Raw genomic sequence first — 57,671 nt, 5'->3', positions numbered from 1 at the left:
AAGTTCTCGTTCGGAACAAAGGTCACCGAGCCGTCTTCGTTCTGAGTCAAGATACCGTCGGTGCCAGTATAGCTCACGCTATCCAGCGATACCGTGCCATCCACATCTGAGCTATTCGCCAGAAGTTGCTCAGGGCTGATATCTATGGTGCCGTCTTCGTTCATCTGATAAGACGTGCTACCTGCCACCGGTGGATCATTCACATCCAGCACATTGACATCGATGTTGGCATCGACCGTGCCGCCTTGACCATCACTGACGGTGAAGTCCAGAGACACGTCGCCATTGAAGTTCGCGTTTGGCGCAAACTCATAAGTGCCGTCACCATTATCGGTGAACACACCATCGGCACCTGTATAAGACACGTCGCTCACTGATAGCGTGTCGCCATCGATGTCATCCGCACCTGCCAGTAACTGCTCGTCGGTGAAGGTCAGCGTGCCATCTTCATTGATGGTGTAGCTGACATCCTCGGCCGTTGGCAGGTCGTTGACTGGGTTAACCGTGAGGTCTGCGGTCGCTTGGATGGTATCGGTGCCATCGGTGATATCAAAGTGCATGTCGATATCGCCGTTGAAATCTGCATCCGGCGTGATGGTGAAGCTGCCGTCCTCGTTCTGAGTAACATTGGCATTACCATCGACCGTTAGGTTCGAAACGGTTAACGCATCACCCTCGACATCAGAAGAGCCCGCTAGAAGCTGCTCTTGGCTGATGGTAATGGAGCCATCTTCGTTCACCGTGTAAGCGTTTTGGCCTGCCACTGGCGGATCGTTCACCGCAATGACGTCAATACCAGCAGTAGTTGTCGCGGTAGCGCCATCATCATCGATGACCACCACATCCAGCGTGACATCGCCATTGAAGTTCTCGTTCGGCGCAAAGGTCACCGAGCCGTCTTCGTTCTGGGTCAGAATACCGTCGGTACCTGTGTAGCTGACGCTATCCAGCGATACCGTGCCGTCCACATCAGAGCTGTTCGCAAGCAATTGCTCAGGACTGATATCAATGGTGCCGTCTTCATTCATCTGATAAGACGTGCTGCCGGCTACTGGTGGATCGTTTACATCCAGCACGGTCACATCGATGTTGGCATCGACGCTTCCACCTTGGCCGTCACTGACAGTGAAATCGAGCGACACCTCTCCATTGAAGTTTGCATTCGGCGCAAACTCGTAAGTGCCGTCACCATTATCAGTGAACACACCGTCTGCACCTGTGTAGCTGACATCTGATACTGACAGTACATCACCATCAATGTCATCCGCACCTGCCAGAAGCTGCTCATCGGTGAAGGTCAGCGTGCCATCTTCATTGATGGTGTAGCTCACATCCTCGGCCGTTGGCAGGTCGTTCACTGGGTTAACTGTGAGGTCAGCCGTCGCCTGTATGGTGTCGGTGCCATCGGTGATATCAAAGTGCATATCGATATCGCCGTTGAAGTCTGCATCCGGCGTGATGGTGAAGCTGCCGTCCTCGTTCTGAGTGACGTTGGCATTACCATCGACGGTCAGATTCGAAGCCGTTAACGCATCACCTTCCACATCGCTTGAGCCAGCAAGTAGCTGCTCTTGGCTAATGGTAATGGAGCCATCTTCGTTGACTGTGTAAGCATTAGAACCCGCCACAGGCGCATCATTCACTGCAATGACTTCGATGCCAGCAGTGGTGGTTGCGGTAGCGCGATCATCATCGATGACCACCACATCCAGCGTCACATCGCCATTGAAGTTCTCGTTCGGTGCGAAGGTTACCGAACCGTCTTCGTTCTGGGTCAAGATACCGTCGGTACCTGTGTAGCTCACGCTATCCAGCGATACTGTGCCATCCACATCAGAGCTGTTCGCCAAAAGCTGCTCAGGGCTGATATCGATGGTGCCGTCTTCGTTCATCTGATAAGACGTAGAACCTGCCACTGGTGGATCGTTCACATCCAGCACGGTCACATCAATGTTGGCATCGACCGTGCCGCCTTGGCCGTCACTGACCGTAAAGTCGAGCGACACTTCGCCATTGAAGTTGGCGTTTGGCGCAAACTCATAAGTGCCATCACCATTATCAGTGAACACACCATCAGCGCCTGTGTAAGACACGTCGCTCACTGATAGCGTGTCGCCATCAATGTCATCCGCACCTGCCAGTAGCTGCTCGTCGGTGAAGGTCAGTGTGCCATCCTCATTGATGGTGTAGCTGACATCCTCAGCAGTAGGGTCATCGTTAACAGGATTAACGGTTAGATTAAGGTTGGTAGATACAAGCTGATCACCATCCGAAACATCAAACGTAAACTCAATCTCACCATTGAAGTCGGCATCCGGAGTTAAGGTGAAGGTACCGTCTCCATTATCCGTGACCGTGATATTGTCATCGTCAGTGGCTAGGTTAGACGCCGTCAGTGCATCACCATCTAAATCGCTGGCATTCGCTAGCAACTGCTCTTGTGTGATGATGATAGATCCGTCTTCATCCACGGTGGCGGCAACTGCTTCGGCCTCTGGAGCGTGCTCAATATCAATAGTGATTGTCTGACTGACTGTCTCAGAGTCATCATTGGATAGTTCGGTCGCTGTTGCTGACACCTCGATATCAAATGAATCGACCAAGCCTTGTGGGATCTCTAGCTCAATTGTCTGGGAGATAGCGGTTGTAGGTAGCACCACAGAACCACTCTCGCCGACAGTGATTTCACCGCTATAGATCTGACTGTTTACTTCACCTACATCAATAGTAAAGTTGAAGTCTGAATAGTCAGCGTCACCACCTCCATAGAGATCCTCGAAACCATAGACGATTTCACCATCTTCATTGACTGTGGTGCGAGTATGTTCAATACCATCTTGGTTCAAACCAACGCTTGAGCCACCATGGAAGATCGCATCACCAAAGGCACCGTCAATAACTGTGGTTTCGCCATTTTCATCCACAAATACCAGCTGCGGGTCAATGGTATCCATGGTCGCAGGCGAACCATCCTCTGCACGGAACTCAAAGCTACCGTTTTGCATAGCATCAAAGTCGTTATGCGGGTACCCGTGTGGCACCAAGAAGAGGTTAAAGCTCTCACCTTCTTCAATTGGGAAGCTGAACGAGCTTTCACCTGGGATTAGGTCACCGCCACCACCGACTTGGGAGGCATTTTCATAAACGATTTCTACGCCTGTGATATTGCCATCGCTATCAACCTTGTAATAGCCTGCAGCATTTTGGAATCCTGCGGTTTCACCCTCAAAGGTTACGGTTATTTCCGTGTCGTTGAAGCTAGTGATACCGTTTTGTTGATCGCCAAGCACTTCCTCATTGTCATAACGAATCACAGTACCTTCAGGAATACCGTTCACCTCTACGGTCAAGGTCTCTGACAAGTCCTGATCCACAAGGCTCGCACCTATGTTCAGCTCAACAGTACCACCCGGCTCGGTAACGATAGTACTATCACCAACTTCTGTACCTTCACCATCGGTAATATTAAGATTCGGCGCATCTGCTACCGCCTCAACATTCACATCGATTACTTGAGAAACCGATGCCTCACCGTCTGACACAGTGAAATTCAGCTGCAAGTCACCGCTAAAGTGCTCACTCGGGGTGAATGAGTAAGTGCCATTGCCGTTATCAACCAGACTGCCCTGGTCACCGGAGTAGCTCACATCAGAGACAGATAGCTCATCACCATCGATGTCTGTCGCATTGGCTAGAAGCTGCTCATCTGTGATCAGAAGTGTGCCATCTTCCAGCATATCGAAAGATACCGCATCAGCTTCTGGTGCATCATTCACTGGTGTGACATCTAGGTTCAACTGCGTGGTCGTGCTTAGCTCACCATCACTCACTTCGTAGTCAAACTGGATCTGACCATTAAAGTCTGCCGATGGAGTTACGGTAAAGGTGCCGTCTCCGTTATCCACAACAGTTGCGTTTGGATCATTAGTGGATAAGTTTGAAGCGAATAGTGCATCACCATCCACATCAGAGGCATTCTCAAGCAACATGGCCTGAGTTACCAAGATAGAACCGTCTTCCGCCACTTCTGCAGAGATCGCCTCTGCTTCTGGAGCATCGTTAACAAATTCAATCTGAAGGTCGATATTCGCAGTAACGATATCCGTGCCATCACTGACATCGAATGTGAGGTCAGCACTGCCAAAGTAGCCTTGGTCGGTATTGATGGTGAAGGTTCCATCGCCATTATCAACCACAGATACGTTGTCATTCTGACTGGTCACATTCAGCGCTGTCAGGTCGTCCCCTTCAATGTCTGTCGCTTGCGCGAGCAGTTGCTCTTGGGTAACTACAAGAGACTCACCGTCATAGGTATTGAAGGTTAGATCCGGCACATCCGGCAGGTCGTTAACTGGGTTAACCGTTAGGTTCAGTCCCGTAGACACGGTTTCGATAGCATCGGTCACGTCATAGGTAAATTCTACCTCACCGAAGAAGTTCTCACTCGGTGTTATGGTAAAGCTGCCATCTGGATTCTCTACTATGCTCGCGTTTGGATCATTGGTTTGCAGATTCACCGCTTGCAAGGCATCGCCATCCACATCCGATGCGTTGGTCAACAAGTCTTCTTGAGTGATGGTGATGGTGCCATCCTCATCCACAACAGCCTCAACTGGAGCAGACACCTCTGGGCCTTCGTTAACCATCTCGACGTCAATACGAGCCGTACTTGGCGCACTGGCCAAGCCATCACTGATATCAAAGGTCAGGTTTACTTCGCCGTAGAAGTCTTCAGCAGGCTCAAAGGTAAAGGTATTGTCGCCATTATCGGTCAAGGTGCCTTGGGTTTGATCCGCTAGCAGTAGATTTTCGATGTGAAGAATATCGCCATCCACATCGCTTGCACCACTCAATAGATCCTTGGCCTCAATGATCATGGTGCCATTTTCTAACATCTGGGTATGTAGAGGCGCACCCGGAACCGGCACATCGTTCACTGGGATAACAGTAAGGTCGATATGAGTATCTACCTCATCGGTACCATCAAACACCTTATAATCAATGTCCACTTCACCATTGAAGTTTTCATTAGGCATAAAGGTAAAGGTGCCATCTTCATTATCGATCAGCTCGCCATTTTCACCTGAGTAACTGATTTCTGAGATAGAAAGGGCATCACCCTCGATGTCACTTGCATTAGCAAGTAGATCCTCAGCAGTGAACGAAATGCCTACATCTTCATCGGTAGATAGGACAATTGGTCCAGATACAATCGGAGCATCATTCACTGAAGCAAAGTTGATATTGATGATGTTGTCATCAGTCAACTCGCCGTCAGTAACTTGATAGCCAAGCTCAATCTCACCATAGAAGTTCGCATCTGGGGTGACTGTCCAGGTACCATCGCCATTATCCGTCAGAGTGGCATGTTCTGAATTCTCACCCACAAGCTCTAGGTTTTGAATATCTAGATTATCGCTATCGATATCCGATGCCTGAGCTAGTAGCTGCTCTTCTGTGATTACAATAGATGCGAACTGTGCTGCCCCTTCAGTATCAACTTCAACATTTGGCAATTCGGCGGTTAGATCAATCTCTGTTTCATCCGCGTGGATGTTAAGAGTAACAGCTTCAGTGATCTCGGTACCGTCCACTCCTAGGCTAGTAAATACCGCCTCATCTGGACAGGTTTGCGACACCGTCATGTTTTGCACAACGTAGGTGCCATTACCCTGAATCGTTCCAAGCTCGAAGTAAGATACAGGCTCACTTACGGTTAGGGTGTAATCAGTCTCGTAACTGTTACGGTCTTCTTTATGGTATGTAAGTGAATCAATCACCTCACCATCGGCGTTAAACGCCTTGATCTCAACCTCGGTAAAGTGTCGAGACTCTTCCATAAACCAACCACCCACACCATCTAAGTGGAAGCTGATTTCATTGATGTCTTGACCTTCAACGGTAACCGTCAGTTTCTCATCACCGCTAAGGCCTTGACGATCTGTATCTCCAATTCCGTGACCGATATGAGTATTACCGTTCCACGCCCCTAGTGGGTCATCATTACTCTGAACCGTCACCGTTAGGTCGCCATCGGTGAACTCTCGAGTATATGGGTCAACCTCAGTACCCCAATCGTCAACGCTAGCGTTGTCATCAAAGGTACCGATTTGCGTGGTATGAGTGCTGTCTGAAACATCATCGTTCGGAACAAAGCGAACCTCGGTATCAGCTGGGATCTCAACACCAACCTCTAGCTCGACCCACTCATCGTTGAGGTTGGCCTCAATGATGCCGTGCTCGGGTGCTTGATCGAGACGGATAGCTGGTTCTTCTCGCAAGGTCACACCAACGGTCTGATCTTCCTCCGCCTGAATGAACAGCTCATCGCCAGCGTCAGGCGCATCATTCACCGGATTAACCGTTAGGTCTGCACTGCCTTGGACCACATTGTTGCCGTCACTGACATCAAAGCTGATATCAATATCACCATTCCAATCTGCATCTGGCGTGATAGTAAATGAACCATCATCATTGGCCGTTACCGTCGCATTACCATCTACAGATAGGTTTTGTGCGACTAAGACATCGCCATCAATATCACTTGCATGGGTAAGGAGCTGCTCTTGGCTAAGGGTGATCTGGCCATCTTCATCTATGGTGTATGCAAGACTGCCATCAACGGTTGGCGCATCGTCAACCGGCGTTACCTGAATATCGATATTGGCAGAAGCGGATTCGGTGCCATCGTTAACCTGGAAAACCAGGTCTACATTGCCGTTGAAGTTTTCATTTGGTGCGAACACATAAGTTCCATCACCGGCATCAGTAAGTATGCCATCGGTACCCTGATAGCTAACGCTATCAATAGTCAGGTTATCTCCGTCGATATCTGCAGCGCCTTGAAGAAGGTCTGCATCCGTAAAGATCAGAGTGCCATCTTCTTGGATAGTAAATTGCTTATCATCAGCCGTTGGTAGATCGTTGACTGGATTTACAGTCAGATCAGCCGTTGCTTGGATAGTGTCTGTACCATCAGTGATATCGAAGTGCATATCAATATCACCGTTCCAGTCTGCATCTGGCGTGATGGTGAAACTACCATCCTCATTGGCGGTGACTTCAGCATTGCCATCAACCAAAAGATTAGAAGCAGTTAGACCATCACCCTCAACATCACTAGAACCAGCCAGAAGTTGCTCTTGGCTGATAGTAATGGAGCCATCTTCGTTGACCGTGTAGGCATTAGAACCGGCAACAGGTGCATCATTGATTGGCAATACATCGATATTGGCATTGGCTTGCGTAGTTGCCCCACCCTCATCGACAACCACTACATCAAGGGATACCTCACCATTGAAGTTCTGGTTTGGTGCGAAGCTATAGGTGCCATCGCCATTGTCGGTAAGGATACCGTCTGTACCTGTATAACCGACACTGTCTACTGCGACTTCACCTTCAATGTCTGACGCTTGCGCTAGAAGTTGCTCCGCAGTGAAGACCAGAACCTCATCTTCATTGACGGTATAAGCTGTGTCTCCGGCGACCGGTGGATCATTCACCTCAATTACGTCAATGTTTGCGGTGGTTTGTACCGTCGCATCATCTTCATCTACGACAGTAACGTCTAGGTTTACGTTGCCACTGAAGTTTTCATTTGGCGAGAAGGTATAAGTCCCGTTTCCATTATCAACCAACACACCGTCAGTACCTGAGTACGAAACGTCATCGACCGCTACTTCGCCCTCAATATCGGACGCATTAGCAAGCAATTGCTCATTGCTGATGGTAATAGAATTATCTTCTTGAACCGTATAAGAAGTTGAGCCTGCCACCGGCGGATCATTCACTTCGGTTACCACAATGTTGATTTGTGATTCAGAGATGAACTCACCATCATCAACGGCATAGTTAATGCTCAGATTGCCGCTAAAGTTCTCGTTTGGTGAGAAAGTGAAGGTACCGTCACCGTTATGAGTGAACACCCCATCATCGCCATAATAGTTATCCACCATTAATGACAAATCATCGCCATCAGGATCGCTAGCATGTGCGAGCAAGTCTGCTTCGGTAAAGGTTAGGCTGCCATCTTCTTCCATTGTGTAGTTCACAACGTCCGCTTCTGGCGCCTCGTTTTCATCAATTGGTGGATGCGCACCAAGCACTTCGATATCAGCTGTGGTCTGCGCGGTTGCACCATCTTCATCCACAACGGTTACATTCAGCGACAGGTTGCCGGAAAAATCCTGAGAAGGCTCGAAGGTGAAAGTGCCATCGCCATTATCGGTCAGGTCGCCAAAGCTACCATTGTAAGAAACCGAATCTACAAATACGTCGCCTTCAATATCCGAACTGTTGGCTAGTAACTGATCTGAGCTGATAGTGATGGTGCCATCTTGCGCCATCATATAGGAGGTTGAGCCTGCAATCGGCGGATCATTGATCGGCAGTACATCAATACTCGCCGTAGCCGTATCGGTCGCACCTTCCGCATCAACAACCACGACATCCAGCGCAACCTCACCGTTGAAGTTTTGGTTCGGTGCGAAACTAAAGGTTCCGTCTCCATTGTCGGTCAAGATACCATCGGTACCTGAGTAACTGACACTGTCCAGTAATACCCAGCCCTCAGCGTCGCTAGATTGAGAAACCAACTGTTGCATACTAAAGGTCAGCACTTCATCTTCATTGATGGTGTATGCAGTATCCCCAGCAACAGGTGGATCATTCACTGCAATAACCTCAATACCTGCGGTAGTCGTTGCGGTAGCGCCATCGTCATCAATAACAATAACGTCTAAGGTTACATCGCCGTTGAAGTTCTCATTCGGCGCGAAGGTCACTGAACCGTCTTCATTCTGGGTCAAGATACCGTCAGTGCCGGTGTAGCTGACGCTATCCAGCGATACGATACCATCCACATCAGAGCTGTTCGCAAGAAGCTGCTCAGGGCTGATATCAATGGTGCCGTCTTCGTTCATCTGATACGAAGTGCTGCCTGCGACCGGTGGATCGTTCACATCCAGCACGGTCACATCGATATTGGCATCGACTGTCCCGCCTTGGCCGTCACTGACGGTGAAGTCGAGGGACACGTCGCCATTGAAATTGGCGTTTGGCGCGAACTCGTAGGTGCCATCACCGTTATCAGTGAACACGCCGTCTGCACCGGTATAGCTGACATCTGATACTGACAGTACATCACCATCAATGTCATCGGCACCCGCCAGTAGCTGCTCATCGGTGAAGGTCAGCGTGCCATCTTCATTGATGGTGTAGCTCACATCTTCCGCCGTTGGCAGGTCGTTGACTGGGTTAACCGTCAGGTCTGCCGTCGCCTGGATGGAGTCGGTGCCATCGGTGATATCAAAGTGCATATCGATATCGCCGTTGAAGTCCGCATCCGGCGTGATGGTGAAGCTGCCGTCCTCGTTTTGAGTGACGTTGGCATTACCATCGACGGTCAGGTTACTTGCTGTTAGCACATCCCCTTCCACATCGGTCGAACCAGCCAGAAGCTGCTCTTGGCTGATGGTAATGGAACCATCTTCATTCACCGTGTAAGCATTTTGGCCTGCCACTGGTGCATCGTTGACCGCAATGACATCAATGCCTGCGGTGGTGGTTGCGGTAGCGCCATCGTCATCGATAACCACCACATCTAGGGTCACATCACCGTTGAAGTTCTCGTTCGGCGCAAAGGTCACCGAACCGTCTTCGTTCTGAGTCAGAATACCGTCGATACCTGTGTAGGTAACGCTATCAAGCGATACCGTGCCATCCACATCTGAGCTATTCGCAAGCAATTGCTCAGGACTGATATCGATGGTGCCGTCTTCATTCATTTGATAGGAAGTGCTGCCCGCTACCGGTGGATCGTTCACATCCAGCACGGTCACATCGATGTTGGCATCGACTGTCCCGCCTTGACCGTCACTGACAGTGAAGTCTAGAGATACTTCGCCATTGAAGTTCGCATTCGGCGCGAACTCATAGGTGCCGTCACCGTTGTCGGTGAACACACCATCGGCGCCTGTGTAGCTGACATCTGAGATGGAGAGTGTGTCACCATCGATGTCATCCGCACCCGCTAGAAGCTGTTCGTCAGAAAAGGTCAGCGTGCCATCTTCATTAATGGTGTAGCTCACATCCTCTGCCGTTGGCAGGTCGTTGACCGGATTAACCGTAAGGTCTGCAGTGGCCTTGATGGTGTCTGTACCATCGGTGATATCAAAGTGCATGTCGATATCGCCGTTGAAGTTCGCATCCGGCGTAATGGTGAAACTGCCATCCTCGTTTTGAGTGACGTCCGCATTGCCATCAACGGTCAGATTACTCGCTGTAAGCCCATCCCCCTCTACATCACTTGAACCCGCAAGTAGTTGCTCTTGGCTGATGGTAATTGAGCCATCTTCGTTGACTGTATAGGCATTAGAACCTGCTACTGGTGCATCGTTGACCGCGATGACCTCAATGCCTGCAGTAGTCGTTGCCGTAGCGCCATCGTCATCTGTCACAACTACGTCTAGTGTCACATCCCCGTTGAAATTCTCGTTCGGTGCGAAGGTCACCGAACCGTCTTCGTTCTGGGTCAGAATACCGTCGGTGCCTGTATAGCTGACACTATCAAGCGATACCGTGCCGTCCACATCAGAGCTGTTCGCAAGAAGCTGCTCAGGACTGATATCAATAGTGCCGTCTTCGTTCATCTGATACGAAGTGCTGCCTGCCACCGGTGGATCGTTCACATCCAACACGGTCACATCGATGTTGGCATCGACTGTGCCACCTTGGCCGTCACTGACGGTAAAGTCGAGGGACACTTCGCCATTGAAGTTCGCATTTGGCGCAAACTCATAGGTGCCATCACCGTTATCAGTGAACACACCGTCCGCACCGGTATAGCTGACATCTGATACTGACAGTACATCGCCATCAATGTCATCCGCACCCGCCAGAAGCTGCTCATCGGTGAAGGTCAACGTGCCATCTTCATTGATGGTGTAGCTGACATCTTCTGCCGTTGGCAGGTCATTCACAGGGTTAACCGTAAGGTCTGCGGTCGCTTGGATGGTGTCAGTGCCATCGGTGATATCAAAGTGCATGTCGATATCGCCGTTGAAGTCCGCATCCGGCGTGATGGTGAAGCTTCCGTCCTCGTTTTGAGTAACGTTGGCATTACCATCGACGGTTAGATTCGAAGCGGTTAGTGCATCACCTTCCACATCAGAAGAGCCTGCCAGTAGCTGCTCTTGGCTGATGGTAATAGAGCCGTCTTCGTTGACGGTGTAAGCATTAGAACCTGCCACCGGCGCATCGTTCACTGCAATGACTTCAATGCCAGCCGTCGTACTCGCTGTGGCGCCATCATCATCGATAACCACCACATCCAGCGTCACATCCCCATTGAAGTTCTCGTTCGGCGCGAAGGTCACCGAGCCGTCTTCATTTTGAGTCAGGATACCGTCGGTACCGGTATAGCTGACACTATCTAGCGATACCGTGCCGTCCACATCAGAGCTGTTCGCAAGCAATTGCTCAGGGCTGATATCAATAGTGCCGTCTTCGTTCATCTGATAAGACGTTGAGCCCGCTACCGGTGGATCGTTCACATCCAGCACGGTCACGTCGATGTTGGCATCGACTGTGCCGCCTTGGCCGTCACTGACGGTAAAGTCTAGCGACACTTCACCATTGAAGTTAGCGTTTGGCGCAAACTCGTAAGTGCCGTCACCGTTATCGGTGAACACACCATCGGCACCGGTATAAGACACGTCGCTGACTGATAGCGTATCACCATCGATGTCATCGGCACCTGCCAGCAGCTGCTCATCAGTGAAGGTCAACGTGCCATCCTCATTGATGGTGTAGCTGACATCTTCGGCCGTTGGCAGGTCGTTGACTGGGTTAACCGTAAGGTCTGCCGTCGCCTGGATAGTGTCGGTGCCATCGGTGATATCAAAGTGCATATCGATATCGCCGTTGAAGTCCGCATCCGGCGTGATGGTGAAGCTGCCGTCCTCGTTTGGAGTGACATTGGCATTGCCATCGACGGTCAGATTCGAAGCCGTTAGCGCATCACCTTCCACATCGCTTGAGCCAGCAAGTAGCTGCTCTTGGCTGATGGTAATGGAGCCGTCTTCATTCACTGTGTAAGCGTTCTGACCAGCCACTGGTGCATCGTTCACTGCGATGACTTCAATGCCAGCCGTCGTACTCGCTGTGGCGCCATCATCATCGATAACCACCACATCTAAGGTCACATCCCCGTTGAAGTTCTCGTTCGGAGCAAAGGTCACCGAGCCGTCTTCGTTTTGGGTCAGGATACCGTCGGTACCGGTGTAGCTCACGCTATCTAGAGAAACTGTGCCGTCTACGTCAGAGCTGTTCGCCAGCAATTGCTCAGGGCTGATATCTATGGTGCCGTCTTCGTTCATCTGATAAGACGTTGAACCGGCTACCGGTGGATCGTTCACATCCAGCACGGTCACATCGATATTGGCATCGACCGTGCCGCCTTGGCCATCACTGACGGTAAAGTTTAGAGACACCTCACCATTGAAGTTGGCGTTTGGCGCAAACTCATAGGTGCCGTCACCATTATCGGTGAAGACACCGTCCGCACCGGTATAGCTGACATCGGAGATAGATAGCGTATCACCATCAATGTCATCCGCACCCGCTAGCAACTGCTCATCGGTGAAGGTCAGCGTACCATCTTCATTGATGGTGTAGCTCACATCCTCGGCCGTTGGCAAGTCGTTCACAGGGTTAACGGTTAAATCAGCGGTGGCCTGGATGGTGTCGGTGCCATCGGTGATATCAAAGTGCATATCGATATCGCCGTTGAAGTCCGCATCCGGGATGATGGTGAAGCTGCCGTCCTCATTCTGAGTAACATTGGCATTGCCATCTACCGTTAGGTTGCTCGCAGTAAGGGCATCCCCTTCCACATCAGAAGAGCCTGCCAGTAGCTGTTCTTGGCTGATGGTAATGGAGCCGTCTTCATTCACTGTGTAAGCGTTCTGACCAGCCACTGGTGCATCGTTCACTGCGATGACTTCGATGCCTGCAGTGGTGCTTGCAGTAGCGCCATCATCATCGATGACCACAACATCCAGCGTGACATCGCCATTGAAGTTCTCGTTCGGCGCAAAGGTGACCGAGCCGTCTTCGTTTTGGGTCAGGATACCGTCGGTGCCGGTATAGCTGACGCTATCTAGCGATACCGTGCCGTCCACATCCGAGCTGTTCGCCAGCAATTGCTCAGGGCTGATATCGATAGTGCCATCTTCGTTCATCTGATACGAAGTGCTACCTGCCACCGGTGGATCGTTTACATCCAACACGGTCACATCGATGTTGGCATCGACGCTGCCACCTTGACCGTCACTGACGGTGAAGTCGAGTGAGACTTCGCCATTGAAGTTGGCGTTTGGCGCGAACTCATAGGTGCCATCACCGTTATCGGTGAACACACCATCCGCACCGGTATAAGACACGTCGCTGACTGATAGCGTATCGCCATCGATGTCGTCGGCACCTGCCAGTAGCTGCTCATCGGTAAAGATCAGCGTGCCATCCTCGTTGATGGTGTAGCTGACATCCTCTGCAGTTGGCAGGTCGTTCACAGGATTAACCGTGAGGTCAGCCGTCGCTTGGATAGTGTCGGTGCCATCGGTGATATCAAAGTGCATGTCGATATCGCCGTTGAAGTTAGCATCCGGCGTGATGGTGAATGAGCCGTCCTCGTTCTGAGTGACTTCGGCATTGCCATCGACAGTCAGATTCGAAGCCGTTAGCGCATCACCTTCTACATCACTTGAGCCAGCCAGAAGCTGCTCTTGGCTGATGGTAATGGAGCCGTCTTCGTTCACCGTGTAAGCGTTCTGACCAGCTACTGGTGCATCATTCACCGCAATGACTTCAATGCCTGCAGTGGTGCTTGCAGTAGCGCCATCATCATCGATAACCACCACATCCAGCGTCACATCCCCATTGAAGTTCTCGTTCGGAGCAAAGGTGACCGAGCCGTCTTCGTTCTGGGTCAAGATACCGTCGGTACCTGTGTAGCTGACGCTATCCAGAGACACTGTGCCGTCCACATCAGAACTGTTCGCAAGTAATTGCTCAGGGCTGATATCAATGGTGCCGTCTTCGTTCATTTGATAAGAAGTGCTACCTGCCACTGGTGGATCGTTTACATCCAGCACGGTCACATCGATATTGGCATCGACGCTGCCGCCTTGGCCGTCACTCACCGTAAAGTCGAGCGAGACTTCACCATTGAAGTTGGCATTCGGCGCAAACTCGTAAGTGCCGTCATCGTTATCAGTGAACACACCATCCGCACCGGTATAAGACACGTCGCTGACTGATAGCGTATCGCCATCGATGTCGTCGGCACCTGCCAGTAGCTGCTCATCGGTAAAGATCAGCGTGCCATCCTCGTTGATGGTGTAGCTGACATCCTCTGCGGTTGGCAGGTCGTTCACAGGATTAACCGTGAGGTCAGCCGTCGCTTGGATAGTGTCGGTGCCATCGGTGATATCAAAGTGCATGTCGATATCGCCGTTGAAGTCCGCATCTGGCGTGATGGTGAAGCTGCCGTCCTCGTTTTGAGTGACGTTGGCATTGCCATCTACGGTTAGGTTGCTCGCGGTAAGGGCATCACCTTCCACATCACTTGAACCGGCTAGAAGCTGCTCTTGGCTGATGGTGATGGAGCCATCTTCATTCACTGTGTAGGCGTTAGAACCGGCTACTGGCGCATCGTTAATAGGCAGAACATCAATATTTGCAGTCGCGTTTACTGTTGCACCTTCTTCGTCGACTACCACCACATCAAGGGCGATCTCACCGTTGAAGTTTTGGTTCGGTGCAAAGCTAAAGGTACCGTCTTCATTTTGAGTCAGGATACCATCGGTACCAGTGTAATTAACGCTATCAACTGCGACTTCACCCTCAATATCACTCGCTTTTGCCAGCAACTGCTCAGCAGAGAAGGTCAGCACTTCATCTTCGTTAATCGTGTAAGCTGTATCCCCCGCAACCGGCGGGTCGTTGACCGCGATAACCTCAATGCCTGCAGTCGTAGTCGCTGTAGCACCATCATCATCAATGACAACAACGTCTAGTGTTACATCGCCATTGAAGTTCTCATTCGGTGCGAAGGTGACTGAGCCGTCTTCGTTCTGAGTCAAGACACCATCGGTACCTGTGTAAGTAACACTATCGAGCGATACGGTGCCATCTACGTCTGAGCTGTTGGCCAGCAATTGCTCCGGACTGATGTTGATGGTGCCATCTTCATTCATCTGATAGGAAGTTGAACCCGCTACTGGCGGATCGTTCACTTCAACAACAGTAATATCAATATTGGCTTCAACAGACTCTGTGCCATCGGTAACGGTAAAGCTAAGATCGACTTCACCATGGAAGTTTTCATTTGGAGCAAAGGAGTAGGTGCCATTGCCGTTATCGGTCAAGACACCCTGATCGCCGGTATAAAGCACGCTTTCAACAGAGAGATCATCACCATCAATATCTGTTGCACCCACCAATAAGTCTTGAGCGGTGAAGGTTAAAGTGCCGTCCTCCTCCATGGTATAGGCTTTATCTTCAACTTCCGCCGCGTCGTTTTCGTTGGTAACTTGAATCTCAATGGTTTCAGACACAGTTTCAGAGTCAAAATCATCTTCAATCTCTGAGACTGCCTCTTCAGACTCGTCTAACACGTCAACTTGGAAGGTTTCTGACACAGTTTCAGAATCAAACTCATCGTCCTCAGCAGCAGGCTGAGCCTGTGCTCCACCCGCGCCACTAGCGACTTGAGCCGCTTGCGCTGACACCTGCTCTTGGCCTTCTGAGCTTGCAACATCACCCGCACCTGACTCTCCATCTTCAACTGAACCGCCAACAGATTGAGTGGCGGAAGAGCCGGTATCTCCACCGGCTCCAGATGGGCTATCGCTCATTTCACTATCAACAACATTGGACTGTGCCGCTTGTCCGCCACTGTCGCTTCCCTGGCCACTATCTTCGCTGGCCGCCGCCGCGCCTCCCGAGCCAGAGTCCTCTTCCTGACCCCCTTGAGAATCACCCGACGCACCTTGGTTTGCATTATCTGCAGCTTCGGCTTCAGCACCAGCTGTCGCTATAGTCGTGGCTACAGTGCTCTGTTGGTTTTGTTGGTTCTGTTTTTCTACCTGAGCATCTTCGGTTTGTATATTCTCAACAGCATCGTTCAAAGGGTTGTTCTTGTCTTCAGCCATCTCAGCCTCCGTGTCCTATGAGATTTTTGATATTTCCTGAGCGGCATTAAAGGAGAAATTTCAGAACAACCAAGTATTTTTTGAAAATTTTCTTGAAAGTTATCAAGAGTATCCTTTCCTATATGCTGTAGATCACTCTATTTTGAAAAAGGCAGAAAAATGGTTGAGGTAGATAAATTACTTTCGTCGATCAATTACGATAAAACTGGCCTTAGAATTTTATTACAAGAGTATTACGACGAGTTTAAGCTTGGGCACAAAGAGATAGAAAAAATGTATTCTGAGGATCAGTTACAAGACCTCGGTAACTATATTTACCAACTAAGAACATCTCTAGAATATATGGAAGAGGTAGATACGAGTAAGAAGCTAAATAAGCTTGAAAGTCAGTGTCGCTTAGGGGTTACACCCAGTGCCGATGAGGTGATCAGCGTGCTAACAAGCCTATTTGTGACCAACAAGCACATAGAGTCAGTTCTACTCGACTTAGAGAAACCTAAAAACCAGACAAGCAGGGTTAAACCCACTTTGAAACGGTGCACCAGTAACTAGTTCAGACTGACAACAAGGAATTTGATAAAGGGAAGAACAGCGTGTGATAACAACTAAGCAACTTCAAGGATGAGGGATGTAGCATGGACAATAACGAACTTGATTATCACATCAAAAAAGCCCTAGTCTCGCGTAACAAACCAGTAGCAGAGAACCTCGAGAGCAATATCGTTCTTTCATCAAGTATGACGGTATTCCAAAAGGTGCTGCTGCTTACCTTTGTTTCACTACTCGTGATAGTGGCGGTTGCCTCACAGGCTGAAATCGACATAGTGGTTTCTGCGCGAGGAGAATTGCTACTCGATTCTGACATTGAGAAAGTCCAGCACCTAGAAGGAGGGATCCTCGAAGAGATCTTGGTTAAGCCTGGTGATTTTGTGTTTGAAGGCCAGGAAATTGCGCGACTGAAAGCGGAAGATCGCAGTACCCAACTCAACAGTATCCAAAACGAGATCACTCAATTAAAGCTAGATATTATTCGATATCAAGCCCTGATAGATATGCAGGAGCCTGACTACAGTAAATTCACCAATCACTCCCACCTAGTAAATAGCAACGTCACTACTTGGCAAGAAGAATATAATAAGAACATTTCCAACGAATCCCTTATTCGACACGATATCGAACATAAGGGAGTGCTAATACGCTCGATGAAATCGAGAAAAAAAAGCGCCACTGCACAATTAAAGCTAATTCAAGAGCAACTAAAAATTAAAAGTACCCTATATAAGGAAGAGATGGCTTCATATATTGACGTGCTGAATATGAGAGTTCAGGAGTCAAATATGGTTAGGGAGATAGAAAATCTAGACGAATCCATCATGAATGAGCGATTTCAACTGGATAAGATGAATAAACAGCTCACTGATCTTATTGCGGATAGAAACTCCAAGTATCAATCGCAGATCATCGAGGCCAACAAAGAGATAGAGCTAAAAGCGATACAAACCTCTCAACATACGGACAAAGTCGATCGACTCGTGGTTTATTCGCCGGTTGATGGTGTGATAGATAAGGTCCATTTCAACTTTAAATCTGCTGTTGTACCGCCAGGAGAGAGCATCGCGGATATCGCTCCCTTGAACAATAGCCTGCACGGTGAAGCTAAGATACCAAGGAAGGAGCTCGGTTTTGTCGAGGTAGGCCAGACCGTCAAGGTGAAAATCGACACTTACAACTTCGCCAAATATGGCTACATCGAGGGCAAGATCACCTCGGTCAGCCGCACATCCTATGAGGAGGAAGAAAACAAGTTTTACATCGCCAAGATTTCTCTAGCCAACAACAACTTGGAGCGTTCTGGCGTGGTGTATAACCTATCCCCTTTCATGGAGTTCACCGCCGATATCAAAACAGGCTCGAGAAGAGTCATAGATTACGCCGCCAAACCTGTGCTGTCAGCCATAGAGAGCGCATTCGATGAAAGGTAATCTATGATGACAAAAACGAGCAAGGTTCGGATCCCTGCTTTTAAAGTCAGCCTGCTGATACTGCTTTCTGTCATTTTGGTCTGCTCCGTTATCTTCTGGAGCCGACTACAGATTGGCACACTTAAAGACATAGACTCGCTGCCAATCGTGGTTGCGAGTAAAAATCTGAATCGTGATATCTCCAATACGCTGGATTACTTGAGTTTCTGCATCGATAGCAACTCCTGCCAACAAACCGCTAGCAAAACCAGTGAAATAGTCACTTCACTGCGCGATTTCGAATCTGAGGCGGCGACCGACAAAAAGCATCTGAGCTTAGTGGGCTCTCTTGAGTACACCAACCTATTGTTATCAATCAATAAATTCAATGCTATCCCGTCACCGAGTAGCGCAGACAAACAAAAGCTGTTTTTCGACCTTTCCAAGTTGCTATTGGTAATAGACCAGAACAACGACCGCTTAATACGAACCCATATTGAGGCCTATGTCAGTGAGCGTGATAAGAAGCTGTATGTGATCATCAACATCATTGGCGTGCTTTCATTTTTACTGCTTACCGTTACCCTGCTGACATTATTTAGCGTTAGAAAAACCAAGCAAAAGAACAGTACGCTCAACAAGAAGATCGATCGTTTAGCCGAAGATATAAAGACAGAGCGCATCGACTACATAGAAGAGCGATTGACCAGCCTAGAGCTGGACAATTCGGAGCGCGCCATCTTCTCAAGTGTTCTTAAAAGCTACAAAGAACGAGACTCTTTGGAGGCCAATGCAGATTTGTATCGCCACCTTTATGGGTTAATTGGATACGAGATCCGCGGCCTTACCAACACCATCAAGGGTGGGGTTAACTTTCTGGTGCAAGATACAGAGAACGAGAGTATCGCCATGGCGCGAGACATTACCTCGGCCACCAAAACCTTGTCTGATTTGGCGGAGAACTATAACCAGCTTATCTCCAACACCAATTCAAACAGCAACAAGAACTTCTCTTTCCCTACTCTGGTGTCGGAATTGGCCATATTGGTCTCAACCAAGACCCAAAGGAGTCAGCAGAAGTTTGAATGTAAGATCTCTCAAGACCTACCCAATATCGTGTTTGGTAACGCCACCAGCCTGTTTTGGGTTCTGTTCCTGCAGATCTCAAATGCCATCAAGATCCGTGAAGATAAAAGCATCCTTATGGTCATCGACTCCACCAAACAGTCTGACATTGAGTGGACCAAGACCAATATCGAGATCTATTTCCTTACCAGCTTTGATAACAACCTAAAGAAGATTGAGTCGCTATTTTGGAGTGAAGAGTCGAAAGAAAACTCAGAGAACTGGACCAAAACTATACTCAGGGATTTCAAAGACTTCAGCCTGAATTGGTTTAGCTCTGGGAGACAAGAGCGACTTAACATTCAGTTTATGCAAAAGACCAACTCCTTTTGCAAAGTTGACCACAGCTTGGAAGAAAGCCGTTTCCTTATCTGCGCCGGCTCGGTGCTGAAAACTAACATCTTGGCCGACATGCTTGAGGGGCATGGCGCGAGCGTCGACATCATAGAAAAGCCCAACGATATATTGAGCAAGCTAAAAGGCAGCGACAGCTTTGATTACGATGCCGTTCTGATTGGCGACGACTTGGAAGGAATAAGGATGCAGCCCTACAGCAAGATCCTAGCTTCCATGCTCAAAAAAGAGGGTAAGACCAAGCTCTTTGTCTCTGTCAGCACCACTCAAACGGCGCAGGAATTAAATGGCTTGGTAGATAAAACCTTCTTTGCTCCGCACATAGAACACGAGTTCATCCCAGCTCTGTCTGAGGCCCTTTCAGAAGAGTCTGAAGAGGTGACCGAAGAGAAAATGGACATATTGATCGTTGAAGACGACAAGGTTCAGCAATTCCTGCTCAAGCAAATCTTAGTGAAGAACGAGCTTGAGGCTAGCACGGTCAATGATGGTTCTGAAGCGGTTGAATACGTGAAAAACAACAGCTGCGAAATCATCTTTATGGACTGCATCATGCCGGGAATGGGAGGCATAGAGGCAACTCGGATTATACGAAGCTATGAAAGGCAAACTAAGCAGAAACGTCCATGCACCATCATAGGTGCGACCGCACTCACCAGTGCCAGCGAACATAAGGCCTGTATCGATGCGGGAATGGATTTTGTAATTAGCAAACCCTACAAAAAAGACGAAATATTAAAGGCAATTAAGAAGTATGCAGCGATTCAGAAGTTGGCCTAGGTTTAACCGTTTCATACCACTGATTCCCCTAACCTTTGGGTTTGCCGGGAACAGTTTCGCCAATGACATTGCACAGGTAATAGAGCTTGCGCTAAACAACAATCTTGAAATAGCGGCGAGTAAGCTCAGTATCGAAGAGAGTGAAGCCGACTTAGGCGTCAGTCGTTCCAAATTCCTGCCCTCTTTGACGGGTGCCGCCGATACCACATGGAATGAGAATAAGACCGACCTACGCACAGTCCCAGATACCAAGAGCGAATATAACTCACACAGCTATAGCCTCTCCTTTAGTCAGTCCATCTTTAATCTGAGCGATATCTTTGCTCACGGCACCTCCAAGCTCAACTTTTCCGTAGCCGAGGTCAATCACGACATCAAAGTCAAAGAGGTGATTGAGTCCACGGCCATAGACTACTTTGAATACCTAAAGAATCGCGCCCAACTCAATGCTACTGTTGCGGAGTTGCAGTCCTCTTCTTCTCGCTATGATCAGATGAAGCGAAACGTGGAGTTGGGCAACGTTGCAGGCAGTGAACTCTACGAGGTTCTTGCGCAAAAAGAAGGGATAGCTAACCGCCTTAGGAGCCTAAAAAAAGACCGGGATGTGGTATTAAATCGACTCAACTCTGCGGTGCAATATCCAGTGACTCCTATGCAGGACCTCAAGCCTGAGGTGCTGTTTGATGTGATTGCGGATATGAAACAAGATGAGTTGATTGAGGATGCCATCAAATACAACAACAGTGTGCTGGTATCTAAACTCGAGGTGAAGATTGCCAAGCGCAGTCTCCAAGAGAGTGGCGCAGACTTTCTGCCTAGCGTGTCGGTTACCGGCAGTTATCGAAACGACGACAGCAACAACTACGATAGGACTGACCTTACCGCCACCGGTAAAAGCGAATCCATGACATTAGGTCTAAACCTATCTGTGCCGATTATTTCTGGTGGTTCAAACTACTACTCCTACAGCAAGAACAGCACCACACTCGAGCGAAGACAGATATTACTTGAGAACACCTTTGTTCAAACCCGAGACAGCACCTACCAAACCATACTCAACATCAATGACCTGTCTCAGGCTATCTCTACCTTTGAGACCATTATCAAGGCGAACTACTCATCCTATAAAGGCATCCAGAGAGCGTACCAGCTTGGCACGCGAACCATTACCGACCTGCTGGCGGCCGAAACCAAGCTGTTTAACAGCCTCAGGGACTATCAAAACGCACGCTATGACTATGTGATCGAGTCGATAAAGCTAGAGCGTTTGATCGGCACTCTAAACATAGAAAGCATCAGCAAGATCATGGGCATGATGATCAACATCGACCAGTTAGATAAGGACTATATAGTTCCGCCGCATCTGATCAAGGATATTAGGAAATAGTATGCAGACGCCCTATTTAACCCAGAAGATCAGCCTGCCAGATAAGCTCTATCTGGCGCTGTCGACCATAATGACCACGTTATTGGGGCTAGTGCTTCCATTTTCTATCCTGATCATATTTGACCGAGTGCTGCCGAATCAAGCAAAGGACACCCTCTTCCTGCTTTTTGCCATCATACTCTTAGCCATAGTGTTGGATTATCAGCTCAAGAAACAAGAAGAGCACATCATCAATAGCATCATGAAGCGCTTTGAAAGCAATCTGACCACTAAGGTGTTTAACTCAATTTGCCTCTCCAAAATATCCAGATTTCAACAGCTAGAACCCGGTGAATACCTTGAGCGGATCTCAACCATAGATGAAATGAAGTCGTTTTTTGGCGGTGAATCGGTCAAGTCGTTCATAAACATCTGTATCAGCTTGGTCACTATATTGATCATTGGGTTTATCAACCTAGGCGCTGGCGCCACTCTGATTATCGCCTCGCTGATTCTGGCCTTCAGCGCCAACTACATTGCCAACAAAAAGATATCTGTGCTCGAGGTTAAATCCGATGTAGAAGGGGTAACTCAATCCAAGATCATTGAGATCGTCTCTATGCCTTTGGATAACAAATCCAGAACCATGGAGCACAGGCTCGAATCCATCATGACGGCCATGATTGAAGAGCGTGAAGAGCAAAGCATCAACTATGAGAAACTCGAATCTGAGTTCAACCTGATACTCTCTCTTATTCAGCAACTCTCCATTGCCGCAGTAGTGGTACTGCTAGCCAAAGCGGTTATCAATCTTGAAGCGAGCCAAGGCATCATGGCTGCGGTTATCATGCTCACCAACCGCTACTTCGCTCCTTATCAGCAAGTAATGCGTACCTTGAGCCGATGGAAGCTTAACAGCAGCCAGATAGAGCGCATCGCTGAGGTCATGTCTCTGCATAGTAATCCATCGGCTAGGTCTGAGTTCATCCGTATGGAAAATCTGTCGATTAAGACCCGCCAAAACAAACGCATCGAATTCAATTGTGGGCATATTTACGTCATGCGTGGCAACAGCGCCAGTGGCAAGACTCACCTCACCTCTTGCCTAACCCAAGACCGATTGGATGACTCTCTATCCATCACCTGTAACGACCGTCCGATTACAGAATATGACTATATGTCGTGGCGAGAAAGCGTAGCGCACATCAACCGTCACAGTCGCTTTGTAGAGGGCACCATCATAGAAAACATCACCTGTTTCCGTAGCTCTAAAAACAACGAGGCCTTTGCCGTGTGTGAGTCTCTTGGTGTTAAGTCTGAGGTGGATTCATTGACCAGCGGTTTCTACACCCAGTTCAGTGGCAATAAACAAGTGCCCTTCTCGAGACAAACCTATTACGCGCTATTAGTGGTGCGGGCCATAGTCAGCGGAAAAGAGCTGATAGTTTTGGACGATGTAGACAACGTCTATTCCGAGAGTTTTCTCTCGAATCTGGTGACAACCCTTACCACTAAATCTAACAACAATATTGTCATCATCATCAGCAATAACCTCTCACAGAAACAGAGCCGAAATCTAAAACAGATCAATCTCTCCAAGGAACATATCGAATGAGTATTCTGGTAGATTTTAAGAACATTACCCAGAGGCTACTGGACTTTGATTCACAAATACTCCAGCACAGGTATCAACAAGCGCCTCTGCTGCGCGGTATTGCCTACACCCTCATCGCCTGTGAATGGGAGGGTTCACCCGATATTCTGTCCGATGTGTATATGCCGGATGCGGAAAATCGCGTCTCTTATCTGCAAACCCTAGAGCGTCTTGGGTATCAATGTGAAGAGCATCATCTTGATATAACGCAGTTAGAGCAGAAGGACATAAACCTGCCTGCCTATATTGAAACTGGAGAGCTCAGCGCTATCTTACTCAGCGTTGAGGGCACAATGGCCAGTATCTATGACTTCAAGAACCACAACACCATTGTTCTGGATCTTGTCGGCCAACCGGTAACCTTGGTCAGCATCTCTGAATACTCGCGTATCTTTCGCGAACCGGCGCCTGAGTCTCAAGATAAAAGCAACTGGCTTAAATACACCTTTTATCGCTACAACAGTGAGTTAAAAAGCTTGGTTTTCTTGAGCTTTATGATCAGTGTATTTGGCGCACTGCAGCCATTTTTCATCATGAGTGTATACAACTTCGCGCTCTCTTCGAGCTCTGAAAGCACTCTCTACTGGCTAACCCTGTTTGCCATCTTGGTTGGCCTAATGGAATATCTGTTTAAGAAGATGCGGGTCAACATACTGGCGACATCAGGTAAAGACTTGGCGGTGCATATCTCACGCAATGTGGTCGGCAAACTGCTATGGCTCCCGTACGCCATGACCTCTCGCGCGGGCGTCTCTTCCCAGCTTGCTCGATTAAAGGATATCGACCAGTTCCGTAAGCTAGTGACCGCTGAGTCCACTCTCAGCTATTTCGATATGCCCTTTGTGATAGTGTTTATTCTGGCTATCGCAATCATGTCTGGTACTGCAGCCCTAACCGTTCTCGCTGGCCTAGTGCTGATGTTCGTATTCTGTGTTTACTCTAGATACATCTATACCCAGGCGACTTCAAAGAGCTCACGCGCAAATGCCATGGTCTCTTATCAATGGAACGAGGTGCTGCGCAGCATCCATACCATTCAGGGCCTGCCTTTGCTACGCGTGATGCAAACCCGCTTCTCTGCCTCTCACAAACAGAGTAGCAATGACGCCGAGTCCGTTGCCAAGGTAAACAGTCGAGTACAGGCACTGGGTGGTGGCTTGATACAAGCGATAGGTACCGCCAGTATTGTCACTGCCGTAATTGGAGTTATGGACGGCACCTCGGATGCAGGTGCTATGCTGGCGACTGTAATCTTAGTGTGGAAAGCCCTTGGCCCTATCATGGGCATCTACAACTCCATCGCTAAGTTCCAATCTCTTAAGGCTGCTGGCGCTCAGATCAACAACCTGATGAGCCTAGAAGATGACCGAAGTAACTTGGAGCACAGTCCGCCTATCCGCCGCTTTGATGGCTATTTAATAGGCAGCGGTGTGACCCACAGGCACATGGGTGCCACTGACGGCCTAACCAATCTCGGCTTTAAGATTGGCCCAGGTGATAAGGTATCTATCGTAGGGCCTTCAGGCTGCGGAAAAACCACGCTTCTGAGTATCATTGCTGGCCTAGAAGACCGCTATCAAGGCGCTGTGTATCTTGATGGCTATAACATCAAACAGTTTAATAACTATCGGTATCGAAAAGGGATCAACTACATCCCATTTGAACTCAACTTTTATAAGGGTTCGCTGAGGTCTAACTTTGTACTGCATAATGGCATATTGCCTGAAAAGCTAATGCTAAAGTACATCCGCTTCTTTGAGTTGGAGGAGTGGTTCCCAAAGGGTCTAGACACAGACCTAACTACCGAGTTTACCCAAAGCCTGCCAAACGGTATCTCCCAGAGATTACGCTTGGTCCTTGGTCTGTGCGGCAACAGCAGTAACCTCATTATCATTGACGAGCCTTTATGTGGCAGCGCTCATGAAAATGCTAGCTATCTTAACCAGCTGTTCACCGAAGAGCTTAGAGATTCCACCGTAATCTATTCGACCAATGAACCTAGCTTAGTGGTATCTTCCAATCTATGCCTGATGCTTGAGCCTGACGGCTCCCAAAAGTACTTTGGATTCCCCGATAAGGTAATTTCTTCATTATAAGGTTAAGAATCGAGTAGCAATTTTATGCGTATACAGGTATTAATAATCACTAAGTCGACTTATTTGCACACTAGTAAAATTTTAAAGAAGCCATTGTTCAACTATAGTTATTCAAGGTTTTAACAGAGTACATTTATGATCAAACCCGTTTCCATCCAAGGTTATCTTCAAGACTTTAACCAACAAAGCTTCACCGTTTCTGACGAGGAAAGGGACATCATTGAGGTTATTCATATTTGGTATACTGAAGGCTTTAAAATCTTGAGCGAACTGAAAGGCATAGAGATCGCCAACAAAGAGCAATACCTGCAGATCCAAGAAAACCTAGTCGAAAAATATGACCTCACCCTCTTGTCTCTTTTGAACAATAAACACTATCGAACGGCCTTCGAAAACATCTTGCAAAAACTCAAACGTGACGATGCCAAAGTGCATCTAGAAAACCTACTCCTACTCGCCAGCGCATCTAAGAATTCTCTCCAGTAAACACTTGAATAATTAATTTGAAATTGCTGCTATAACTCCTAACCTACTCTCGACAAAGTGAAGCAAAAGTTAGGGAAGGCTTATGATAGACGTGGATAAACTTTCAGAAACGTTCGATGGCGATGATGAGGTAGTGACTATGATACTGTCACTCTATCTCGACGAAAATGCTGATATTGGAGATAAACTGGTTGGCTTGCATCAAGAGAGCAATCTTGGGGAGTTGTACAGTTTGGCGCATACGCTTTCAGGCACACTGAGTAATCTTTGTGAAGAAGAAACCTCGTCCCTTCTCAAGACTGTAGAGCTTGATGCCAACGGTGGTAAACAGTCAGATAAAGCGGTTATTGATGAAATAAACATCAACCTATCCAAAATAGAAGAACAGATTACCCTCTACCTATCCTAGAGAATCTTTATCAGTTAATAACCAAGCTCTAGTGAACTCGGTTATTAACTGGCACTCGCACCTGGGCGTCACATCTCAAGATAAGATATTCTAGATATTTCTTTTCAAAGGATTTTTCCGGCCAGCTTGAAACTAGCCTTTTTGTCGCAAGCCCATAAATATCGTCTTTAAGCAGCGTTTTAAGTGTGGCGTTGTTTTTTCTTAGGTTCTTTATCGCCTGTTGGAAGCCCAAATTGTTCTCACAACCAAAAATCGGTGACAGGCCATAAAGTTTCCAATCCCTCAGCACCTCACTCATTACTTTCTCTTCTTCAACAAATGCAGTGTCAGTATTGGCAATAAAGTAGTGTTCTCGGTCAATGACTTTCCACGAGCGCACCCGGACGAGATTATCTTTAGACATATGTTAACCCTCTATTCAGAGAGCATACTAGGAGTTAATCTCGGTGATTCAAATATAAATCACCGACTATTTTTCAAACAAAAAGCACTCACAAAAATGCCCATCTAATCGACGGGCATTGTTTTATTCTTGAACAGATGCTTAGTCCCAACCGTCAAAACTGAGCTTGCTCTTAAGTTTCTGCAAACCCTCTTTTTGAAGTTGCCGGATTCTTTCCTTAGAGAGCTGATAGTCGTCACTTAGATCGGCGAGCGTCTCACGCTCTTGGCCGAATAGACCATAACGACGAACGATGATATCTCGATGTTTAGGAGATAAGGTATCCACCAACTTCTCCAAACTCTGCATCAATTGAGTGCTCTCATGCAGGCCCGAAGGGCTCTGGGATACAGGCTCTGGGATCTCTTCAAGCTCATATTGACTGCGTTCTTTTAACTGCGCTGTAGCTCGGCAATCTATATGAGAGGTGCTAGTCATGAGATCACTCATCTCATCGATGGACAGGTTCTCCTGACTCGCCACCTCTTTCAGCGTTGGCACACGCTGCAACTCGTTCGAGGCCCGCTTTGCTGCTTTAGAGAGCTTACTGATCTCTTTTTGTACATGAATAGGGATGCGCACTGTCCGACTATGGTTCATTAGATAAGATTCGATGCTTTCTCTTATCCACCATACGGCGTAGGTTGAAAAGCGATAGCCCAACTCAGGGTCGAAACGATCGATAGCCTTCATTAGCCCTATATTGCCCTCATCAATAAGATCGAGGAGGTTGTTCGAGGCGTTGCCTCTGTTTACGTATTTACGCGCAATCTTCACCACCAACCGGAGGTTAGTTTCAATCAAGATTTGTCGCGCATCAAAATCGCCCGCACGGGCTAGGCGTGAATAATAGATCTCTTGATCCGGCTCAAGCAGTTCAATCCCTGTTATGTCTTGAACGTACTTTACGTAGGGGTCGGGGGTTGTCGCATTCACACGTGTCTCGAGGCTAGCCTTGCCTTCGAAATCAGCCTTGTCAACCATAAGTCGCTCCATAACCATATGACGTTGAGTCGGACGCCTTCATTTCTTTGATGAATGTCATTCCGATAAAAATAACATTAGCGTCAATTATGGTTGAATTCAAACCTTATGAGTTGCGTTTCATGGCAATGCGAAATTACTTACGATATTTGGGGTCAATCTCCTACTTTAGTGGTAAAAATTAGCGAATTTTCATGCAGTTTACATAATTAAATAATATAAGCAGACCAAAAAAGATATAAGTCTCTCCTGTTAATTTCACTCTGTCACTTGCTTACTTATTCGCTGTTAACTTACATTCTGATACGCCAGATCCAAGTTACTATCCACCTGGATAAGATCATTCACCTCATCTACCTCCATAATTGCTTCCATAGAAAGCGGCTTGGAAAATAAATAGCCTTGCACAAAATCCACATCGAATTCTTTGAGTATCTCCAACTCTTCATTACATTCGACACCTTCAGCAACCACAGAGATACCCAGTTCGTGTGACAGTTCCACTAGCATTTTTACCGCAAAGTATTTTTGTCTCACCTGGTGAATATCTTGAATAAAGTTTCGGTCAATTTTGAGTACATCAAACTGGAAATCATTGAAGTAGCTGAACGATGAATTACCTGTACCAAAATCATCAACAAATACCTGTACTCCCTTGTTTCGTATAGTGTTGATTAAATTGGAATTATTCAACGAATTGGCAAAATAACTGCTCTCAGTTATCTCAATACCTACTTGGTTTGGCTTATTAGTAGAAGTTTGAATTAGATTGAAAAGATCGCTGAGATATTGCAGCCCATGCTCTTCATCGAGCAAAGAGCAGTTTACTGATAACTGCACCTCATCCTCGCATCTAGACAAAATCCTTTGAAAGTAACTCATCGCCTTTTCACAAACCAACTTATCTAAGGTGTGTACCACACCGAGCCTCTCAGCGGCCAATACCATCTCTTGAACACCGAACTCTTGCGCTAACTGTGGGAAGCGACATAGGGCCTCAAATTTAGCTATTCTCCCCGTACGAAGGGAAACAACAGGCTGGAAGTGAACATCAAGTTGACGGGTACGAATCACGTTCACCACTAAAGCCTCTAAGCGACGACGTCTGTACGACTCTTTATAGACTTCTTGATCGAACAGATTGAACTTTGCCGTCTCAGTATCATGAGTATCTAATGCCAGCAAAGAGTTAGTGATGGTCTCGTCTATGCTAGAGGAATCAATTCCCAGTAGGTCGATACCTACTTTACCGTTAAGAACACTTCGATAGATCTTATCTTCAACCTCTCCTCTAAGCTTGCGCTTGAAGCGCCTCACCATTCGCGATAATCCACCCATGGCGAGCAGATCGTCCATATTTGCTTCGACCAAAACCACAAAGACTCCTTCACCGAAATAGCCAATGTTGTCACTCTGGTACATATTTTTAAGACCCAATGCGAGGCTAACTTGGTTCCTATCACGGTTAGTGGCATTGAAATCCGGTAATAGAGATATACACATGTAGCATACATCTGGAGCGACATTTTCTTTTGCTCGCTTACGAAACTCCTTGGCATTCGCAACGTCCACATCCTTTATTGTGTAGTCATAGTTTGCCACAGTCTTGTAATTTTTATTTCCTGCCAGAAGGGTCCATCGAAATGCATAGAAGGTATCTCGCTCGTTTAGGCTGAATTTGACTACCTCAAGATCATGCAACAAAAAGTTGTCTATCGCATCTTTGGATAAAAATAATCCACTCCAACGATTAGCGTTGACAAGTTCTTGCTTAATTTCAGCGAAAATATGTTCATTATTTACGCCAACTAGTACTTGAGCAATATTATTACCAATATATCCGGAGCCATTAATTTTAAAGGTACTTTGAAACACCTTATTTGACATGAGTATGTCGAATTTTTCATTAGTAATTACAACACTTTTCCTAACATCACTTAATAGTGCATTGAAGGCGACCTTGGACTCAAATAATAAAGGAATTTTTGAAATCAGTTCAAACTGACCTCTTCGCTTTGAACCAGAAGGTGAATATCCTGATAATTTATAAGTTAATCGATATCCATTGTAATCGCTTATCTCTACAACACTTTTTAATTCATTAGTATTAGATTTAGTAAATTGGCTCAACAAGTGGTCTTGATAATCTTCAGAGATATAGACTTTGACGAACCTTTCAACTGCGCGAAACGGCACTGCCTTAGATGGTTGATTGGGAGTGCTGAACGTAAACATGTTCGATTCGACGTCATATTCCCAAATGAGCAAGTTACTTCCAATGATGTCCATATAACAAACCTTCCTACTCTACTGACTGATAAGATAGAAGGGCTAAACTGGGTTTCAAATTTATTTTTAAGACATACTCAAGCTATTGAAGACTCGGTTTTTTTCATGAATACTGAACCTATTCATAGTCACGAAAAGTATCCAATGGACAGAGATAAGAGCAACTATCTAGAGCAGGAATTCTATGAACTTTTGAAGCACGACAATAGGTTTTTTGAGCTAATGCAAAGTCGCTCGATAGACGGTATCTCATACTCCAACCTGGATGGAAGCAAAGATGCTTGGTTTAGCTCCAGCCTGATCAATCTACTGCATTATGAAACTGAAGAATCCCCAACTTCGATGCATTGGCTCTCTCAGCGGGTTCACCCTCAAGATCTTGATACATATAACAAATTACAACAAATCCAATTTGAGAATCCTAGTATCCCATACGAGACAACTCTGAGTTTTATCGGGGAAAATGCAACTGCCATCAAGCTACAGATGAGCAACTTCACTATTGAGAGTGAAGGCAATGCGAAACGACTGCTCTCCTTTTACTCCAAACAAATTTCCGATTACTCGAATACATCCCCAATTGCAGCGTCCAATCGGCTATCAGATGAAGAGGGTAGCCAATTTTTATTTGAGCATTCCCGTATCGGTCTTGGCTTCCTATACAACGATGAAACCTGGGGAAGCGTTAACCAAGAGTTATGTAAGATACTAGAACAAAGTGACGATCAGTTAATTGGTCAGGCTTTCCATAAAATATTCTCTGAAGTTGAACGATACCAATCTCACAAAATGTTCAATACCCTATATGAAGGGAAATATAAAACTATAGTTTTCGAGAAAAAAATATTAACCGATAACCATAAATGTAAATGGTTAAAGGTAACACTATGCTTTATATCCGAACATCTTCGCTCTAAGTTTAGGTTTATGATAAATGTGGAAGATATTTCAGAGCATAGGCATTTAGAGAATAAGTTGAGAAGCAAAGAAAAATACTACCGCCAGTATTTTGACCTTGGTTTAGTGGGTATGGGGTTTTGTGACCACAAGCTATCAATTAAAGAGTCAAACTCTAAGCTACGCTCGATATTTGAGCTCAACCACGAATATATAAACAAAGAAAACTGGTTATCTCTCTTTACCGAAGCAACAAGAAGAAAGATAAAGCAGGGGTTCCAGTCCCTGTCTGAGGGAACCATAGGGCAATATTCTGACAAGCTCAGTTTGGTCACCTGGAAAGGAACGCCCAAAACCATATCTATATCAGTGACTCTGAATACCAGCCTCTTGCATGAAGATCAGCATTTTATACTCTTCATAGAAGACATCACTAAAGAGACATTGAACATAAAAGAGAAGGAGCGAACCCTAGAGAAACTCCGAAATGCCGAGTCTATCGCCAAGGTAGGTAACTGGAGCTATCGAATATCGGATAAGACCATTGAGTGGTCAAAAGAGCTGTGGCGTATCTTTGGAAGAGAAAAAACCGAATTAACCTATGAGCTATTTGTAACTTGGATTCGCCCAGATTATCAAGAGTTTCACAATCATATGGTGGGTCAAATGTTACGGATGAAGCCTGGTGATCGCTTCCCTAAGTTTACCTACCCTATCGTCACTGCAAGCGGCGAAGAAAAATGGGTACAGGTGTTTCTTGAAGGTAAATTCGATATTGGGAACCAGATGACGGAACTGTTTGGCGTGGTCATGGATATCAGTGATAACTACAAACGCACCATAGCAATCCAAAAACTAAATACCGAGTTGACCCGCTCCAATGCTGAACTCGAACGCTTTGCCTACGTTGCCTCCCATGACCTCAAGGCACCGCTAAGAGCCATAAAAAACCTCTCCTCTTGGATAGAAGAAGACATCGAAGAGATTGCCAGTGATGATACTAAGAGTCACCTCAGCTTGCTCGGCAGTCGAATCGAGCGTATGGAAGGTATGCTTGAGGGATTACTGCAATATGCTCGAGTGAGCACCCGTTCCTTTGAAACTACGACTCTAAATCTTGAAAAAGAGCTTGATGATATCTGGTCATTGTTGGGGGCTGATAAACATATCGATTTCATTAAGCACCTTGATGTGGACCAGGTATCTGTGCCTAACACCCCCTTCTTGCTGGTTTTGAACAATCTTATTAGCAACAGCATCAAGCATGGTGATAACGAGTTAACCAAGATAGAGGTGAGTGCTGCAATGAATGAAGAAAACAACTACTACCATATAGAAGTAAGCGATGATGGCCCTGGCATTCCAACAAGGTTTCACGATAAAGTTTTTGAACTGTTTCAAAGCCTTAAGCCAAAAGACGAAATTGAGGGTAGCGGTCTAGGCTTATCCATGGTTCAGCGGGTGGTAGAACAATATAAAGGCAGTGTAGAGCTTGATTCCAACCCAGATATTACAAGAGGGACAACTGTTCGCTTCAGTTGGCCTTGTAACTAGAGACAAAGGAAGGTGAAAGTTATGTCTGTAACTCCCTCTAACGTAAAGATAGTTCTGGTCGATGATGATTACGTCGACACTGAGTGTGTAAAGCGATCGCTCAAGAAACTAGAGGTGCCCAATCCTCTACTCGTTGCGAAAGATGGCTTGGAAGCGCTCGAAATGCTGTATGACGAAGATGGAAAGCTGTGTTCAGATGGTCCTTTTTTCATGCTTTTGGACATCAACATGCCACGCCTAAACGGTCTAGAGTTGCTTGAAGAGCTTAAAAGCCGAGGTGATTTAAACAAGTTTGTGGTGTTTATCCTCACATCTTCATCTCTTGAAGAGGATATAGCTAAAGCTTATACCTATAATATTGTTGGTTATATTATAAAGAAAAACGCCGGAAACTCTTTCATAGACGCAGTTGAGCTAGCCAAGAATTATCTGAACATAATTGAATTTAAGCCAAAGGAAGGCCTAAAACTATGAAAGTACTAGTCATAGATGATGACGTTGTCGACCGTGAAGCCATTTCACGTGCACTACGTAAATACCCCGATCTACAAATTGAACACGCAGAAAACAGTGTTTCTGCGCTCATAGCCCTTGAGTGCTCCGAGTTCGACTGTATCTTGCTCGACTATCTACTACCCGACTGTAATGGTATCGAGCTGCTCACGCAAATAAATCAGATTTCAGAATCGCGATTACCGCCTGTGATCATGCTAACCGGTCAAGGCAATGAAAAAGTTGCTGTCGAGGCGATGAAGTTCGGTGTCCACGACTACATCACCAAGGATGATTTCACCTCTGATACCATTTACAAGGTGATCAATCAGGCCATAAAACAGAGACAGGATGCTGACAAGCAACAGCAACTACAAAGAGATATAGAACAGGCCTCATTGAGAGACCCAATAACTGGGTTAGGAAATCAATATCTGTTCAACAATGACTTCGACCTTGCGGTGAATAAATATCGGGCCAACGGACGAGCCTTTAGCGTTATCACCATACGCCTAACAAACTCTGAACAACTGCTTCAAGAGCACGGTGACAAGGTGTACGAGACAGGACTTAAGATCTTTGCTAACCGTCTGAGGGCTTATCGCAACACCGATCATTACTATTGTTTCTACAACGGCCACTTCTACGGAATATTACCCAACGTCGACGAAAACAATAAGGCGTTAAAATTCGTGCAAGCTTTCTATGCGGCGCTGATGCAAGATATCACGGTAGCGAACAGTAAACTTCGCTTTAACTTTGCCATGACCACTGCCATCTACCCGTTCGACGGTATAACTCGTGATGACATCATGAAGTACCTAGATACCGCGCTTCAAAACTCCCTCACCTATCACTAATAGCCTCAGAGTCGGTAGTGGCCTTATGGTTAAGCCAGTTTGTCCACTACCTTAAATGAATCGTCTACCACTTCCAGATGCTCTAGAATCTTGGCCTTATTAATAGGTTTAAAGATAATTTTATCAACACCACTTTGTTTAAACCCTTCTACCGCCACATCTGAGCTATCAGCAGTACAAGCAATGATGTTGATGTCTGCATCCACGGTTTTCTTTATGATCTTGCTGGCCTCAATACCATTCATTATCGGCATATGATTATCCATCAAGATAGCATGATATTGTTTCTTGCGAGCCATCTCCACGGCCTCTGCTCCATTCCTCGCCGTATCAATGTCCGCAAAGCCTAAAGAGCGAAGCATCTTAATCAAAACTAATGCATTCACCCTATTGTCTTCAGCAATCAAGATGCGCTGATGGGTTTCCACTGGATATGGAGCAAAGCTACTGGTATCTAACTCGAGCGGAAGCGTAAGAGAGATAGTCGACGCATCTTCATTCTCTATCCCGTAATCTAGTGAGCCGCCTAGTTTCTGAATTACCTCGTTCAATCTCTGAAAAACAAACGAGCGCCCCATAGAGAGAATAGAAACATCCAAGTTACCGTGTCCAACTCTATCATTTAACACATGATAGACTTCCCCAAGGTCTTCGATTCGAATGAACAGATTTACTAATCCAGTGTCATTCTGTATCGAATCACTGAAGTGGATCAGTACCTTACAGTCTTCAAGCTTGTTCGCCACACTTGATATATAGAAAGAGAAGATACTATTGATCAGGCTACTATCACTGTAATAAGTCACGCTTTGAGAAAGCTCGTCTTTGAACTCTAAGTCAAGATTCTGCTCTCCAGCAATTTGAGTGGTCGACTTCCTCAGATTCTCTATTATGGAGTTAAATCTGAAAGAGGACTTGTAGATTCTGAAGTTGTTAAGGTCGATATTCTCTAGAGTTTCGATACTCAAAATCGTATTTTCTATAAAAGAGTTACATACATTGATACCCGCATGAACCTCTTGGATGTTCTCGGCGCTATCATCGAGTCTTAGCTTCTCGTTAATATTCTTGAGTCGATTTAACGGCACTCTCAGTTCATCGATAAGTAGTGACATAAAGTGAGACTTGTTGTCTGTCTCCGCTCTTGCCATGGTGGCTAACTCTTTGAGTCTAAACTCAAGGTTTTTTCTGGTCGTAATGTCTCGCTCTACTGCAATAAAGCGCTGAAGCTCACCATCAACGAGTATCGGGGTTATCGCAAGTTCAATCCAATATGGGGTTCCATTCTTGTGGTAGTTTAAGATCTCGACCTCTATCTGCTGGGCATTTTTAACTGCATTGTGCAATCTTTCTACCGTATCAATCTCGGTATCCCTACCTTGTAGAACGTCCCCTGGTTTCTTTCCCTCTACATCGGCTAACTCATAGCCCGTGATTTGAGTAAAGGCGTTATTTGTCCAAGATACACAGCCATGCTTATCGGTGATAATTATCGCGTCCTTGGCATACTCGGCCACCTCACCAAGACGAGAACGCACGCTAGACAGTTCTAGATCCGCTTCAAGCTTCATCAATTCCTTATTTTTTTTTAGAACCAACAAAGAGACGATCGCTACTGTCAAAATAGCCCCAACCGAAATAACACGGTTAAAGATAACCTTCCACATCTCCCCTCCGTCTGGAGAGATTAAAAACCCTATTACAGTAAGTAATGAACAGGTCACCGCCCAAAACAGCGTCATACTGGTGTTGTTAAAGGCAAGGGATACAAGGATGACAATCACATAATAGACGCCAAACGCTACCCCTAAGGGAATGGTTAAATCTATGGCAAAACCGATTAAGGCAATTACTGTCAGCAATATGTACTGCAGCTGCAGTGAACCCCTTACTTTATTAACAATATCTTTCACTAACCAACATCCTTGTTTTTAGTGGTACTACCTAACATTCTGGAGACCTGGTGATTATTTACCAAGATCAAATTGACCATTTTTTGAAGCTGCCCAGCCTCAGGCAATATGTTATTTCTCACTTGGCTTTCATTTTCTAGCGCCAGTGCTCCAAAAGTCTCAAGGCCAAACTCATAAGCGATTCCTTTCAGCGAATGAAGCTTTTCATTGAGCTCTTCTAGGTCGGACTCGGCATAGGCATTGATAACGCCCTCATATGCAATCTCCAGCTCGCACTTAAGGGCATCAAGTAACTCAACTCTGTCTTGTTCCTCAAGCCCTTCACTATTCAACAGCGGACTCTGTGAGATCTCTTCTTCTGTAATCGGGAGATTCTCAATTTGCACGCGCTTTAGCGGAATAACGTTTGATGGGGTATCTTCAAATGAGGACAGCTTTAGGTTATCGCTAAAATGTTCACTGAACTGCTCTAGAGCACTATGCAAGGTGCTTTGCTGTAGGGGTTTAGTCAACACGTAGTTGGCGCCGGCACTGATAAACTCATCATGGGCATGCTGAAACACGTCGGCAGTATAACCAAATATCACGGTATCTAGTTTAAGCTCTTCTCTGATCTGCTTTATGGTATCTACACCACTTAACCTTGGCATATGGTTATCCATGATGATCAAGTCAAAGGCTTTCTCTGCAAGAATGGTGAGCGCTTCAAGGCCATTATTGACGTTCGTCACCTCGCAACCAAAGTTCTTCAAGAATCTGTTAGCCACAACAGCATTTACTAGATTATCTTCCACAAGCAATATGCTTAACGCTCGCTTGCCAGTCTGATTCTTCTCAGATTGGCTACGACTAGGGCTCGCTGCAACAGCTTCAGCGGAGGTAGCAACACACTCTATCGGTAGAATGACTGTAAACTTACTGCCGACACCAGGCTGGCTAAATACCTGTATGTCTCCTCCCATCAGATGGGCTAACTGCTTAACTATGGTAAGACCTAACCCGGTACCGCCGAATTTTCTAGTGGTTGAAAGGTCGGCCTGCTGAAATGGCGCGAAGATGGTATCCAGTTTGTCTCTTTCTATCCCAACACCTGTGTCTTTAACTCTTATCAGCAGTCTCGGTTGCTCACCATCATCAAGTTCAAAGTGAAGATCAACGCTGCCTTGCTCTGTAAACTTAAGTGCATTGCCTACCAGGTTAAATACTATCTGTCTGACTCTGGATGGGTCACCAACTAAGCTCAAATGCTCTGGAACATCGCTGGTGATCTTAAGCGCCACACCTTTGGTTTCTGAAATAGGTCCCAAGGAGTTAGAAACGAGGTCGATAAGCTCAGAAAGACGAAACGGACACTTCTCAAGCTTCAACTCTCCCCCTTCAACCTTAGAAATATCTAAAATATCATTTAGCAAAGTCACCAAATGCCTGCCTGAGTCCAAGATTACCTGAACATGCTCTTTTGTATCCGCTTCTTTGGTATCTTCACGAATTATCTCTGCCAGTCCTAATACCCCGTTCATCGGGGTTCTGAGCTCATGACTCATGGTGGCGAGGAAGGTAGATTTCGCCTCATTAGCTTGTTCCAGTTTCTCTAGTGCGGCCTGGTTTATTGCCTCATTCTCTGCAAACTCCTTCACTCGCTGGTGATAAACCAAATACGCTATCAAGCTCAATATCAAAGCATCGATGAACAAACCTATAAAGATGTGTTTTTGAATAACCGCCTTTAGATCGCCAAGGCCATGCTCTGTTGTTTCAACAAAGTGCGATTTTTCTGAATGAAATATGGAGGAATAAAGCTCTTTCTTATATCCGTCGATATTTTTTACCGTATTGATCAAGGTAAAGGCTTTCTCTGTTTCTGAGGTCGGTAACTCTTGACTAGGTGAAATGCCGAGGACATCAAGCATAATCTCGGGTTCAAAAACACCATTGGATTCTAGTGAGGAGAGTGACGAGTTTCTGACAATAGTGAAGCCCACTATTCTATCGAGCGTCTGTGTAAGCGCGAGGGCGTGCTCTAAAAAGTAGGCATCTAGCCTAGCTAAACTTGTGTCATACTCAGGAAAAACTTTATCCCTACTACGCACCGCCATCTGAATTTTGCGCTCAATATCAACCACTTCTTCATTGAGATAATAGGGGTCACTTTGACTGTCGAGAGAGTGAAGCATTACCTTCTCTTTTAGCTCGATCAGCTCATGCCCCAAAGCGCTGCGAGAGACAAATACCTGGTCTACCTTCATGATCTGACCATACAGATAGAACAGAGCGCTAGAGCACGCGACGAGCAGTGTGATTAAAACTAGGTATGTCCCCTTAATTTTTTGCATTCACGCCCCCTTGAAGGATTTGAGGTTTTTCCCCTGTGAGGGTCTGCAAGAATGAGTGGATATCTTCAATGCTCTGTTCGCTCAGCTCCTTACCCAACTGTACCTTCGCCATAATGGTGATCGCCTCCCGCAGTGACTCTACGCTGCCATCGTGAAAATAAGGGGCCGTCTGCGCAACATTGCGTAAGCTGGCAACGCGAAACATGTTGGATTTCGCCGACGTTTCCTCTTCAGCATTGTCCGGCAACCCAAAGTACCCAAAGCGAGTCACAAGGCCACCGCCTATATTTACCCCTCGATGACAATTGATGCATCCTTGATCTTGGAACTCATTCCAGCCTCGAGTTTGTTGTTCATTTAAAGCGGTTGTTTCCCCTTCCAAATAGCGATCAAAAGGAGCATTAGGAGTATTCAGTGCTCGCATAAACTCGGTCAGGGCTAGCTTTATGTTGTCTTTGCTTATTTTTAGCCCAGCACCGGTGAACATCTCTTTATAGTGAGTGTTTCCGAGTACATACGTTTCTATTTCTTCCCAGCTAGAGTCCATCTCTAAAGGGTTCTCAACAGGACCGTCGAGCTGCTCGAGCAAGGTATTTGCCCTGCCATCCCAAAAGAATCGATAATTGAGGGAAGAGTTGAAAACAGTGAGTGAGTTACGATCGCCGGCGCCTTTTACTCCGGTGGAGACAGGGGTGATTTCAGCGCCATTAGTGGCCAAATTATGACAGGATGCACAACTGACCTTACCGTTAGAAGAGAGCTTCGGGTCATTGAACAGGGTAAAGCCTAAACTTGCCAAAGGGGCGTTGTAATCTTGGTCATTTGGGATAGGAGAAACCAGCGCAATTTGTGCTTTAGTTGACTCCTCATGGACGTGAGCATGTTCATCTTCATGACCATGACCATGACCATGATGCTCATCTTGATGAGAATCATGGCTGTCATTCAACAATAAGCCTGTCCCTAACGCCCCTATCACTGACAATGTGATAATTGCCTTCTTCATAACCCCAACCTCAGAGATTTCCTTCACGCCCTTATCGGCGAATCCTTTGGTCGGCAGTATAGGATGCGATATTAATAATCCAAATAAATATCAGCAGAAACTTAAATTTGAATCGCCACAGATATGTCCTTAAATACAGGCAGATACACTGTATAAATTATGCGTACTAGAGGTTTAAATGACCGCAATAACTCATTGGTTTGACAATATCTCCCTAAAGGTCAAATTCCTATTCTGTGTTTTTATTCCTATCTCCTTGGTATTGGTGGTCTCTACTACCGTTTACCACAACACTCAATCTCTGCTCTCCGACAACGGTTGGGTAAACCACACTCATAAAGCTATCGGTCGCGCAGAAGAACTGCTGAGCCTAGTGGACAAGATGGAGTATGGGCACCGCGGTGCGGTGCTTACCGATGAAAACAGCTTTGCTGAGAAATTTACCTATGCCCTTGCAGCGTGGCCAAATAAAATTGCCACCCTCACCAACCAAGTGGATGACAATCCAGAACAAGTCCAAAGACTCAACTATATAAATAAGCTACACAAGCAATGGTTGTCTCTAGTAAGTAATGAGGTGAATCATCCCTCGAATTCTCGTAGTTCGAATCTAGCATTTATGGAACACGTGCCCAAAGACACCGAAGGAAGTGAGTACGCAAAAATTAAGCGGGAGATAAAATCTGAATTAACCAAGTTCATTCGGATTGAAAAGAAACTCATATATAAAAGAATTAATGCCTCAAAAGAATCCGCAGATAAAACCACCTATACCCTTATATTTGGCTCGCTACTAATTATCATGATCTCTTCACTAGTCGCGATAATGGCATCACACAGATTGAATAAGAGACTAAAGATTCTCCTTCTAGCATCTAATGAGATGAAAGACCTAAACTTGGCTCGTGGCGTGAACATGTTACAAAACAAAGCCTATTTTAGAACCAAAGATGAGATCTCAACACTAACCAGCAGTTTCTATTCGTTAGCTCAGACTCTTCAAGGCTCTTATAAAGAGATGGAGCTAAAAAACAGACGCCTAGAGGAAGAAAAACGAAAAGCGGAAAAAGCCACTCAGGCGAAATCTGACTTCCTCTCAACGATGAGCCATGAGATCAGAACACCATTGAATGGCGTCCTGGGTCTAGCTCAGATTATCAAGGACGAAAGTAAAGAAGCGTCCACTATTGAGCATTCCACTATCATTCTTGAATCAGGCCAACACCTGCTCACAATACTTAACGACATACTAGATTACTCGAAAATTGAGGAAAACAAGCTCACATTAGAACAAGAGTTCTTCGACGTTGATCGTATTCTCAATCCTGTACTTAAACCCCTTTCTCAATTAGCGTCTGACAAAGGGATCTCGCTAAAAGCCCATAACAAGATCCCAGAGAACACCCTATTACTGGGAGACCGCAATAGGCTAACCCAGATCCTTTTCAATCTAACTGGCAATGCTATCAAATTCACGTCTCACGGCAGCGTGATTATCGACCTCTACTTACACAAAGCCAGTAACCGATTCGTTATTTCTGTTATTGATTCCGGCATTGGCATACCGATAGACAAACAGAGAAATATCTTCAAATCATTCGAACAAGCTGATACCTCAACCACACGTAAGTACGGTGGCACCGGGCTAGGCTTGGCTATCGTAAGTAAGTTAGTCAGTTTGATGAAAGGTCATATCGATCTTGAAAGCAAAGAGGGAGAAGGCTCCACTTTTACCATCACCTTACCTATGGAATGGAAAGAACAAGCCTTAAGCCCACAGCTCATTCAAGACTCAGCGCACCGCGACATCGATTACCCTAAATTGCATGTACTGATAGTAGATGACAATAAGGTCAACGGCATTGTTGCGCGAAACTTCTGCACTAGGTTAGGCTTCACAGTAGAACTCGCTGAAAACGGCAAGATTGCGATTGCCATGCTCTCAGAGAAAGACTTTGACTTGGTGATCATGGATAACCATATGCCTGAAATGAATGGCATTGAGTGCACCCACTATATAAGAGACCAGCTGTCCAGTGACGTGATTATATTTGCCTACACTGCGGACGTTTTTGATGAGCCTCATAAAGCCTTCTTGCGAGCCGGTGCAAACGCGGTACTCACTAAACCTCTGCAAGAACAAAGCTTCGCTGATGCGCTGCAAACCGCCTTTGCCAAGAGAAAAGAGTCTGGCTTAGGCTCGCCAATAACTTCTAACGTGACGTCCATAGTCAGAAAGCCCATTAGAAAACTGAAAGTTACAGAGGAAGAACTGAGTAACTCGCAAGTCTTACAGGAAATGGCAGATGATCATAGCGGTCTAATTGCGATTGTAGAAACCCTAGTTAATGACTTCAGAAACCTTATCCCTTCATTAGTCGAAACACATGAAGGCGAAAATCATGACGGTTTGCGCAGTGCACTGCATAGCGTGAAAGGGATGGCAATGAGCCTTCATATGAATAACCTGACCGAGCTTGCGGTGCAATTGGAAGAAAAGGCCATCAACAAAGAGTCTATAGAGACGGAAAAGCTGCAAAAACTGATCAACCTGATGCTGATTAATATCTCAGAAGGGGAAAACATAGTGCGTATTGCTAGCCGTCACCTGAATAAAGATAAAGGGGTGAGTTAACCCCTTTGTCTTGGAATGAGTTCGCTAGGTGAGCGTCTCATCAAAGACGCTATATCTTTTCTTGCTCACCTGGCGACTCTTCCGAATGGCTATCTAGTATGGCCTGAGAGGTGGATAGGTAACAAAGAAGGTCTCTTGTAGATAAAGACTTACTAAACAAAAATCCTTGCGCGTATCGGCAGCCATGTTTCTTCAGAAAATCCAGTGTCTCTTGGTTTTCAACCCCTTCAGCAACCACATCCAACTCTAGCTCTTTCGCCATAGAGAGAATAGCGACCACAAGCCCACGAGAAGCTTTAGAAGTGCCTATATCCATCACTATGTCTTTATCTATTTTGATAACAGAGAATGGATATTGATGAATGTAATTAAGCGCAGAATACCCGGCACCGAAGTCATCGATGCACAGGCGGATATTCATATCCACCAGCTCTTGAAGTACGTTCAGCACCTCTTGGCTGTTGTTAAACATCAGACTTTCGGTTATCTCTATCTGCAGTTTTCTGGCGGGGAAATTCGCCTCTTGCAGGATAGCCTTCACTTCATTTAGCGTTTCTCTAGGTGAGTTAAACTGGAAGCAGGAGAAGTTCACCGACACATTAAGGTCATCCAGATGTCCCCAAATCTTGGCTTGCGCGATTGACTCTCGGAGCACAAAACGGCCCACTCCATTTATAGCACCGCTCTTTTCCGCGACCTGAATAAACTCATCAGGATTAACTGTACCTAGCTCTTCATCCTTCCAACGTAGCAGAGACTCCGCCGCTACAGCCCTATTTAGTTCAAGGTCAATGATAGGCTGAAACTCCAGCCTTAAGTCATTGTTCTCAATCGCAAGGTTCAACCTGGATTCTACCTTGAGCTCCCTCTTGGCCCTTAAATCCATGTCAGGGTTATAAAACTTAGCCACCCCTTTACCCACAGATTTGGCGTGATACATGGCGGTATCAGCTTTCTCAATCAAGGCCTTGGCATTGGTTGCATCTTGAGGAAACAGAGCTATCCCGATAGAGCCATTGAGAAGTATCTTTTTGTCCTCGTGATGCACTAGCTTAGACAAGGACTTTTTAATCCTATCGACTAGGAAGGTAATGCTTCCCTTGTCGTGAATGCTAGAGGCAATTATTACGAACTCATCACCACCATAGCGACCTACGGCATCTGTCGCTCGGATAGAATTGTTCAGATTTTCGGCAAGTAGCTTGAGGGCATAGTCCCCAGCCTGATGACCGGCATAATCATTAAGGTGCTTGAAGTTATCAAGATCGATAAATAGCAAGGCAAAATCACGCTCATAACGCCTCGCATCTAACACCTCCCTGTCCAGCCTTTCCAACAAAGCTGTTTTATTTAGAACCCCAGTGAGCAGATCATGGGTAGCCTTGTACTCAAGCTTCTTCTCGTTCTCATCTTTTTTAGACAGGTGATGTGAAAGAACGTTAATTTTTCGCCTCTGCTCTAGGTTACCAAGCTCCTTGGTTTTTATGCCTATTTCGATTCCATTAAACCGGTTTTCAAGAAGGAGCAACATCAAAACAAATGAGGTGCTGACGATAGCCAGAGAAATGAGTAAGGATTGATATTTAGATAGATAGCTGTATGCAACGTCGATTTCGAGGTTTAATCCAGCGTAAGACATGTTCGCCGAAACATGGTCACTCAAACCAAAAGACTGTGTGGGTGCTGTAAGTTTGCTGTGCCAAGGATGGTCGTTGACATAATACTTAGCCCCAAGGAACCCTTGCCTTAGCATATACAGGGGTTCTAGGTTATTAATCAGATAGTTGCCGGCAATAAACGACACGGTACCAACATACCTGCCTTTCAGATATACCGCTCTTTTTACATAGATATTTTCAAGGTTTCGGTTTCTAACCGTGATAAGTCCGACCTCATCGTCACTATTGAAGTTAAGCTTTTTATCTTCCCAACCAACACCATCGAAAAGAAATGAACGCTCTGCGCCTTTGCTACCTACGAGGGCGAAATGAATATACTTAACAAATCCATCGTCTGAGCTAAAGGTGAGGTCAAAATACTTATCTAAAAGGGGGCGCAACTGCTGCTTCATCAGCTCCGATTTTTGTTCCAAACTTGCACGTGACCTAGGACTACAAGAGACCATACACTGTGCGACTTTTGGCTCATTTGCCAATGCATCGGCATAGAGATCTAACGTATAAAACATATTGTCAGCTTTACGAACAAAGCTCGACAGCAGAAGCTCTGAATGCTCTTCCGCCCCTCTATCTATTGTCAACTTCTCATAGGAGCACATAGACAGAACCACTAGCAGATACAATCCAGCTAAGATCCTTCGAGCTTTAGCTTTGTAGGTTAGTTTCATAGTTATCCCTCACCATTCGACTATTACAATCCCTTAAGAAACAAACTCTTCGATAGTCTCAAACAGTAAATTCTTATCGATTGGTTTCAGCAAATATCTGTCCATGCCCGACTCTAGGCACTTATTTAGATCTTGCTCTAAGGTGTTTGCTGTCAGCGCGACGATTGGTGTCGGTGTTAACCTAAGTTCTTTCTCGAGTTTTCTTATTTCAACGGTCGCTTGGTATCCGTCCATGACAGGCATCATGCAATCCATAATGATGATGCTGTAATGATTACCCCGTTTGATTTGATTGACTGCCTCTAAACCATTTGAAGCCACATCAAACTCGCAGTCTAGCTTAGATAGATAAAGGGAAAGCACTTTCGCATTCACTTCATCGTCCTCGACTATCAAGACTCGGCCTGAAATATTGAGCTCTTCAAACGAAGTGGAAGGTATCTCCTCTCTCTCCAGAAGTGGATTTGACTCATCCTTGTCTTCAAGTAAAGAGATAAGACGTTGTCCCAAAACGGGATAGGTCACATAGCCTGCAATTTGCTTCACCCCGCGAAAGCTCGGATTAACCTTCTCTCCGGACACTATGATGCGAGTATCAGGGTGCTGCTCGATATATTGCTTCAACTGCTTAATAGACTTACCGTTCTCATAGGGCTGATAAATCAGGGTGTTCACATGGTTTCCAACTTCTTCCAAACTGTCATAGCCTTGGATATCTTTGAACCCATGGTCCGTGCACTCTTTGACGATAGCCTGTCTTTGTTTCTCAGAATCTACGACCACCGCGATAGAAGGGTTTGTATCTCGCTCTGTAGCACCAACAGCCTGCTTAATGACCTTGGCCTGCAGATTAAATCGGATATTGAGGACTTGCTCATTTCGCTTATCAACAGATAGCTCACCACCCATTTTATTGATGATGGCATCGCAAACATTGATGCTGAACTCGGATAGCCCAGCGCTGAGTTTCATTTGGCTCAAATTCTGGAAACTAAAGCTGTCTGCGTTGCTCAGTTCTGGTCTTTGATTCTCTATTTCAAACAACAGATTGATTCGGCTGGTGTCGTTTACAAACTCAGATTTGAGCCTAATCACTATGGTCTCGATGAAGCTGTCTTTAACCGCATCGGACAAAAACGCATTCAATACCTGTTTTAGCCTGAACTCGTCTAATTGCACCTGATGAGGCAACGCATCGTCCATCTCGAGTTCAAATCGAGTCGAGTTAATCAGGGCGTCCTGCTGATACAGTTCAACACAATCAAATACTGCCTGCTTGGTGTTTATTACTACTGGGTTAACCCTAAAGTCTCCAGACTCAATCCTAGATAGGTCCAACACATCATTGACTAAAGAGAGCAGTTTATTGGAGCAGTTACTGATGATATTGACCTGGTCTCTTTGATGGGATTTGAGGTTATCTTCAGAAAGGAAGTTAGCCATTCCTATGATGCCATTCAGTGGAGTACGAATCTCATTAGACACGTCGGCCAAGAACTGATTCTTACTGCGATGAAGCCTAGCTGCACTGGTTTTAGATGCCATCATCCAATTCTCAAACGACGCACTCTTGTAGATAAGATATATCACTGCCAAAACGACAGATAAAAACAGGGTTCCATTGGCCACCCAATACAGGTTCTGATTTTGGGTTAATTGATTAGCTGCATAGCTATCAAAATTAGCCTGACGCTCAGAGACATAGGATCTAAGCGCATACTCCAAGCCTGACAACTCTCGCCTAATCCCAGAGTCATCATTGATGCCTATCTCATTGTAGGTATCTGTGATGTATTGAAACACATTCTCGTAGGTTAAAAACGCTTGATACAGATATTGATATTCTCGGCCGATAGACTCTTGAGTCTTGCTGATCAAGCTATTGGCTGATCTGAGGTTGGCTGTGTCTGGTCGATTGATGAAGTTATCAATAGAATACTGAGTGTTGAGTAGCGAGGTCGATAAACTCTCGCTGTTGTAGGTCAACGAGGAACGATAGAGTAAAAACCAAGCGAGTCTATGGCTCTCTAAAAGTCCCTTTCCTTCCTCATTTAATAGAGACTTCTGAAGACTATCTATCTGATTTATATACTCTTCATAAGCCTGCATGTTCTGATCAAAGCTAGGCTCAAATACAATTTCATCAATATTATGCAAATAGGCCGATTCATTAAAACTTTGGATATTTTCTTCAAGTTCACCTCGATAAGAGTTGAGTCTTTGTAGCGTATCCTGATTCTTATTACTGACCAGCTCAGCCCTCGCATCTATGATTCGCGCTTGATTGTACTGGATTGAATTGAGAAGAAGCGCGAGTTCTTTCAGCGAACTGTTTTTGTTGGTAAGACTGTGATTAATGGTGCTCATCAACCCTAAGCAAACTAGGATGAACAAGGAACACAAAACCACCACCCTTGTCAGACTTTGACTCGAAAATATACCCAGCATAATAATCTCGTTCCTTCCATGGACGTCACCTATCTGCGACCCTACCGATACTCCAATAAAATTATTCGATCGAGGCTACTCACAGGCAGGTTAGGAAAGAATTGAGACAATCCAAATATTTTTGGCTTAGATGAAATAACAAGGGGAGATATAAAGCATAATTTAGATGGAAAGCGGTCGATAAACTTCTGATTTATTTAAAGATAATTCATAGAAGCTGAATTGGCTATTTTCATGAAGTAAATACCGCCAACATAATATTGAGCAAGTCTTCACTGACTACAGCGATACTTGTAATTAAAACCTATAGCAAATTCATATGGGCCGAGATGAACTAGAGTTTCTGTCTTTTTGTGGAGAGACGAGTAACAGATACAGTAAAGCCTCCACTGTGGAGGCTTATTCGACTATGAGAGCGTCTTTAAATCTGCTCTTAGAATTTATAACCGACAGTAAGCATGGCTTGAGTTAGCAAATCATCCTTACTGTTGAACTTCATGCCTTTGGGCGTTAAGTCAGTAGCTTGAATACGACCATCAAAATACAAGCCACTATCCAAGGTCATTCTTGCTCCCAATGCACCACGTGCACGGATTGCATTTGTACCACTCTCAAGCGAGTCTGAGCTTGTTGTTGAGTCAAAAGCCACAGCACCCAGAGCAGCGTAAGGCTTAATCAGTACCCCATTATCTAGATCAAAGGTATAACCTGCCTCTCCCTCTACGGTCAGATCCCATGTTGGACGATAGTTTTTAGGATTATCGCCATAGTCTGTGTAGCTGGTCATATTACCCTTTACATTTAGGGCAAAGATTTCATTAAAGTCATAGCCCGCCTCTAGAATGAATACGGGGTCTGCAGACACATTTTCACCACCCAGATTGTTCAGTTGGTACTTGCCTACATCTGTACCAAAGCCGCCGCCAATACGAAAACCAGATTGGTCATCGATAGAAGCTAAAGAAGAAGCGGATATGACTGCCAGAGCGGATGCTAAGATTAGTTTTTTCATTAAATTGCCCAGTAAATTGTTTAAATATGTCCCTCTTACCACTGCCAATCCTGTCTGGCCGAGTGCTAATTTACATTGGATAAATTCATTGAAGAAAATAGCTACTATGCAAATATTGCATAGGTCATTAGAGGCTCTTTAATCCATTTTGGGATGCAAGTGAGAGGGTTGCTGAGGGCAACAAACGAAAAAGCCCCCTTGCGGGGGCCTAGTTGAGTCTGACAATCAACTCAGTTGTAATGCACATATCAATACTGGGAATTGACTAGAACTTGTAGCCTACGGTGATTAAACCTTGCGTTAACAAGTGATCTTTTGGCTTAAAGTCACCGCTTTTCGGTGAGAAATCGGTTGCCTGAACTCGACCATCAACGTAGACACCATTACCTAGCGTCATGCGGACACCCAATGCACCACGCGCCTTAATTGCGTTCTTGTCTTTGTCATCTTCAAACTCATAAAATTCTGTGGTTTTCTTATCGTAACCAACTGCACCCAGTGCAACGTATGGTTTAATTGAAGTAGAACGGTCAAGCTCGAATGTGTAGCCCGCTTCAGCCTCTACAACTAGGTCATAAGTAGTGCCTAAGTTGTATAATTCGCGTTGGGTTCGTCTATGCTTCCCATAAATTTTATTGCCCGTAGCAGACCCTTTGACATTGATAGCGAAAATATCATTGAAGTCATAACCTGCTTCGAGGACAAATGTTGGATCAGCTTCAATAGAAAGACCACGTCTTCCCTCCTCTCTGAGCTGATAATTACCAAAGTCTGTACCAAAACCACCACCAACACGGAAGCCTGAGCTGTCTTTCGCTGCAAAAGAAGGCGCGGATAGTAGAACAAGCGTTGACGCTAGAAGTATTTTTTTCATGTTTGATTACCTCAAAAAATTACAGATACCTCCATGCAATTTCCTGCCAATCCGTCTGGCGCGAGGCGAAATTTACGCAAACATGTCAAATAGATGAAAATAGAAACTATAGGGAATTTCAATAGATAGAGATATCAAAGTGGCACCAGATATTGAAGACGGTACCACCTATATAGAGGACACTTTAATCTATCGGATATATTAATAGTTAATCATTGTACCTATTTCCTGATGGGCTAGATAATAGCGCCATCAATGAGGAGATAGTCATGAACCAACAAACCTGTACTCAACCAATACGTCCACTAAAGAGCAGACTAGTGCGAGCACTTACTCTAGAAGGTGGGATCTTGCTTTTGGTGGCACCAGTGTTTATTGATGATGTGGCAGACATAAACCTGGTCAGTGGCAAGATACTGCTACTCATTACTGCAGCGATTGTTTGGAATGCAGCTTACAGCTTTGGATTCGATACATATTTATGGAAATGGCGACGTAGTTTAAAGAAATCAGCTAAGTGTCGCTTTGTCTATGCACTTTTATTCCAAGCAGGACTACTCGTAATTTCAGCGCCTATATTATTTTCTATGCTCGACTCCTCATTCTGGCAGGTCATGTCAGCTGACTTATGGTTTAGCGCTCTTATATTTTCCTACACATATTTTACTAATGCTCTTTACGACAAATTTTTCTAAGCCAATTTAAAGTTACTAACGATTAGATGGGAGATATATTATGAATACTAACAATATTAAAACCAATCGCTCTTTCATGGACAGAATTCGTCACACTATCTTTTTTGAGATTGGATTAATTGTAACTTTAATACCTATCGGTATGATGTTTATCCAGGGTGCTAGTCATCATGTAGGTATTCTAGCTATGGCAATGTCTCTACTGGCTATGGCATGGAACATGTTATTTAACTTTCTATTTGATAAACACCTATATAAAACACAAGGGCATTGTAATAAAACTTCAAAGCAAAGAGTTATGCATGCAGTCTTATTTGAACTAGGTCTAATCTTGGTTACAGTTCCAGTACTTGCACTAAGCCTTAATTTGAGCTTCATTGAAGCTCTGATTGCTGATATTGGCTTCGTTATTTACGCTCTATTTTACTCAGCAGTATTCAACCTAATCTATGACCGCGTATTCCCAATCAACGCGACTCCATTTCAACCAATATGCACCGTAAACTAAGTTATACCTGTAAACGAGGCGCTTGAGTTGGCGCCTCATTTTTCCCACCACTGACTCTCCAAACCTTACCGGCTAACATCCCAGTCTAATTTGGTCTCAACTAACAACCCTAGAAGTAACTCCCCTACCCAAATACCAAAGCTACTCAATCTTCATCTGCTCTTCACTCGCTCTATAATCTATCGATATTTTCGATATTTACTCATTCTAATTATCGAAAATCGCACTGTAATATTTGCTTACAAGCTCGCATGTAGCCAAAAGGCTAAAGCGCTCACTCAACAAATAGAACGGTACTAAGCGATGATGAAAAAGCTAAAACTATGTCTAATCACAGCAAGCATACTGACAAGCAGCGCTTATGCTGGCGACCTTTCTGTTACCCTTGGTGGCGTGTATAACTCTGCGAACAGCAATGCATCGCTGGGGATTCCCATCCTTGGTGCCAAATTGAAAGTCGATGCTGAAAGTCATCTGGATTTAGCCGAAAAAAACCTATCGCCTTATGTAAAGATTGAATACAACTTCGATAGCGGAAATAGTGTCTATATGGACTGGCGTTCATTGCATCGTCACGCTCGCACAAGTGTATCCAGTGATCCAATAAAGATTCTTGGTAGCGAATTTAAAGCAAATGCAACGCTAGACCTAAACCTGGATATAGATATAGCTCGAATTGGTTATGCCCATCGCATCATATCTACAGATAACTTTGACCTGAATGCAATGCTTGGGGTGCACCTGATACAACTATCGGGGAAAGGTGGTATCAGCGCCAATATCAATGAAGGCGGTCAAGACTGGTTAAGTTTCAATACAAAAGGTAAGAAGAATAGCCTTGCTCCTATGCCGAACATAGGCGTTAGGGGAAGTTATCGACTTACTCAAAACCTAGGGCTATCGTCTCATTTGGAAGCATTTATGCTGTCTACTCGGCTATTTGATGGTCATCTAATTGACTTCAATTTCGGAGCATATTACCAAATAACAGATTCTCTAATTCTCAACGCATCCTATAACCATTATGAGATAGGCGTCGAGTATGGTGATTCATTGTTAAATGCTAATATGGGTGTCGACTTTAGTGGCCCAATGCTAGCGCTTCAATACAAATTTTAAGTTCCCTTCTGAAAATAAGCTGGGTTATAAAGTTGTTATCCAGCCCTCTATTATCAGTACTGCTTTAATCAAGAAGACACTATAAGTATCCAACTTTTAGATTGGGTTCGAGCAACCCGATCACCTTTGACTATTCAGCTTTCTCTAAGAAGTGAAGCAACCTGAACTATTGAATTAACCGTCTCAAGCTTTATTAATTGCTATCTGTTTTGAATACAGACCTCTCTCGACCTCATTCCGAGGTATTAACTTAGGTATTTTAGTTAAGTCCACCTAGGTCCATCAAACCAGTTAGCCACACCTCTAACCTCAATACAAAGTAACCCTCCAGATCAATACAACCGAGTACCAGTAAGCCTTTACCAGCCATCTAGCCTTTTAAGATTGGCAAAGAAGCATCAAATAGCTATCAACAACTTGAGTGGGTGCGAGGAACTTGATTGGCGCTTATTCCAGTCCCTGGCTAATGCTAAATAGCTTACGATTCGAGCGGGCACTCTTAACCTCCAAGGGCACTGCAACAGCCCATCCGCTTTATCTTGGGACTATCTATTAGAGTTACTACATAGCGCTCAACTTCAACCCTACAGCCTGAGTATGCAACCCATCACTATCCAGCTTCTCCATGCATAACAACAAAAAGAAGAATTTGTTAAATCGTCAGAGTGATTCAGCCGAGAGTTAAGGTATATCGATACTTTGAAGCCCAAAAGCTATAAGAGCTGATAGCCACTGTAAAGAACGTTGCCTGCAACTGGCTTCAATATGTACTTCGGTCGGTTTTTGCAGACACAAAAAAGCCCCCTTTCGGGGGCCGGGGTTAGGCGAGGTAACCGCCTAAATTAGAGTGTTCATATTCATGGGGTAATTGAATTAGAACTTGTAACCAACAGTCACTAGACCTTGAGTTAGTAGGTGGTCTTTACCGTTGAACTTATCGCCTTTTGGAGTTAAGTCAGTGGCTTGAATACGGCCATCAAAGTAAACACCGTTGTCTAGCGTCATGCGAACACCAGCAGCACCACGAGCTCTTACAGCATTTTTATCTTCAAGTTGATTCTCACTTGTTTTTTTGTCAAAACCGACCGCACCGAGAGCAACATAAGGCTTAATTGCTGCATCTCCCGCGGTTACAAACGTATAACCAACTTCAGCTTCAACTGCTAGGTCATAGGCTGTACCTTTGTTTTGACCTTTCGTAGACTTGTTATTTTCATAAGCTTTAAAGCCAGTACCAGAGCCCTTAACATTAATCGCAAAGATGTCGTTAAAGTCATAGCCCGCTTCCAAGACTACTGAAGGATCGGCTTCCACTTTTTTGCCACTATCATCTACGCTACGCAGTTGATACTTACCAATATCTGTACCAAAACCACCACCTACGCGGAAGCCTGAGTGATCGTCTGCTGCAAAAGAAGACGCGGACATTAGTGCAAGAGTTGAAGCTAGAATTAATTTTTTCATGTTTGATTACCTCGTTAAATTTAAATACCTCCATTTGATTTGTTGCCAATCCCGTTTGGCTTGAGGTGTAATTTACGCAAATATTTACAATAGGTGAAAATAGCTAGTATTAACTTATTAGATAGATGGTTTACTTATCAGAATCAAACTAGTGGTTAATAGTGTTCTTATTAAGAATTAGGAGTGTTAATTTTATTTAATCATAAAAAAGCCCCAATGATTGATATTCAACCATTGGGGCTATTCTAGATATTTTTTAATCGTTCTAATTTATTAGGATTAGAATTTATAACCTACAGTAACTAACCCTTGGGTCAAGAGATCTTCTTTACCTGACAACTTACCATCATAAGCAACGTTAGTTGCCTGAATACGGCTATCCAAGTAGAGCGTATTATCTATAGCAACTCTCAGTCCAATTGTGCCACGGGCACGAACATCACTGCCGCCATCACTGCCTGTAAAAAGAAGGTTCGCCTGCTTATTATAATAAACACCACCGAGCGCAAGGTACGGCTTAATGGTAAACCCGCGTTCAGTTACCTTGGTATAACCCACTTCGCCTGCTACCGCTACCTCATAGGCTGTATCTATATACTTAGGTTTCTGTTTACCACGGTCCCACTTAAAGCCCGTCGAAGCGCCGGTGATATTTATGGCAAAGACATCATTAAAATCATAACCAAGATCAACAATGACCGAAGGATCGGAATCATAACCTGTAATTTTATCTTCTATTTTGAACATGCCCATGTCTGAAGCCAAGCCTGCACCAACGCGCAAACCTGAGTGATCCATCCCAGCTATTGAAGAACTGGAAATAAGCAAAAGCAATGGTGCCAATAATTTATATTTCATTTTTCTACCCAAATGCAAAGCCAATTAACGATAAAACGCTAACTCGCAAATGAAACAAAAAAGCCCCCTTTCGGGGGCCGGGGTTAGGCGAGGTAACCGCCTAAATTAGAGTGTTCATATTCATGGGGTAATTGAATTAGAACTTGTAACCAACAGTCACTAGACCTTGAGTTAGTAGGTGGTCTTTACCGTTGAACTTATCGCCTTTTGGAGTTAAGTCAGTGGCTTGAATACGGCCATCAAAGTAAACACCGTTGTCTAGCGTCATGCGAACACCAGCAGCACCACGAGCTCTTACAGCATTTTTATCTTCAAGTTGATTCTCACTTGTTTTTTTGTCAAAACCGACCGCACCGAGAGCAACATAAGGCTTAATTGCTGCATCTCCCGCGGTTACAAACGTATAACCAACTTCAGCTTCAACTGCTAGGTCATAGGCTGTACCTTTGTTTTGACCTTTCGTAGACTTGTTATTTTCATAAGCTTTAAAGCCAGTACCAGAGCCCTTAACATTAATCGCAAAGATGTCGTTAAAGTCATAGCCCGCTTCCAAGACTACTGAAGGATCGGCTTCCACTTTTTTGCCACTATCATCTACGCTACGCAGTTGATACTTACCAATATCTGTACCAAAACCACCACCTACGCGGAAGCCTGAGTGATCGTCTGCTGCAAAAGAAGACGCGGACATTAGTGCAAGAGTTGAAGCTAGAATTAATTTTTTCATGTTTGATTACCTCGTTAAATTTAAATACCTCCATTTGATTTGTTGCCAATCCCGTTTGGCTTGAGGTGTAATTTACGCAAATATTTACAATAGGTGAAAATAGGTATTATTAATAAAATCGATAGATAGGTGATTTGTGGGTTCGTTGAAGAGGATCGATATTTCTTTGCGCTGTTCTCTAAAGTACTGATTTTGATAGTTAAATTGAACATACTTCAAGTAGGCTCTGATTACTGCGAGTTTGAAAGATCCCCGATAAAAGACCTCGGGGATGACGTGGTGTGGTGACAATATTTGCTGGATTTAACGACGTACGATGATAGGAATACTTACTGTACACACGCATTAGGTATTAAAATTAAGCGCTATATTTATTAAGCGTGGCATTGATAATAAGGTCGCTGCTTATTACTCATATCGTTTTATGCCTTTTCGGGCACTTTTATAGGGAATTTATAGATCACACAAATTAATAGGTCCCCGTTAGAAGAACACAGGGACGACGGAATGCGATAGGAATATGTGGCTAACTGAATGCTAGATGATGTGGTTAGCTATATTTGGGTACACCAAGGTTCAGTTTAGCTGGCAAACAGTAACTCTCGAAGATAGTGTGCCACTGGGCCAAGGCTATCATTCGCTTTCCAAACCAGGTCCACACCATAGGATTGATTTGACTTCATATACTCTGGAGTAAACTCAACTAGAGTACCCAGACCTACTCGCTCTTGTAGCATGATGGTTGGCAATACTGCCCATCCAATTCCCTGCTCTACCATGCGAATCATGTCATCTTGATCATGCGCTAGCCACACAGATTGAGACAGTGTACTAACTGACCCTAGTACCCCATGCTCATAAAGGCTGGTGCAAATAATCTGCCTTTCTGTAGTCAACAAGTCGTTTTTGACCACTTCCAAGTCAGCAAACTCGCTGTCTGGACTGCATACACATGTCCACTCGAGCTGATGAATGCAAGCAAATTCATAGTAGTCAGGTATGGCTTCTGCAGTAAGATGGAGCACGAAGTCGACCTTATTCTCGTTGAGTTGTCTGAACAACTCCTCGCTCTTTTCCTTTTTAATTTGGATCTGAGTAAAGGGAAACTTCTGTGAGATTTTTTCTAGCGGTGTTTCAATCAAAGCAAAAGGTACCAAGGGGTCTAATCCAATGACTAATGAGTTTTCAACTTGATTCCTAACTCCCGAGGTATAGTTCTCGATTCTATCGGCTTGACGCATTAACACCTTGGCCTGTTGATACAGATGCTCTCCCTCTGGAGTTAAAACAGGGTACTTCCCGGTACGATCGAATAAAGAAACACCAAGATCTAACTCTAGGTTGCTCACACTGACACTAATTGTACTTTGGCTTTTTCCTATATGCCTTCCTGCCGCAGAGAAAGAGCCTTTATCGGCTGCTGAAACAAATGCAAGCAAGTAATCGAGGTTAATCATCTTCCCACCTATTATAAAAATCGATACTTATCAATTTAATCTATTTTGTGTAAATTGCAAAAATACCTCCGAAAACAACCCATATTTCGGAGAAATTTAGATGAAAAAGTTATTAATTGGGCTGGCAATAGCTGGAGCATGCGGTGGCGCTATTGCAAACGAGCAGGATGCAGAAAGCGTCAACTATGGCGATCCTACAGCGAGCTTCAGCACCCTTGGTGTAAGTGCCAGCGAAAACAGTACTCAGCTTAACGGTATGATCGGATTAGGCAGCAATATATTTCAACTGGATCTTGGGATAGACAACAAGTCGGGTGATATGAATTATCGCGGTAGATACTTTCATGTTACAGATGGCTTAGGTTATTCCCTGGATGTACTTGGAGATAAAGACAATACAACGGCTCTTGCTGGTGCTATCTATAAGTTCCAAGCCACCGACAAGATCACTCTATTTCCAATGGCTTCAGTAGGTTACACCACGTCCGATGCAAAGGATGGTCAGCCTAAATCTGAATCTGCACTTGGCCAACTTGGCGTCTATGGTATGTACGGATTTGACGCTGGGCACTGGGTCTATGCAAACCCTAAAGCGACTTATCACGAGCAAAGCAAAGAGTGGATACCACAAATAGAAGTGGGTGGTGGCTACATGATTCTCGACAACGCTTCAATTGGCGCAAAGATTGAATATACCGGAGAATCTTCGAAAAAGAACTTGGTGAATAAGGAAGACACCGTTGCCTGGCTACAAGCAAACTACTACTTCTAAAGCTATAGATTTAAAGCCAATACCTCTGAAGGGATTGGCTTTTCAATAGAACTAAGTATTCACTCCTGCACCTATTAAATTATTCTATACAACCTCATTTATTCTATTTACTTTCTCCTAGCATAATACCTATTTTTAGGTAACTAACTTATGAGAAAGATATTTAAAACTAAATATTCTAATAGACTAAAAGCTGAGAAACTTCTCTTCGATTCCGGGTATATCTACGATGGCAGACATGGTTTTATAAAAACCTTTCAGCGCTATGTAGGGATTCAATCTATGCCTGCCCTAAACACAAATGACTCTAGAATGGATAAATTAGTTCTGCAAAAATTTGAGGTCCGCCTTTTCGCCGATGGAACTTTATCTATATTTGTACCACCTCATTCACCCCTCTTAGGTATCTCTCACATTCCCTATCCAGTAAATACCAAAGCACCAGACTTCACAGATTGGAAGGTTTGGTTACCTATTAATAAACTATTACATCAATATAGTTCCTAACTGCTTTATCCTTGGTGGCTTGCTTGAGAATAAGACGAAGCCACCTAATAGATAAACTCGGCATAGTCGCAAGGTGTTGCTGCATAATTCGAAAAGGAAATCAGTTTGAGTGACTTTAATGCTACATTGTAGTTTCTCAGGCTGAAATTCCTTTCTATCAACTAATCCACTCTATGCATGGTTGCTTCTATGAGTGGACACTTTTGATAGCCATGCAGCTTTTCTACTTGTCGGTTGCGCCACAGAGTTTCTGGCAACCTACCACTAGATTGCAGGGATGTCTTTGTTCTCAGGGGCTAGGGATGACCGAAATCGGCAAGGTCTACTGCGCTTTCCTTGTTAATTTTGTTTCAGATCGGCCACTTCCTGATAAATATATGAGGTTAGAGAACCACGATCAATTAAGGCTTCATTGCACTATCTACAGTTAGTCATTTTATAACCAGGTTTGTGCAACAAAGCCCCACTAAAGCACGATTTCTTGTAATATGCGTGCTCTTTTTATGATCTAGTTTTTATCGCAACAACTTAATATCTATTTAAGCAGAGCTGGATATTGATCAACATATAACCATTGAGTATCTTTTCTAGGGCTGTGACAGCCTTGGCAGAACTCTTTATTGGGGCTTTCATTGTGAGTTGGCTTAGCCCCAAACATTGCCCAGCCCCAACCATCTCCCCAATGCTCACTTTCAGAGAATCGGTTTTCGTTATCTTTAACCATCACAAAAAACACATCATTTCCTTCTTGATGTCCAACTAAACCAGTTGTTAACCGTTCGGTGGGTACTAGCTTTACGTCCTTAACAAAGACTGTCCCATCAAGCCACTCCCCTGTTTTGTTGTAGTGGTCAATAGCAGCTCTCTGTGTATAGATACCATTAAGATTTGCAGGTTTCATATCTTCACCAATAACAACCGTTGTTCCCAAATGAACAAGCTCAGTTTGAAATTCATGTGGAAAGACAATATCGCCTTGATTATTAACTAACTCTATATAACTATCCGCAGGTTCATTTAATGCTGCAAATGC

33 protein-coding genes (2 of these 33 only partly in view) are annotated in these 57,671 nt (G+C 45.1%); 17 read left to right on the top strand and 16 right to left on the bottom strand.

The features are described from left to right. On the bottom strand, window positions 1-16,214 hold the 5' portion of the coding sequence (locus tag Pcarn_RS04570) for a tandem-95 repeat protein (protein ID WP_390904470.1). 6,535 nt of this gene lie to the left of the window's left edge; the window shows 16,214 of its 22,749 coding nt (coding positions 1-16,214); it begins with the start codon at window positions 16,212-16,214; its stop codon lies beyond the left edge, outside the window. A gap of 159 nt (window positions 16,215-16,373) precedes the next feature. On the opposite strand from Pcarn_RS04570, the gene Pcarn_RS04565 reads away from it, so the two are divergent. The 8 genes from Pcarn_RS04565 to Pcarn_RS04530 all read left to right on the top strand — a co-directional run bounded on the left by Pcarn_RS04565 (window position 16,374) and on the right by Pcarn_RS04530 (window position 26,445). Then, complete coding sequence (locus Pcarn_RS04565; RefSeq protein WP_261835204.1) at window positions 16,374-16,766, top strand: hypothetical protein; 393 nt, start codon at window positions 16,374-16,376, stop codon at window positions 16,764-16,766. A gap of 83 nt (window positions 16,767-16,849) precedes the next feature. Continuing rightward, window positions 16,850-18,196, top strand: a complete 1,347-nt coding sequence (locus Pcarn_RS04560; protein ID WP_261835203.1) for an HlyD family type I secretion periplasmic adaptor subunit — start codon at window positions 16,850-16,852, stop codon at window positions 18,194-18,196. 3 nt (window positions 18,197-18,199) lie between these two features. Beyond that, window positions 18,200-20,434, top strand: coding sequence for a response regulator (locus Pcarn_RS04555; protein WP_261835202.1), 2,235 nt, complete (start codon window positions 18,200-18,202; stop codon window positions 20,432-20,434). Next, window positions 20,409-21,821: a TolC family protein gene (locus Pcarn_RS04550; protein WP_261835201.1), complete on the top strand. Its 1,413-nt coding sequence runs from the start codon at window positions 20,409-20,411 to the stop codon at window positions 21,819-21,821. The genes Pcarn_RS04555 and Pcarn_RS04550 overlap by 26 nt, the downstream gene beginning before the upstream one ends. Before the next feature lies 1 nt (window position 21,822). Beyond that, the gene (locus Pcarn_RS04545) at window positions 21,823-23,415 is read left to right on the top strand and encodes an ATP-binding cassette domain-containing protein (protein WP_261835200.1); all 1,593 of its coding nucleotides are present in this window, start codon (window positions 21,823-21,825) and stop codon (window positions 23,413-23,415) included. Further along, window positions 23,412-25,550, top strand: coding sequence for an ATP-binding cassette domain-containing protein (locus Pcarn_RS04540; protein ID WP_261835199.1), 2,139 nt, complete (start codon window positions 23,412-23,414; stop codon window positions 25,548-25,550). The genes Pcarn_RS04545 and Pcarn_RS04540 overlap by 4 nt, the downstream gene beginning before the upstream one ends. 135 nt (window positions 25,551-25,685) lie before the next feature. After that, entirely contained in the window at window positions 25,686-26,036 is a 351-nt protein-coding gene (locus Pcarn_RS04535) for a hypothetical protein (RefSeq protein WP_261835198.1), read from the top strand. Window positions 26,037-26,118: 82 nt separating this feature from the next. Then, window positions 26,119-26,445 (top strand): hypothetical protein, encoded by a 327-nt coding sequence (locus Pcarn_RS04530; protein WP_261835197.1) that lies wholly within the window; start codon window positions 26,119-26,121, stop codon window positions 26,443-26,445. Window positions 26,446-26,473: 28 nt separating this feature from the next. Here the strand turns inward: Pcarn_RS04530 and Pcarn_RS04525 are convergent, their stop codons facing one another. The 3 genes from Pcarn_RS04525 to Pcarn_RS04515 form a co-directional block, all read right to left on the bottom strand. Further along, a complete protein-coding gene (locus Pcarn_RS04525; protein ID WP_261835196.1) occupies window positions 26,474-26,848 on the bottom strand; it encodes a hypothetical protein in 375 nt (124 codons plus the stop codon). A 141-nt stretch (window positions 26,849-26,989) separates the two neighbouring features. Beyond that, window positions 26,990-27,871, bottom strand: a complete 882-nt coding sequence (locus Pcarn_RS04520; protein ID WP_261835195.1) for a sigma-70 family RNA polymerase sigma factor — start codon at window positions 27,869-27,871, stop codon at window positions 26,990-26,992. Between the two features lie 288 nt (window positions 27,872-28,159). Next, complete coding sequence (locus tag Pcarn_RS04515) at window positions 28,160-30,160, bottom strand: EAL domain-containing protein (protein WP_261835194.1); 2,001 nt, start codon at window positions 30,158-30,160, stop codon at window positions 28,160-28,162. A gap of 105 nt (window positions 30,161-30,265) precedes the next feature. On the opposite strand from Pcarn_RS04515, the gene Pcarn_RS04510 reads away from it, so the two are divergent. From Pcarn_RS04510 to Pcarn_RS04500, 3 genes are read left to right on the top strand one after another with little or no spacing between them, the layout of a single operon-like run. Next, the gene (locus tag Pcarn_RS04510) at window positions 30,266-32,611 is read left to right on the top strand and encodes a PAS domain S-box protein (RefSeq protein WP_261835193.1); all 2,346 of its coding nucleotides are present in this window, start codon (window positions 30,266-30,268) and stop codon (window positions 32,609-32,611) included. Between the two features lie 21 nt (window positions 32,612-32,632). Next, window positions 32,633-33,085: a response regulator gene (locus Pcarn_RS04505; protein WP_261835192.1), complete on the top strand. Its 453-nt coding sequence runs from the start codon at window positions 32,633-32,635 to the stop codon at window positions 33,083-33,085. Then, window positions 33,082-33,963, top strand: a complete 882-nt coding sequence (locus tag Pcarn_RS04500) for a GGDEF domain-containing response regulator (protein WP_261835191.1) — start codon at window positions 33,082-33,084, stop codon at window positions 33,961-33,963. The genes Pcarn_RS04505 and Pcarn_RS04500 overlap by 4 nt, the downstream gene beginning before the upstream one ends. Window positions 33,964-33,992: 29 nt before the next feature. Here Pcarn_RS04500 and Pcarn_RS04495 read toward each other — a convergent pair whose 3' ends face one another. The 3 genes from Pcarn_RS04495 to Pcarn_RS04485 are packed head-to-tail and all read right to left on the bottom strand — an operon-like array spanning window position 33,993 to window position 39,215. Further along, entirely contained in the window at window positions 33,993-35,876 is a 1,884-nt protein-coding gene (locus tag Pcarn_RS04495; protein ID WP_261835190.1) for a response regulator, read from the bottom strand. After that, window positions 35,876-38,209 carry an ATP-binding protein gene (locus Pcarn_RS04490; RefSeq protein ID WP_261835189.1) on the bottom strand — a complete coding sequence of 778 codons (2,334 nt, stop codon included), beginning with the start codon at window positions 38,207-38,209 and terminating at the stop codon, window positions 35,876-35,878. Before Pcarn_RS04490 ends, Pcarn_RS04495 begins: the two co-directional genes overlap by 1 nt. Next, complete coding sequence (locus Pcarn_RS04485) at window positions 38,196-39,215, bottom strand: cytochrome-c peroxidase (RefSeq protein ID WP_261835188.1); 1,020 nt, start codon at window positions 39,213-39,215, stop codon at window positions 38,196-38,198. The genes Pcarn_RS04490 and Pcarn_RS04485 overlap by 14 nt, the downstream gene beginning before the upstream one ends. A 178-nt stretch (window positions 39,216-39,393) precedes the next feature. Between Pcarn_RS04485 and Pcarn_RS04480 the strand changes: the two genes are divergently transcribed. Then, window positions 39,394-41,850, top strand: a complete 2,457-nt coding sequence (locus tag Pcarn_RS04480; RefSeq protein ID WP_261835187.1) for an ATP-binding protein — start codon at window positions 39,394-39,396, stop codon at window positions 41,848-41,850. A 49-nt stretch (window positions 41,851-41,899) separates the two neighbouring features. Here the strand turns inward: Pcarn_RS04480 and Pcarn_RS04475 are convergent, their stop codons facing one another. The 4 genes from Pcarn_RS04475 to Pcarn_RS04460 all read right to left on the bottom strand — a co-directional run bounded on the left by Pcarn_RS04475 (window position 41,900) and on the right by Pcarn_RS04460 (window position 48,531). Next, entirely contained in the window at window positions 41,900-44,197 is a 2,298-nt protein-coding gene (locus Pcarn_RS04475) for a putative bifunctional diguanylate cyclase/phosphodiesterase (RefSeq protein WP_261835186.1), read from the bottom strand. A 33-nt stretch (window positions 44,198-44,230) separates the two neighbouring features. Further along, window positions 44,231-46,564 carry a response regulator gene (locus Pcarn_RS04470; protein ID WP_261835185.1) on the bottom strand — a complete coding sequence of 778 codons (2,334 nt, stop codon included), beginning with the start codon at window positions 46,562-46,564 and terminating at the stop codon, window positions 44,231-44,233. A gap of 514 nt (window positions 46,565-47,078) precedes the next feature. Next, window positions 47,079-47,657, bottom strand: coding sequence for a porin family protein (locus tag Pcarn_RS04465; protein ID WP_261835184.1), 579 nt, complete (start codon window positions 47,655-47,657; stop codon window positions 47,079-47,081). A 265-nt stretch (window positions 47,658-47,922) separates the two neighbouring features. Then, window positions 47,923-48,531 (bottom strand): porin family protein, encoded by a 609-nt coding sequence (locus tag Pcarn_RS04460; protein ID WP_261835183.1) that lies wholly within the window; start codon window positions 48,529-48,531, stop codon window positions 47,923-47,925. A gap of 269 nt (window positions 48,532-48,800) precedes the next feature. On the opposite strand from Pcarn_RS04460, the gene Pcarn_RS04455 reads away from it, so the two are divergent. The 3 genes from Pcarn_RS04455 (at window position 48,801) to Pcarn_RS04445 (ending at window position 50,853) form a co-directional block, all read left to right on the top strand. After that, entirely contained in the window at window positions 48,801-49,226 is a 426-nt protein-coding gene (locus tag Pcarn_RS04455) for a chlorhexidine efflux transporter (RefSeq protein WP_261835182.1), read from the top strand. 40 nt (window positions 49,227-49,266) lie between these two features. Further along, window positions 49,267-49,734 carry a PACE efflux transporter gene (locus tag Pcarn_RS04450; protein ID WP_261835181.1) on the top strand — a complete coding sequence of 156 codons (468 nt, stop codon included), beginning with the start codon at window positions 49,267-49,269 and terminating at the stop codon, window positions 49,732-49,734. 303 nt (window positions 49,735-50,037) lie between these two features. Further along, the gene (locus Pcarn_RS04445) at window positions 50,038-50,853 is read left to right on the top strand and encodes a hypothetical protein (RefSeq protein ID WP_261835180.1); all 816 of its coding nucleotides are present in this window, start codon (window positions 50,038-50,040) and stop codon (window positions 50,851-50,853) included. An 873-nt stretch (window positions 50,854-51,726) separates the two neighbouring features. Here the strand turns inward: Pcarn_RS04445 and Pcarn_RS04440 are convergent. The 4 genes from Pcarn_RS04440 to Pcarn_RS04425 all read right to left on the bottom strand — a co-directional run bounded on the left by Pcarn_RS04440 (window position 51,727) and on the right by Pcarn_RS04425 (window position 55,359). Continuing rightward, the gene (locus tag Pcarn_RS04440) at window positions 51,727-52,317 is read right to left on the bottom strand and encodes a porin family protein (RefSeq protein ID WP_261835178.1); all 591 of its coding nucleotides are present in this window, start codon (window positions 52,315-52,317) and stop codon (window positions 51,727-51,729) included. Window positions 52,318-52,596: 279 nt separating this feature from the next. After that, window positions 52,597-53,175, bottom strand: coding sequence for a porin family protein (locus Pcarn_RS04435; RefSeq protein WP_261835179.1), 579 nt, complete (start codon window positions 53,173-53,175; stop codon window positions 52,597-52,599). A gap of 136 nt (window positions 53,176-53,311) precedes the next feature. Continuing rightward, window positions 53,312-53,902 carry a porin family protein gene (locus tag Pcarn_RS04430; protein WP_261835178.1) on the bottom strand — a complete coding sequence of 197 codons (591 nt, stop codon included), beginning with the start codon at window positions 53,900-53,902 and terminating at the stop codon, window positions 53,312-53,314. Window positions 53,903-54,483: 581 nt separating this feature from the next. Further along, window positions 54,484-55,359 carry a LysR family transcriptional regulator gene (locus Pcarn_RS04425; protein ID WP_261835177.1) on the bottom strand — a complete coding sequence of 292 codons (876 nt, stop codon included), beginning with the start codon at window positions 55,357-55,359 and terminating at the stop codon, window positions 54,484-54,486. Between the two features lie 100 nt (window positions 55,360-55,459). On the opposite strand from Pcarn_RS04425, the gene Pcarn_RS04420 reads away from it, so the two are divergent. Continuing rightward, window positions 55,460-56,131, top strand: coding sequence for a hypothetical protein (locus Pcarn_RS04420; RefSeq protein ID WP_261835176.1), 672 nt, complete (start codon window positions 55,460-55,462; stop codon window positions 56,129-56,131). Between the two features lie 150 nt (window positions 56,132-56,281). Beyond that, window positions 56,282-56,638 carry a hypothetical protein gene (locus Pcarn_RS04415; RefSeq protein ID WP_261835175.1) on the top strand — a complete coding sequence of 119 codons (357 nt, stop codon included), beginning with the start codon at window positions 56,282-56,284 and terminating at the stop codon, window positions 56,636-56,638. Window positions 56,639-57,173: 535 nt separating this feature from the next. On the opposite strand, the gene Pcarn_RS04410 is transcribed toward Pcarn_RS04415, so the two are convergent. After that, window positions 57,174-57,671, bottom strand: the 3' portion of a protein-coding gene (locus Pcarn_RS04410) for a cytochrome P460 family protein (RefSeq protein WP_261835174.1). Its footprint extends 51 nt past the window's final position; 498 of the gene's 549 nt are visible here — the last part of the coding sequence; its start codon lies beyond the right edge, outside the window; it ends in the stop codon at window positions 57,174-57,176.

Source organism: Vibrio ishigakensis (assembly GCF_024347675.1).
Taxonomy (GTDB): Bacteria; Pseudomonadota; Gammaproteobacteria; order Enterobacterales; family Vibrionaceae; genus Vibrio; species Vibrio ishigakensis.
The sequence above is the reverse complement of the archived record's forward strand: the minus strand, read 5'-3'. Positions and strand labels throughout refer to the sequence as shown.

What these genes read in the sequence shown, in the direction of transcription:
- Pcarn_RS04565 (WP_261835204.1), top strand. Translation starts at nt 16,374, where the DNA reads ATGGTTGAGGTAGATAAATTACTTTCGTCGATCAATTACGATAAAACT.
- Pcarn_RS04560 (WP_261835203.1), top strand. Translation starts at nt 16,850, where the DNA reads ATGGACAATAACGAACTTGATTATCACATCAAAAAAGCCCTAGTCTCG.
- Pcarn_RS04555 (WP_261835202.1), top strand. Translation starts at nt 18,200, where the DNA reads ATGATGACAAAAACGAGCAAGGTTCGGATCCCTGCTTTTAAAGTCAGC.
- Pcarn_RS04550 (WP_261835201.1), top strand. Translation starts at nt 20,409, where the DNA reads ATGCAGCGATTCAGAAGTTGGCCTAGGTTTAACCGTTTCATACCACTG.
- Pcarn_RS04545 (WP_261835200.1), top strand. Translation starts at nt 21,823, where the DNA reads ATGCAGACGCCCTATTTAACCCAGAAGATCAGCCTGCCAGATAAGCTC.
- Pcarn_RS04540 (WP_261835199.1), top strand. Translation starts at nt 23,412, where the DNA reads ATGAGTATTCTGGTAGATTTTAAGAACATTACCCAGAGGCTACTGGAC.
- Pcarn_RS04535 (WP_261835198.1), top strand. Translation starts at nt 25,686, where the DNA reads ATGATCAAACCCGTTTCCATCCAAGGTTATCTTCAAGACTTTAACCAA.
- Pcarn_RS04530 (WP_261835197.1), top strand. Translation starts at nt 26,119, where the DNA reads ATGATAGACGTGGATAAACTTTCAGAAACGTTCGATGGCGATGATGAG.
- Pcarn_RS04525 (WP_261835196.1), bottom strand. Translation starts at nt 26,848, where the DNA reads ATGTCTAAAGATAATCTCGTCCGGGTGCGCTCGTGGAAAGTCATTGAC.
- Pcarn_RS04520 (WP_261835195.1), bottom strand. Translation starts at nt 27,871, where the DNA reads ATGGTTGACAAGGCTGATTTCGAAGGCAAGGCTAGCCTCGAGACACGT.
- Pcarn_RS04515 (WP_261835194.1), bottom strand. Translation starts at nt 30,160, where the DNA reads ATGGACATCATTGGAAGTAACTTGCTCATTTGGGAATATGACGTCGAA.
- Pcarn_RS04510 (WP_261835193.1), top strand. Translation starts at nt 30,266, where the DNA reads ATGAATACTGAACCTATTCATAGTCACGAAAAGTATCCAATGGACAGA.
- Pcarn_RS04505 (WP_261835192.1), top strand. Translation starts at nt 32,633, where the DNA reads ATGTCTGTAACTCCCTCTAACGTAAAGATAGTTCTGGTCGATGATGAT.
- Pcarn_RS04500 (WP_261835191.1), top strand. Translation starts at nt 33,082, where the DNA reads ATGAAAGTACTAGTCATAGATGATGACGTTGTCGACCGTGAAGCCATT.
- Pcarn_RS04490 (WP_261835189.1), bottom strand. Translation starts at nt 38,209, where the DNA reads ATGCAAAAAATTAAGGGGACATACCTAGTTTTAATCACACTGCTCGTC.
- Pcarn_RS04485 (WP_261835188.1), bottom strand. Translation starts at nt 39,215, where the DNA reads ATGAAGAAGGCAATTATCACATTGTCAGTGATAGGGGCGTTAGGGACA.
- Pcarn_RS04480 (WP_261835187.1), top strand. Translation starts at nt 39,394, where the DNA reads ATGACCGCAATAACTCATTGGTTTGACAATATCTCCCTAAAGGTCAAA.
- Pcarn_RS04475 (WP_261835186.1), bottom strand. Translation starts at nt 44,197, where the DNA reads ATGAAACTAACCTACAAAGCTAAAGCTCGAAGGATCTTAGCTGGATTG.
- Pcarn_RS04470 (WP_261835185.1), bottom strand. Translation starts at nt 46,564, where the DNA reads ATGAGCACCATTAATCACAGTCTTACCAACAAAAACAGTTCGCTGAAA.
- Pcarn_RS04465 (WP_261835184.1), bottom strand. Translation starts at nt 47,657, where the DNA reads ATGAAAAAACTAATCTTAGCATCCGCTCTGGCAGTCATATCCGCTTCT.
- Pcarn_RS04460 (WP_261835183.1), bottom strand. Translation starts at nt 48,531, where the DNA reads ATGAAAAAAATACTTCTAGCGTCAACGCTTGTTCTACTATCCGCGCCT.
- Pcarn_RS04455 (WP_261835182.1), top strand. Translation starts at nt 48,801, where the DNA reads ATGAACCAACAAACCTGTACTCAACCAATACGTCCACTAAAGAGCAGA.
- Pcarn_RS04450 (WP_261835181.1), top strand. Translation starts at nt 49,267, where the DNA reads ATGAATACTAACAATATTAAAACCAATCGCTCTTTCATGGACAGAATT.
- Pcarn_RS04445 (WP_261835180.1), top strand. Translation starts at nt 50,038, where the DNA reads ATGATGAAAAAGCTAAAACTATGTCTAATCACAGCAAGCATACTGACA.
- Pcarn_RS04440 (WP_261835178.1), bottom strand. Translation starts at nt 52,317, where the DNA reads ATGAAAAAATTAATTCTAGCTTCAACTCTTGCACTAATGTCCGCGTCT.
- Pcarn_RS04435 (WP_261835179.1), bottom strand. Translation starts at nt 53,175, where the DNA reads ATGAAATATAAATTATTGGCACCATTGCTTTTGCTTATTTCCAGTTCT.
- Pcarn_RS04430 (WP_261835178.1), bottom strand. Translation starts at nt 53,902, where the DNA reads ATGAAAAAATTAATTCTAGCTTCAACTCTTGCACTAATGTCCGCGTCT.
- Pcarn_RS04425 (WP_261835177.1), bottom strand. Translation starts at nt 55,359, where the DNA reads ATGATTAACCTCGATTACTTGCTTGCATTTGTTTCAGCAGCCGATAAA.
- Pcarn_RS04420 (WP_261835176.1), top strand. Translation starts at nt 55,460, where the DNA reads ATGAAAAAGTTATTAATTGGGCTGGCAATAGCTGGAGCATGCGGTGGC.
- Pcarn_RS04415 (WP_261835175.1), top strand. Translation starts at nt 56,282, where the DNA reads ATGAGAAAGATATTTAAAACTAAATATTCTAATAGACTAAAAGCTGAG.